At 42.5% G+C, this 44,081-nt stretch carries 35 protein-coding genes and 1 rRNA gene (1 of these 36 cut by a window edge); 3 read left to right on the plus strand and 33 right to left on the minus strand.

Annotation, left to right across the window (positions count from 1 at the left end; translation table 11 throughout):
• The 8 genes from T357_RS0105815 to ulaG all read right to left on the minus strand — a co-directional run.
• Positions 1–228: the beginning of an L-ribulose-5-phosphate 4-epimerase gene (locus tag T357_RS0105815; RefSeq protein WP_031549689.1), read on the minus strand. The gene continues 468 nt to the left of window position 1, outside the view; only the first 228 of its 696 coding nucleotides appear in the window; it begins with the start codon at positions 226–228; its stop codon lies off the left edge, out of view.
• Positions 229–332: 104 nt separating this feature from the next.
• Complete coding sequence (locus T357_RS0105820; protein ID WP_031549691.1) at positions 333–1,148, minus strand: DUF3592 domain-containing protein; 816 nt, start codon at positions 1,146–1,148, stop codon at positions 333–335.
• Positions 1,149–1,162: 14 nt separating this feature from the next.
• Positions 1,163–1,936 carry a DeoR/GlpR family DNA-binding transcription regulator gene (locus tag T357_RS0105825; RefSeq protein WP_031549693.1) on the minus strand — a complete coding sequence of 258 codons (774 nt, stop codon included), beginning with the start codon at positions 1,934–1,936 and terminating at the stop codon, positions 1,163–1,165.
• Positions 1,937–2,044: 108 nt separating this feature from the next.
• Positions 2,045–2,875, minus strand: coding sequence for an HAD family hydrolase (locus T357_RS0105830; RefSeq protein ID WP_031549695.1), 831 nt, complete (start codon positions 2,873–2,875; stop codon positions 2,045–2,047).
• 94 nt (positions 2,876–2,969) lie between these two features.
• On the minus strand, positions 2,970–3,281 hold the full coding sequence (locus tag T357_RS0105835) for a PTS sugar transporter subunit IIB (RefSeq protein ID WP_031549697.1): 312 nt from the start codon (positions 3,279–3,281) through the stop codon (positions 2,970–2,972).
• Positions 3,282–3,355: 74 nt separating this feature from the next.
• Positions 3,356–4,867 carry a PTS ascorbate transporter subunit IIC gene (locus T357_RS0105840; RefSeq protein WP_031549700.1) on the minus strand — a complete coding sequence of 504 codons (1,512 nt, stop codon included), beginning with the start codon at positions 4,865–4,867 and terminating at the stop codon, positions 3,356–3,358.
• 41 nt (positions 4,868–4,908) lie between these two features.
• On the minus strand, positions 4,909–5,385 hold the full coding sequence (locus T357_RS0105845) for a PTS sugar transporter subunit IIA (protein ID WP_031549702.1): 477 nt from the start codon (positions 5,383–5,385) through the stop codon (positions 4,909–4,911).
• Between the two features lie 16 nt (positions 5,386–5,401).
• Complete coding sequence (gene ulaG, locus T357_RS0105850; RefSeq protein WP_031549704.1) at positions 5,402–6,505, minus strand: L-ascorbate 6-phosphate lactonase; 1,104 nt, start codon at positions 6,503–6,505, stop codon at positions 5,402–5,404.
• 446 nt (positions 6,506–6,951) lie between these two features.
• Between ulaG and T357_RS0105855 the strand changes: the two genes are divergently transcribed.
• The gene (locus T357_RS0105855) at positions 6,952–7,803 is read left to right on the plus strand and encodes an L-ribulose-5-phosphate 3-epimerase (protein ID WP_044916246.1); all 852 of its coding nucleotides are present in this window, start codon (positions 6,952–6,954) and stop codon (positions 7,801–7,803) included.
• 14 nt (positions 7,804–7,817) lie between these two features.
• Positions 7,818–8,882 (plus strand): hypothetical protein, encoded by a 1,065-nt coding sequence (locus T357_RS0105860; protein WP_031549708.1) that lies wholly within the window; start codon positions 7,818–7,820, stop codon positions 8,880–8,882.
• Positions 8,883–8,934: 52 nt separating this feature from the next.
• Here the strand turns inward: T357_RS0105860 and T357_RS0105865 are convergent, their stop codons facing one another.
• From T357_RS0105865 to T357_RS0105945, 17 genes are all read right to left on the minus strand, one after another.
• Complete coding sequence (locus tag T357_RS0105865; protein ID WP_049962302.1) at positions 8,935–9,390, minus strand: ATP-binding protein; 456 nt, start codon at positions 9,388–9,390, stop codon at positions 8,935–8,937.
• Positions 9,391–9,396: 6 nt separating this feature from the next.
• Positions 9,397–11,640, minus strand: coding sequence for a SpoIIE family protein phosphatase (locus T357_RS20070; RefSeq protein ID WP_049962303.1), 2,244 nt, complete (start codon positions 11,638–11,640; stop codon positions 9,397–9,399).
• Positions 11,637–13,922 carry a SpoIIE family protein phosphatase gene (locus T357_RS20075; protein WP_049962304.1) on the minus strand — a complete coding sequence of 762 codons (2,286 nt, stop codon included), beginning with the start codon at positions 13,920–13,922 and terminating at the stop codon, positions 11,637–11,639. Before T357_RS20075 ends, T357_RS20070 begins: the two co-directional genes overlap by 4 nt.
• Positions 13,923–13,941: 19 nt before the next feature.
• Positions 13,942–14,505, minus strand: coding sequence for a phosphodiesterase (gene yfcE, locus T357_RS0105880; protein ID WP_031549715.1), 564 nt, complete (start codon positions 14,503–14,505; stop codon positions 13,942–13,944).
• Between the two features lie 4 nt (positions 14,506–14,509).
• Positions 14,510–16,315 (minus strand): arginine--tRNA ligase, encoded by a 1,806-nt coding sequence (gene argS, locus T357_RS0105885; protein ID WP_031549716.1) that lies wholly within the window; start codon positions 16,313–16,315, stop codon positions 14,510–14,512.
• Positions 16,316–16,510: 195 nt separating this feature from the next.
• Positions 16,511–17,068 (minus strand): elongation factor P, encoded by a 558-nt coding sequence (gene efp, locus T357_RS0105890; RefSeq protein ID WP_031549717.1) that lies wholly within the window; start codon positions 17,066–17,068, stop codon positions 16,511–16,513.
• Between the two features lie 210 nt (positions 17,069–17,278).
• A complete protein-coding gene (locus T357_RS0105895) occupies positions 17,279–18,433 on the minus strand; it encodes a [citrate (pro-3S)-lyase] ligase (protein WP_031549718.1) in 1,155 nt (384 codons plus the stop codon).
• Between the two features lie 138 nt (positions 18,434–18,571).
• Positions 18,572–19,483, minus strand: coding sequence for a TPM domain-containing protein (locus T357_RS0105900; RefSeq protein ID WP_049962305.1), 912 nt, complete (start codon positions 19,481–19,483; stop codon positions 18,572–18,574).
• A complete protein-coding gene (locus tag T357_RS20080; RefSeq protein WP_049962306.1) occupies positions 19,476–21,308 on the minus strand; it encodes a hypothetical protein in 1,833 nt (610 codons plus the stop codon). Before T357_RS20080 ends, T357_RS0105900 begins: the two co-directional genes overlap by 8 nt.
• Positions 21,301–22,551 (minus strand): triphosphoribosyl-dephospho-CoA synthase, encoded by a 1,251-nt coding sequence (locus T357_RS0105910; RefSeq protein WP_031549721.1) that lies wholly within the window; start codon positions 22,549–22,551, stop codon positions 21,301–21,303. Before T357_RS0105910 ends, T357_RS20080 begins: the two co-directional genes overlap by 8 nt.
• A gap of 42 nt (positions 22,552–22,593) precedes the next feature.
• Positions 22,594–23,133 (minus strand): citrate lyase holo-[acyl-carrier protein] synthase, encoded by a 540-nt coding sequence (gene citX, locus T357_RS0105915; protein WP_031549722.1) that lies wholly within the window; start codon positions 23,131–23,133, stop codon positions 22,594–22,596.
• A gap of 325 nt (positions 23,134–23,458) precedes the next feature.
• Positions 23,459–25,021, minus strand: coding sequence for a citrate lyase subunit alpha (gene citF / locus T357_RS0105920; protein ID WP_031549723.1), 1,563 nt, complete (start codon positions 25,019–25,021; stop codon positions 23,459–23,461).
• A gap of 2 nt (positions 25,022–25,023) precedes the next feature.
• Entirely contained in the window at positions 25,024–25,926 is a 903-nt protein-coding gene (locus tag T357_RS0105925; RefSeq protein ID WP_031549724.1) for an aldolase/citrate lyase family protein, read from the minus strand.
• Positions 25,926–26,225, minus strand: a complete 300-nt coding sequence (citD, locus tag T357_RS0105930; RefSeq protein ID WP_031549725.1) for a citrate lyase acyl carrier protein — start codon at positions 26,223–26,225, stop codon at positions 25,926–25,928. Before citD ends, T357_RS0105925 begins: the two co-directional genes overlap by 1 nt.
• Before the next feature lie 468 nt (positions 26,226–26,693).
• Complete coding sequence (locus T357_RS0105935; RefSeq protein WP_031549726.1) at positions 26,694–28,988, minus strand: hydratase; 2,295 nt, start codon at positions 28,986–28,988, stop codon at positions 26,694–26,696.
• Between the two features lie 376 nt (positions 28,989–29,364).
• Positions 29,365–30,630, minus strand: coding sequence for an ArsB/NhaD family transporter (locus T357_RS0105940; RefSeq protein ID WP_031549727.1), 1,266 nt, complete (start codon positions 30,628–30,630; stop codon positions 29,365–29,367).
• 156 nt (positions 30,631–30,786) lie between these two features.
• Entirely contained in the window at positions 30,787–31,950 is a 1,164-nt protein-coding gene (locus T357_RS0105945) for a 2-methylaconitate cis-trans isomerase PrpF family protein (protein ID WP_031549728.1), read from the minus strand.
• Positions 31,951–32,195: 245 nt separating this feature from the next.
• Between T357_RS0105945 and T357_RS0105950 the strand changes: the two genes are divergently transcribed.
• Entirely contained in the window at positions 32,196–33,110 is a 915-nt protein-coding gene (locus T357_RS0105950; RefSeq protein WP_031549729.1) for a LysR family transcriptional regulator, read from the plus strand.
• Here T357_RS0105950 and T357_RS0105955 read toward each other — a convergent pair.
• From T357_RS0105955 to T357_RS0105990, 8 genes are all read right to left on the minus strand, one after another.
• A complete protein-coding gene (locus T357_RS0105955) occupies positions 33,068–33,400 on the minus strand; it encodes a hypothetical protein (protein ID WP_155991263.1) in 333 nt (110 codons plus the stop codon). The genes T357_RS0105950 and T357_RS0105955 overlap by 43 nt on opposite strands.
• Positions 33,401–33,536: 136 nt before the next feature.
• Positions 33,537–34,577: a Bug family tripartite tricarboxylate transporter substrate binding protein gene (locus T357_RS0105960; RefSeq protein WP_031549731.1), complete on the minus strand. Its 1,041-nt coding sequence runs from the start codon at positions 34,575–34,577 to the stop codon at positions 33,537–33,539.
• A 118-nt stretch (positions 34,578–34,695) separates the two neighbouring features.
• Positions 34,696–36,879, minus strand: a complete 2,184-nt coding sequence (locus tag T357_RS0105965) for a sensor histidine kinase (protein WP_031549732.1) — start codon at positions 36,877–36,879, stop codon at positions 34,696–34,698.
• Positions 36,880–37,086: 207 nt separating this feature from the next.
• A complete protein-coding gene (locus T357_RS0105970; RefSeq protein WP_242840066.1) occupies positions 37,087–38,130 on the minus strand; it encodes an isocitrate/isopropylmalate dehydrogenase family protein in 1,044 nt (347 codons plus the stop codon).
• Positions 38,131–38,490: 360 nt separating this feature from the next.
• On the minus strand, positions 38,491–40,758 hold the full coding sequence (locus tag T357_RS0105975) for a hydratase (RefSeq protein ID WP_031549734.1): 2,268 nt from the start codon (positions 40,756–40,758) through the stop codon (positions 38,491–38,493).
• A gap of 310 nt (positions 40,759–41,068) precedes the next feature.
• The gene (locus tag T357_RS0105980) at positions 41,069–42,004 is read right to left on the minus strand and encodes a LysR family transcriptional regulator (RefSeq protein ID WP_049962308.1); all 936 of its coding nucleotides are present in this window, start codon (positions 42,002–42,004) and stop codon (positions 41,069–41,071) included.
• Positions 42,005–42,253: 249 nt separating this feature from the next.
• The gene (locus tag T357_RS0105985; protein ID WP_031549738.1) at positions 42,254–43,402 is read right to left on the minus strand and encodes a 2-methylaconitate cis-trans isomerase PrpF family protein; all 1,149 of its coding nucleotides are present in this window, start codon (positions 43,400–43,402) and stop codon (positions 42,254–42,256) included.
• Positions 43,403–43,822: 420 nt separating this feature from the next.
• Positions 43,823–44,081 (minus strand): 23S ribosomal RNA (locus tag T357_RS0105990); the annotation flags it as partial.

Consider the following 44,081-nt stretch of genomic DNA (forward strand, 5'->3'; position numbering starts at 1 on the left):
GGTATCAGATGAAGGGTTAAGCTTTCCTTCAACCTTATTGCCCTCAAGGTCAACAACTACCATGTCATCAGGAGTCATGTCATCATATTCTACTCCACTTGGCTTGATAACAAAAAGTCCTGACTCACGGTCGATCTCACTTACATTACCCCAGGTAAATGTAACAAGCTTGTACTTTGGAAGAAGAATATTTGCCTCGTAAACCTTTTTCTTAAGTTCCTCTAACATTAAAAAACCTCCTAATTATTAATAATATTCCTGACCACGATTATCATCGCGGTAGCACACAGTTTTTAGCATCTGAAAAGAATACTTTCAGATTCCATCTTATATTATAATGCAGCCGTTATTGAAAGCGCTACTGCTACACCCAGTGCAAAAAGCAATATTCCAACAATAAGTTGTATTGGTTTTGCATTATTTTCCCTGATCTGATGACTTTTTTCATCATAGAACAGTGTGATCTTATCTCCTATGGGAAATGTTTTCTCATACTCTGAATTCACATGCAGACACATAATGTTTTCATTTCTGTTCATTTCATATTTCACCACAGGATAATAAATAATTTTATCTCCTCTTAAGATCTTAGTTGACTTGGATATCTGTCTTTTATAAGTATCAATTATTTCAGCTTCAAGGGATTTAAGTCCCATACGGGAAATACTTACATAATTGTAAATAAGGCAGACACCGGCTCCCATAAATAACAAGCCAAGACTTCCCATGGCATATATTTCATTACCCTGGTTTGTCCATAGAGCTATAAGTATAGTAAGTGCTCCTCCAAGCATTACGGCGACAGGATGAAATACAGAACTCTCATCCGCATCATTGATTACGAAATTTCCTAAATCCGATGTTTTCGTCAGGCGCACCTGCTGTCCCACAGCATATTCCGTCGGAGTCTTTATTGCGTGTATTTCTTTATTTCCTGTTTTGGGATTTACATATTCAATCGTAGTATTGAAGTAATTGAAGACTTCCCGGTCTTTCTTGTCCTTCTTGACAACGTGCTCACAGCGCACCACAAGCCCTGCTACAGATCCATGCCTGTGACTTGTGAGCCAGTTTCTCACCTGACCTGAACCCAGAAGAAAAATCACAATTCCCGGAATATATAAAAAATACTGTGTGAAATCCTGCATTACGCCTCCAACCATCACTTAACTACAATTACTTCCATTCCTAATCCCCTAAGCCTTTCAAGGATCTCTGGATCTGACATGTCATCCGTTATCAATGTTACCGGCTGCTCATATATGAAGCTTCCATACAGGCTGCTTCTTTCTGAACCGTGCATAAGTTTGGTATGATCTGCAAGAATATAGAAAGACTGCTTAGTCCGGCTTATCATGGCTTCATTGATACCTATCTCGGTAGGTATGTCATACCTGAACTCACCATTATCATATACAGCGGCACAGCCCACAAAGGTTTTGTCCACAGACATGTCCAGAAGATTTCTCATAACGTAATCTCCCACCATAGCCTTGCCTCTGACCTGTCCGCCGGTAATGTGTATGGAAACATTCTCAGGATACTGTTCTTCAAATATCCATCCGTTATTTGTTATTGCAGTGATATGTTTGTCATTTACAAATTTAAGTATTCCCAAAGCCGTTTTACTGGCATTGATAAAGATAGTGTCTCCATCTTCAAGAAGACTTGAAGCATATTGAGATATCTTATTACGATAAACTGCTATCTCAGGAGTAATCAATTTTGTATATCTGCTTCTTTCAAGAGACATGGCACCTCCATGTGTCCTGAAAAGCATCTGCCTGTCCTCCAGATACTGGAGGTCTCTTCTGACTGTCATGGCAGATATACCGTATAGCTCAACCAGATCCTCTACCTTTATCTCACCCCGCTGGTTAACAGCTTTCAGGATATTCAGTTGTCGCTCCTCAACACTTTTTCGCGTATTCTTCATTAGTAATCTCCAAGAGCATTTTTTTAGTAAATAGGGTAGAGTCGTTTAACACAAATGGTACTGATGCATCGACTCGGAAAACACACTTAGTATATACGGAAATACTGATTAATTACCGTCCTTAAGTATGAGCTTGTATATCACTTCCGCAACTGCAGAATTGTTGTTGTCATTTTCTGTTACCATATCGGCCACATCTTTTAGTTTTTGTGTTGCATTTTTTGTAGCTACACCTATCCCTGCCTGTTCCAGCATGGGAATATCATTTTCTTCATCTCCGACTGCTATGGAATGTCTCTTATCTATTCCAAGAACCTCCATAACCTTGTCAATTCCTGTTCCCTTATTCTGTCCGGATATCACGATCTCAAGCAGCGTACTGTGAGAAAGGAATGCATCGATCCGGCCATCGGATATACACTTTAGTCTGGCACCAAACTCTTCAAGTCTCTCTTTTGAGGATTGATCCACACCACTTATCTTATATGAATAAACATCACTTAGATCATCATCGGGTATGAGCTTATATTTTAAACCCGGAAGACGGCCTATATAGTATCTGAGATCATCATCTTCCCAATGGGACTCACAAAGTACATCCCATTCGTCAAACATATGGATATGCACCTTCTCTTTTACAGCTTCGGAAGATACCATTTGGATAAGTTCTGGAGATAAAGTAGATTTATACAGAATCTTTTTAGTAAGAGGCTCATAAAGGAGACCTCCGTTAAAAGCAAGAACGTAACATCCCTCTCTTTCAAGGGACAGCTCCCTGATGATCCCGGTCACTCCAAAGAGAGGACGACCGGTATTGATGATAACCTTATGCCCTTTGGAGCTCATCAGATCTATGGCATTTTTGTTATCCTCGCTTATTCTTTTTTGATCATCCACAAGAGTTCCGTCAATGTCAAGAAACAATACTTTTTTGTCCATAGCCGTTCTCTTTTATCTTTATATGGAATAACAGCGAAACTCGTATATTTTGAATTTCGCTGTTATCAAAGACTTTGTTATCTTAATGTAAGAATCAGTCAAGCAGTTCTCTCTCTTGAAGTGCTGCCTCGATTTCCTTATCTGACATTACATTCTTAAGAGGAATAAGAACAGTTCCGTTTTCTTCGATGCCTGCGAAAGTGTTCACAAAGGTCTTCGCGCAGAATACAATGTCATAGTTTCTGGCTGCTGACTTTCCCTCGGAAATAGGTGCATGACGAAGTTCAGCAACCTTGATTCCATTACGTGTAAGAACTTTCTTTATAGCATTCTCCATCATAAGTGATGAACCTGCTCCGTTTGCACAACATGCAAGAATTTTCTTATTATCTAATTTCTTAGCCATTTAATAGCCTCCTTTGAGAATATGGGAGTGACACACCCCTTTAAAGCATATGTCACTCCTTTGTATCTTTTTAATTATTTGTAATTTTTACCTGTAGCGTTCTTCTTAGCTATATGCTCCTTGTATGCCTCGTAATCCTCTGTGATAAGGAAGTATCCTTCAGGATCCTGAAGATACTCAAGCTGAGGAAGAGCAAAGAGGATAATAGCAACGATAGCGATACCTGCATAAGGGATAAATTTAATGATAACTGTGAATAAAGGCCATACAGTATCCCAGTCGAACATTCCAAGATATCCGCCGTATGCTGCCATTCCTACCCATCCTGAGATGAGAGCTGCGCCAAATACCTGGATAAGACCTGAAAGGAATGGTATTACAAGACAAGCCTTAAGTCCGCCCTTTTCGTTGGCAACAAGTCCGATTGTGGCATTATCAAAGAATACAGGAACGAATCCGCAGATGATAATGGTCGGGCTATGGAATACGATAAGAAGTACGATAGCAATGATCTGACCTGTAAGACCTGCAAGGAAACCAAATGTAACAGCGTTTGAATCACCAAATCCATAGCAAACTGCACAGTCAACACCAGGAACTGATGCAGGAAGAAGCTTATCAGCGATACCCTGGAAAGAAGCTGTAAGCTCTGTTACGAATGTACGAACACCGAGCTGAAGTATAGCAAGGTTAACTGCGAACTTGAGTGATGTATCAACGATATAGAAACCAAAGTTATAATCAGGCTTGATTGTTTCTTTTCCAACGAAGAAATCCTTACCGATGACTATCATGATGATTCCAAAGAATACAGTCATGAGGATTGCAGTACATACCATGTTCTCATTGAAGATTGAGAAGAAACCAGGCATCTCCATCTCGCCAACTTTCTTAACTTCTCTCTTCTTCTTTCCGCCATCTGTTCCGAAAAGCTTGTCAGCAAGGATATAAGCAAGACGGATACCGAACATCTGCTGATGAGCGATTGCAAAGCCTGCACCATCTGTAAGTTCCTGCATAGGCTTAACTGTAAGGTTTGAACCAACTGCCCAGTAGGAGCCAAGGATGATAGACATAATAACAAGGATTGCCACATCATTATCTCTAAGTGCCTCAGGAAGTGCGAAGAGAATAAGCCAGAATGCAGTAGCAGCCTGCTGTACCTGAACGTGACCTGTTGTAAAAAGTGAACGGCACTTTGTGATCTTGTTGAATCGTACAAGCAAGATGTTTACGATAAACGCAACCAAAAGAAGTGTAAGAACCTGTGAAAACTCCTTTTGGAATACTTCTTTAACACCTGCATCTACGGCATTCTGTCCGTAGTAAGGATCGATAACTGCTGCGTTAAGATTGAAACGCTCTTTCAAACCTGCAAGGATAGGTCTGAAGTTACTTGTCAGTCCGCCGGAACCTACATTAAGGATCTGGAAACCAACGATTGCTTTGATTGTACCTCCGAGTGTCTCATACCACTTTTTGCCCATAAGGCAATAACCAATAAGTGTAAGAAAGCCTACCATGTAAGGAGCCTGTCTTAAGATATAGGTCGTGAAAAATTTCCAAATTTCCACAAGAATAGACATTTATTTTTTCCTCCATTTAATAAATAAACAATATTTAACTTTTATTCTTCGCAAGGATACTTCTTAGCTGCTTCAAGAATATCCTCAGGAGATGTTGCTTTGGCAAGTGCATCGATAAGCGGCTCGTTTAAGAAAATCTCTGTGAGCTGTGAAATATTGTCCAGATGCTCATCAGGATTTGTGGAAGAAAGTGTGAAGAAAACATTGGCTTCCTTCTTCTCTCCGTCCTCATCTACGCCGAAATCGATAAGCTTCTTTGATGCCATAAAACCTATGCCGGTCTTTAATGCACCGGTTGCATTTTCCTGAGTATGAGGCATAGCGATGTTATGCTCAAATACTACATATGGTCCATACTTCTCGATGCATGCAACGATCTGCTTGTAATAATCCTCAGATACAGTGCCTGACTTAATCATTGGAAGTGTTGACAGTCTGACAGCTTCCTGCCATGTGACGCCCTCTCCATCGATGAAACTGTAGTTGCCGGTTTCAACAATTTTTTCTAAAACTCCCATATGTTTCCCCTTTCATTTACAGACATGATCTGAATGGAATATTCTGTGGATGCTCGAAGCAATCCTCGAATCCTCTGCGGTGGTGGTAGTAGATCTTATCCTTATCCTGAGGATATACATACTTTCCGCCTACCTGCCAGAAGAACGGATGGAACTTGTACTCATTACGATCCTTCTTGAAATCGTAAAGAACCTTGATCTCTTCGCAGTCAGCCTGGAAGTTTGTCCATACATCCCAGTGGATAGGAATAACAACCTTGCACTGAAGGTTCTCAGCCATTCTCAGTACATCAACAGATGTCATCTTATCCTGCATACCGATAGGATTCTCTCCGAATGAGCCGAATGCTACATCAATGTCATGATCCTTACCATGCTTAGCAAAGTAGATTGAGAAGTGTGAATCACCTGAATGATAAATGTTTCCACCCGGAGTCTTAACAAGATAGTTAACTGCCTTCTCATCCATATCTGTAGGGCACTTTCCTGTAAGCTCTTCTCTGTCCTCTCCGGTTGAATCTGTTGTTACGATACAGGTTCTGTCAAAGCTGTCGAGACATACGATCTCGATATCCTTGATCTTGATCACATCACCCGGCTTAACAACCTTACATCTCTCAACAGGTACTCCCCACTTAACCCAGGTATCAACTGACTTCTGTGGTCCGATGAAAGGAACAGGAATCTCTTTTCCGTTCTCATCTGTTGTTGTCATTCCTGAATTGATAACATGTGCTGCCCACTCAGCTGACATATGATCCTGATGATAATGTGTTGCAAGAACTGCATCAACCTGCTTGAAAGCGAACGGATCGATCACGAACGGAACATTTCTCAAATTAGGCTGCATCTTACGTCCGCCGCACATATTTGCCATCTGGTGACCAACGGCCATCTTGCCGTTTCCATGGGTTCTCTTTCCGTTGCCGCACCACAAATCAATAGTAAGATTTGCGCCGCCCGGAGTCTTGAACCAGATTCCGGTACAACCAAGCCACCACATAGCAACCTGACCTTCGGGAACAACCTCATTCTCGATATCCTCGACCAACCATGTTCCCCACTCAGGGAATGTGCTATTGATCCAGCTCTCTCGTGTCATTTCTGAAATCTTGCTCATCAAAGATTTCCTCCTTTTTATAGATTCATTAAAATAACTCAATGCGCCTTTATGAAAACATTAACAGAATAATGTGAATTACGCAATAACTAATTGTTTGCTTTTATGTTCGTTATTTTTCTGTATTTTCCCTCTTTCCACCCTATAAGTCTCGTCAAATGGCGGTTTTATCACTATTTTATAAAAAATTTATATGTTCGTTTTTCTGATTTTTTAACACATTAAAAATTTAACACGATTTTTTGTGCATGTTTTTCATTATATTGGTTATCAATACCTTGTATTAGTAGATTTTTTTGTATTATAATAGCTTTGGCTTCAGCAAAAATTCAAAAAATAACAGATTCAGAAGGCAATACGCCTTATTTTTGAACCTGTTATGTTTGTTTTTACGTTCATTTTATGAGCGTTTGTTGCATAAGTTAATCCAATTAAAGGAGAACGATATGAAAGCATACAGTATCGGCCTTTATGAAAAGGCCATGCCGGGAAATCTTTCCTGGAAGGAGAAGCTACTATGTGCAAAGGAATGCGGTTATGATTTCGTCGAAATATCCATAGACGAAACAGATGACAAGCTTTCCCGTCTGGAATGGTCCAAAGAAGAACGTCTTGATCTCATCAAGACTATGTTCGAGACAGGTGTTCCACTCAGAAGCATGTGCCTGTCCGGTCACAGAAAGTATCCCTTCGGTTCCAAAGATAAAGCCACAAGAGACAGAAGTATGGAGATCATGGAAAAGGCCATATGTCTCGCCGATGACCTTGGCATAAGGATCATTCAGCTTGCGGGATACGACGTTTATTATGAAGACAGTACCGATGAAAGCAAGGCTCTTTTCCTTGAGAACCTGAAAAAGGCAACTCTTATGGCTTCGGCAAAAGGCATAGTCATGGGATTTGAGACCATGGAAACAGAATTTATGAACACCACAGAAAAGTCCATGAAGTATGTTTCTGCAGTTGATAATGCCTACCTCGGGGTTTATCCGGATTCCGGAAATCTGACAAACGCTGCAAAAACCTATGGAACCAGCGTTTTAGATGACCTTGAAACCGGCCGCGGACATCTCTTTGCATTGCATCTTAAGGAAACAGTCCCGGGCAAATTCAGGGAAATCCCATTCCTGACAGGTCATGTTGATTTCAAGAGTGTTGTAGATAAGGCCTGGGATCTGGGCATCAGACGTTTCGTAACAGAAATGTGGTATGTCGGTCAGGACAGCTGGAAGGAAGACATTAAATTTGCCAATAAGAGCATGAGCGAAATCATTGATAAAGTTTCAGAGTCTAAATAAGAGAGGTGAAAAATATGCATGTAGAAAAAAAGGTAATATCAAATCTCAATAAGTGCTATTCCATGGCAGAGCTGAACTACAAGGGTCAGCATTGTTTCCTCGTTGCAGCGGAGAAACAGGATCCCTGCTATCTTTTTAGTGAGGACGGAACACAGCTCACAACAGTATGGGAACAGCCCGGCGGAGTTATGACCATGGCACAGGTTCCCGGAACAGACGGACAGTTCCTTGCAACCCACAAGTTCTACTCTCCTAATGATTCACTTAATGCGAAGATCGTTATCGCTACTCCAAAAGCGGATGGTTCTTTTGATATAAGAACTCTTGTTAATGCTCCTTTCGTTCACCGCTTCGGAATCCTTCACCGCTCAGGCGTTGATTATCTCATTGTCTGCTGCCTGAAGTCAGGACACGAGTATAAGAACGACTGGCGTTTCAAAGGTGCCTGCTATGGTGCGGTACTTCCAAAGGATCTTTCAGGATTCAATGAAGATAATCAGCTGAAGCTTACTCTTTTAAAGGATGGCATGCTCAAGAACCACGGCTATGCAAAGACCACACATGGCGGTCACGAGGCTGCCCTCGTTGGATGCGAAGAAGGAACCTTCCTGTTTGATCCGCCTGCAGTACCCGGAGCAGACTGGACAGTAACCCAGGTTTGTGATGTTCCTTCAAGTGATTCGGTTCTCATTGACTTCGACGGAGACGGAAAGCCCGAGCTTGGTATGATAAGCCCGTTCCACGGAAATTCACTAACAATCTGGCATCTTGATGAGCATGACAGATATGTTCCTCAGTGGAAGTTTGCCGGTCCGGAAAAAGACACAGAGATGGTTCACGCAACCTATGCCTGTGAGATACTTGGCAAACAGACCTGGATCGTAGGATGGAGAAAGGGAACCAAGGACACCATCGCCATCACATGGGACGAAGCTGCAGGCGATTACCATGTTGACTACATCGACAAGAACACCGGATGTGCAAATGCCCTTCATTTCAAGGACAAGGACGGCGTTGATGTAATAGTTGCAACAAACCGTGAAATAGACGAAGTAGCTTATTACAAGATTACAGAATAACATAAAAAACCGGGACGGTTCACGAGAACCGCCCCGGTTTTTTTGAATTCTTTTAATCTTTCACCTTCTTAATAAGCATAAGAACATTTTCATCTCCGTCTCTTTCATAAAGGACTTTGTCCATGGATTTCTTCACCATAAAGATCCCGAGACCGCCTATCTGACGTTCTTCAGCTTTTAAAGTTATATCAGGATCTTCTCTTGCAAGAGGATTATAGAATATCCCCTTATCCCGGAAGGTGATCTGAACATTATCCCCCGATGGATCCCGGGATAAAGAAACGCAGGCCAGACGAGGAACTTCCGGTCCCATCTCCTTATATGCATAATTAGCAATATTTACAAAGATCTCTTCACAGGCGATGCAGATCTTTATTTCCATAGGTGTACTGCAGCCCATTTCAGCCAGATACTCACTGATATAATCCGTGACATTATCGAGTTCATCGAGAACCGCATCTACCACGATTTCTTTTCTGTTGATCTCAACTATATCCTTCATAGTCATCGCACCTCATATTACAGCATCTTGTGAATCATCCTGCTCTGTACTGTTGCCCCTGTAAGAGAACCCCAGCATTGTGATATCATCAAACTGCTCCGAATCTCCCACAAACAGGTCTATCTTTTCCTTTACCGCCCTAAGAATTTTTCCGGGATCAGCACCCGGATCAATGTTTAGAGCTTCCAGCATTCTGTTTGTGCCAAACTGCTCGTCTTCAGCATTGGTAGATTCAGGAACTCCGTCCGTGTATGTAAACAGCGAACCACCGGCTTTAAGACAAAATTCATATTCCTTATACTTTGAACCTTCCATAGCCCCCAAAGGCAGACCGTGATCATCTTCCATAAGTTCAAAGGATTCCGCAGGTCCCTTAAGGGCCGGGTACTCATGTCCTGCATTTACGGCCGTAACCTTACCGGTTTTAGTGTCAATTTTTGCAAGCCAGGCAGTGACGAACATGTCCTCTTTATTGTTATCGCAAAGCTGATCATTTACTGTACGAAAAACCTCAGAGGGAGATATGCCGGGAAAAGCATTGGTCTTTATAAGTATCTTGCTTATCATCATAAAGAGCGCTGCCGGTATTCCTTTACCCGAAACATCCGCCATTACCAGCACGATATTATCATCGTCAATTCTGAAGAAATCATAAAAGTCTCCTGCAACTTCCTTGGCAGGTGTCATGGTTGCATAGAGATCAAAATTCTGTCCTTTTGTAAAATCCTCAAAATCCACGGGCAGCATATGTGCCTGAATATCCGTGGCCAGAGACAGTTCCGTTGCGGTACGTTCTTCCCTGGAAATTGCTTCTTTCAGATCCGCCTGATATTTACCGAGGGACTCTGCCATATTGTTGAAAGATACAGCAAGACTGCCTATTTCGTCATTCGTATTCACTAAAGTCCTGTGATCTAGATTTCCCAGACTTATCTTCTTCATATCACCGGCCAGAACCTTCAAAGGCTCACTAAGATTATACGATACTTTTCCTGCAACATACATTGAAATAATACTTAATATGAAAAACAACAGGAAACAGGTAACCAGCACTGATTCTATAGTAGTTTCTATAGTCTGGTTCATCAACCCGGTGTTTTGATCTATTTCATTTTCTATACTGTTTATGGGTCCCATTACAGAACTAAGCGGGCTTTGTATCACCAGTCTCAGATTGACATAATCTATATCCGAATATGCAAAAAGATATTCCTCCCGAGTTTCCGGATCTGTACTGAACAAAGCACCGGATTCAGCATATTTCCTTATTATTTCTTTCAATCCGTAAAGTCCCGGATAATTAACGAAACCGATGGTCATATCCTGTTCATCTTCAGTATAAACCTTACCGGTTTCTGCAAGAACAGCGCCTTGGTTATCCAGGAGAATCGCAAGATCAGATTCATTCATACCTTTACTGACTATGTCACTAAATATTTCCTCTGTGCTGACATCCAAAGCAACGCATCCGGCATATTCGCCGTTTTTATAATGGAAGGGTGCCACACAGGTTATTACATCTCCCCGGCCAAATCCGTCTTTATAGTGCTTCGTAAAAACCGGACCCGGGCTTTCCTTGCCAAGCTGATACCATCCGGTATCTTTAAAATCATAATATTTTGTATTGGCAATGCCCTGCTCAGTCGAAGATACATTCTCATCATAGGTAAGCAGCAATCCTTCTTCGGTGGCGATATAAAGGGCAGTTATCTCGGGATGGCGGCCTGATATAGACCTGCAAATATATTCAATATTTGAGAGAATCCCGGCCTTGGCCTGATTTTTTTCATCATAATCAATGCTTTCATCGCAAAGGGTAAGGAACATTGAATCATAACCAAGGGGCAATCCATCACCCCACACAATATCTTTCCTTGTGAATTTTCCCGGTTCCTGAAGAATCTCCTCAGCGTAAGCAGCCAGGTATTCTGCATCCTCCATATAGGTATAGAATTTTACACCGGCGATATTTGCCCTGTCGCAAACCGTGTTCTTTACATTATTTCTAAAGGAGTCTCGAAGAGCCACTCTGCTTTTCTGCGCCGCTTCCCTGCCGAACTTAATGCTTTCGGTTTCCGCCTCATTATGGACGAATCTTAAAGCATATACGCATACAACCGTAGATAGTATGATGGCTGCTATAGCAACGCACAGAGTCATGCCCGTGAGTTTCCTTGCGAAGGATGAGTTACTCTTTTTCCTTCTCCTGCTGTTAATATGTTCTCTCAGTCGGGTTCTGATATTTTTATGATTCATGACTCTTCACCCTCCTGCGGCTTTTTTCCGTTAAACTGCAGGCAAAGCATCGTAAAATCATCAAACTGCGGTGCATCCCCCACAAATTCATCAACGCTCTTTTTCATAAAGGACAGGATTTCTTCGGGAGCCTTATCTCTTATTTTGTTTAATGCCTCAGTCATCCTGTCAGTCCCAAACAGTTTTTCCTCCCTGTTTGTGGCCTCAGTGACACCATCTGTGTACAGAAACAGCTTGCTTCCGGGTGAAAGCATAAACTCATATTGTTTGAATTGTATGTCTTCCATGCTGCCCAGAGGCAGGGTATGTTTATCCTTCATAAGTGAGAATGCTTCGTGGGGAAGCATTATCGCAGGATACTCGTGACCCGCGTTGCAGGCTTTTACCATGCCCGTTTTCAGATCAAGTATCCCCAGCCATGCAGTTATAAACATATCGTTCTGATTATTTTCACAAAGTTTCGCATTTACATAGCTGAATACCTTTTCCGGAGAGTCCTCAACATAAGTATGGGTCTTTATAAGCGTCTTTGTTACGGCCATATACAGGGAAGCCGGAACGCCTTTGCCTGATACATCTGCCATTACCATTGCAAGATGATCTTCATCGATCAAAAAGAAATCGTAAAAATCTCCGCCCACTTCCTTTGCGGTATTCATGGAGGCATAAACATCAAAATCGTGTCTGTCCGGAAAAGCAGGGAATACACTAGGCAAAAGACTTGTCTGGATACTTTTTGCCATGGAAAGCTCTGCAGCGATACGCTCCTCTTTCACGGTAACACGTTTGATATTTTCCATGTGTTGCTGGATAGAAGATGCCATGCGGTTAAATGTCCTTGCAAGATCACCTATCTCATCCTTTGTATCAACTTTTGTCCTATGAGAAAGATCACCATTGGAAAATTTTTGCACATCAGATTCCAGACGCCTGATGGGATCGATCAAGCTGAAAGACTGAATCGTAACAACAACAGCAGTCAGCAGGAGAATAACCGCAAATATAATGAGACATTTATTGACAACCTGTCCGGAGGCCTCATCAAAATTCTTTGATACAGTTTCAACACTGTTTCCTATTTCGAGTCTTATATCTGAAGCAGCCTTTGTAAATGCCTCCTTAGGTGCCTTAACAACAAAAATCCAGTTGGTATGTTTGATATAGGATGCTCCGATATAGCAGGTCCCTTCGGGCTCTTCAACGGTATATAATACCGTTTCGTCTTCCCCAACCCCACTGAGATTACTTATCAGTTCATCAATTCCCTCGAAACTGCCTTCAGGATCATCATCCGTCATATCTTTGCAGGCAAGTATCCTGCCATCAGGTGTAACGATATACGCTTCCATATTGTCGGATACATTACTGTTTACCACAGCCCGGTACAGATCGTCTGTATGTATATCGATGCCTATACATCCGACAAAGTCGCCATTCCCATCAAAAAATGGTATAGCACAGCTTGTCACACTGCCTTTAATAAACTGATCCACGTATCTTGAAATAAATGTGATCTCCCCATTATTTTTGGCAAGCCTGTACCAGTCCCTCTGCCTGTATTCATAATATCTGTCATCGCCTTCATTGTCTGCAGCTATTTCAGCAAAATCATCATAGCTTATAAGTACGCCTGTTTCCGTACCCACATAAAGATCTACGTACTCCGGGTTAGCTTCTTTAATAGGCTTAAATATTTTGACTATATTTGCTATTAATTCAGCCTCATCCTTAACCTTACCTTCATAGATGACATCCTTATTTGCCAGAAGTTTGTACAAAGACATTTTGCCTGCCATATCCATAGAGATATCAGGCACATGAACGGGATCAAAACGGTCACTGTATTTATAAATGTCATTCATAAACGACTGAAGATAGCATGCGTCATTCATGTAACTGTTTATGGATTCGTTTACATAGGCCATTTTTTCGCCAAGCTGATCTCCAACCTGATCCTCAAGGTCGGCGATCATCGCTTCTTCACTAAGGTCAGCTGCGCTATGGGCAAAGCCTGCGCTTATCCTCTCAGTGGAAGAATGAACTCTTTTTATGGCAAAAATACTTATAAAGGAAGAAGCTATCAGAGTAATGACAACAAGGCCGATAACGGCATTGGACAACTTGTAAAAAATGCTGCTCCTGTTTATATCAACAGTATCTCCAGAAGCAGTATCCTTTTCCCTACGTATTTTTATGATTGTTTTTAAATATAATGCGAATGCTGTGAATATCAATATAATTAACAGAATAAGCATTATTGTTGCCTTGCGGCTGCCGATCATTGATACACCTCTTTTAGCATTAGTCTCTTAACAGATTTATACTCTTAAGAACATTGCCCTCAAAATCATATATGCTGAATATGTCTCCATCTATTATAGCATAACTGTTGGGGTTTCCACCCTTTGGAATAGAGGTACTTCCCGGGTTCAGATGATAAAAGCTTATGCCATCCTTTTCCATTTTCTCAGCATTGATAAGATGTGTATGGCCATGTAAAAGTACATCTCCGTCAGAAAGAGGCGGAAGGTTCACTTCATTAAACACATGCCCGTGGGTCGCAAAGATAGTATGGCCATTCAGTACCAATATGGCATAATCTGCAAGTACAGGAAACTTGAGCACCATCTGATCTACTTCAGCTTCGCAGTTTCCTCTGACCGCCCATATTTTGTTCTTCAAAGGATTAAGCATTTCTATGACTTCCTTAGGGGCATAGTCCCTGGGAAGGTCATTACGGGGTCCGTGGTACAGTATGTCTCCGAGTATGATAAGGCGCTCCGCACCGCTTTTCTCATAGGCTTCCAGGGTTTTTCTGCACCAGTATGCGGAACCGTGAATATCGCTGGCGATGAAGTATTTCATAGAATTACATCCTCTCAGGTGCGCTAAATCCCAGGGTTTCTATACAGGTGGTGAGGACCTTCCATGTTAACATGAGGAGGCTCATGTAGCCCTGTTTCTTTTTCTCATCAGGCTCGCCCAGGAACTTAACATCATGATAGAAACTGTTGAAAGCGTTGGACACTTCGTAGATGTAAGAACAGATACGATGAGGAGCAAGCTCTCTCCATGCACCGTTTATCTCATCCTGATATCTCGTAAGAAGTGTCTCAAGAGTGCGTCCGCTCTTATCTTCAACAGGAAGTATCTCAAAATCTACAGAATGTGCATTAATATAATCTTTTACCGGCACATCTTCTCCGATGCCCTGCTCCTGCATAAATTTACGTATAATAGAGCTGATACGAACAATGGTATAAAGGATATATGGTCCGGTGTTTCCTTCAAAGGAAGTGAATTTATCAAGATCAAAGATATAGTCCTTTGTAGCCTGATTGCTGAGATCGCCGTACTTAAGTGCAGCAAGACCTACAAGTGATGCAATCTTTTCGGCCTCTTCAGCGCTTATCTCATCACCTCTTGATTCCTTTATTCTCTCAAGTACCTTTGCATTGGTTTCAGCTATAAGCTTCTCGAGTCGGAGAACGCCGCCCTCTCGTGTCTTGAAGGGCTTTCCATCCTTACCGTTCATGGTACCGAAACCTATGAACTTAAGCTCCTCCTCCGGTCTTACGTAGCCTGCCTTACGGGCAACTCTGAAGAACTGGGTATAGTGGAGTGACTGACGGCTGTCCGCAATGTAAATGTATTCATCCGGCTTATAGAGCTTTTCACGTTCAATGATGGTGCCAAGATCCGATGTGGCATAGAGCGCACCACCGTCGGATTTACGAACCATGCATGGAGGAATTTCCTTAGGATCTTCAGGTTCATTTACATCAACAACGAGAGCTCCCTGTGACTCGTATGCAAGTTCCTTATCGATAAGATCCTGAATAAGTCCCGGGATATACTGCTGGGCATCACTCTCACCCTTCCAGAGATCAAAGTGAACATCGAGGTTTCCATAATTCTTCTTAAGGTCCGCAACAGAAACTGCCATGATCTTCTTCCATACCTCACGATACTTAGGATCACCTTCCTGAAGCTTTACAGTGGCAGTATGTGCACGTTCAGCGAAATCAGGATTGATCAGTGTTCCGTCTTCATTCTTATCCTTTGCTTTCTTGGATGCAAATGGATATATTTCTTCAAGCTGAGCTATATCAAGTTCCTCGTCAAGCTGTCCTCTGTCCTCAAGCTCAGCTATGATAAGTCCCATCTGAAGTCCCCAGTCCCCGAGGTGAACATCACCTATAACTTCATTACCCTGCTGCTTAGCCATTCTTTTAATAGTTTCTCCGATAACGGCTGAACGAAGGTGCCCAACATGGAGAGGCTTTGCAACATTGGCTCCGCCGTAATCTACGATGATTTTCTTTCCCTCATGGGCGTCAAGTCCGAGATCCTCACGGAAGGTCATCTCGTTAAGGTATTTCTTAACCAGGTCCTCAGAGAGGTTAATGTTTATAAATCCCGGCATAACTGCTGAAACTTCAGAAAACATAAGGATATCATCTCTCTTCATATCCTTAAGCTTTTCTACAACTTCATTTGCGATATCAATAGGCTTCTTGTGGTACTGCTTGGCGCCGGCCATGGCTCCGTTACACTGATACTCGCAAAGGTCAGGACGATTGGAAATAGTAACCTTTCCAAGTTCTGAATCATAACCGCAAAGTGCAAAACCGGTTCTTACCGCATCTCCGATAACATTAAGTATGGTAGTCAATGTGAAACTCCTTTTATCTATAAATATGAAAATTTAAGCGAGCAGGTAAACCCTTACTCATTATGAGTTAGCCGTCACATGGGTGTTTGTACAATTATACCGCACGCGTAACAACTTTAACGAGATTAAAAAAAGGTTTCCTTTCGGGAAACCTTTCTCAAAAACGGAGATTTCTCCGTAAATCTTTATTTAAGATTAACCACGAGACTCGTACTGACCAGTCTGTGTTGAAACGATAACCTTGTCTCCGATGTTGATGAAAAGAGGAACCTGGATATCAACACCTGTCTCAAGAGTTGCAGGCTTTGTAGCACCTGTAGCTGTGTTGCCCTTTACACCAGGCTCTGTGTGAACAACCTCAAGAGTAACCTTAAGAGGTGGCTCTACTGCGAATACCTTACCCTGGTATGAATCAACACGAACTGTCTCGTTCTCCTTAACGAACTTCATGGAATCAGCGATCTCATCGTGTGAAAGAGCGATCTGCTCGAATGTCTCAGGATTCATGAAGTTGTACATCTCACCATCATCATAGAGATACTGCATATCCTGTCTGTCGATGTGTGCTGGAGGGAACTTCTCTGTAGGACGGAATGTACGCTCTGTTACACCACCGTTGATTACGTTTCTAAGCTTTGTTCTAACGAAAGCTGCTCCCTTACCCGGCTTAACGTGCTGGAACTCAATAATCTGAACAACCTGACCTTCGATCTCGAGTGTGACACCGTTTCTGAAATCACCTGCTGATACCATAAAATCCTCCTAAATAATGAAACTACTGAATATTTCTATTCGGTTTGTTTATCGTTTTTTAATTAAATTCTCGTGCTTTGTGGCACCATGATAAGCCATTACGGCACTCGAGCTCACAAAATACTGATGTATTTTAATACATTAGAGAGCATAATGCAATACCTTCGTTGATTTTTTTGGCTGCGGATATTTGCGGATAATTCATTGAGATTAGTAATGTATTACATCAGTCTCACTTATGATTTTTTCAATAACAGATTTTGCTTCGTCGCTTGTGAAGTATTTGTACGTCGTCTCGGGAACAAGGTCTTTTATGCTGTCAAGCTCTCCGTCGTGGATTGCTTTTCGGACGGCGGAGGCGGAAATCGCCTTACCGTCGTGTTCTTTTCGAGGGACTATGTGGCACTCTATGCCGGCTTTCGGCAGGGCTTCAGACATGATGTCGTTATAGATGCCTGTGACAAGTGAGGTTGGTTCGTCTCCGACGAATCGGGAATTTATCAGGAGCTTCTTTGCGATGCCTTCAAATACGTGGAGGTCTATGCCCGCCTGGCTCTTTATGACAGCATTATCGCCTTTTTGGAAGTAGGCGGGGAAGGTTGCCGAGCTTATGATATAGGATCCCGAATCATGATATATGATTCCCTTGAGGTCGGCGGTGCCTTCTTCGATGAGTTTTCTTCTTACGGAAAACGGAACAAGGCTTGCATCTTCGGAGACCATGGAGAGGTGGAGTATGTCACAGTTCTCCATGGCTTTTTCAACGAGATATCTATGGCCGAGGGTGAAAGGATTTGCGTTCATGACTATGGCTGAAACCTTAAGTCCGGAAGCTTCGACAGTGTTTGCACCCGAAGCTGATTCGGTTTCGTTCTGCAGTTTTGCTTCATAAGCCTTTGCTTTGTCAAAGTCCATTTCCTGCAGCTGCGCTAATGTCTCTTTCTTCAGGTTCTCAAGATAGTCCCTGAAGCCGGTTCTCTTGTTTTCCATGAAGACGATATTACACTCTTCCATACGGGCTATTTCTTTAAAGCCAAGGCTGTTAAAGAATAGTGCAGTATTACATTTGGTGTACAGGAAGATATGATAGTTTCCTCTTGAGAACTGGTATTCGATAAGATGGGATACTATATCGTTCATCAGGGCTTCTCCCTGATGGTCGGAGCTTACCGCCATACATCTCAGGGTATTTCCAAAGCAGCTTCCTGTTGCGATGACATTGTAGTCATCATCCAGCATGGCTGCTGTGTAATCCAGATTTTTGTCGAGGTGGATGCCTTCTTTTTCCAGGAGGTCCTCCACCAGAGTTTTCATATAGCGGTCCCCGGGACCCACTGATGTAATAGAATAATTTGCTTCTGCCATGCTACCTCCAATTATCCGTACCCGCTGCGCTCCGCAAGGTCAAGTTCGGCCTAAGGAGGGCTGAACTTGATCCCTTCGGGACAAGAGCTCCGCTCTTGCCATATCGGTCGGAGTTTTCCCGATGGAAAACTCCTCCACTCAGAACCTGTGTCCTCCACCGCCGCCGTGGTGGCCGCCGCCTCCGCCGCTGCTGTGATGACCGCCGCCTCCGCCGCCATAGTGATGACTTCCGCCGCCTCCGCTTGAGGAATGTGGTATATATCTCTTGGTCTGTCTCAGGAACTGTTCCACACTGGCGCCAACTATAAAGCTGTTTACCGCATGTACCAGAACCTCTTCACTCTTTATTTCTCTCTTGTAAGCCCTTCTTGAAAATGCGAGAAGACCGTAATTTATTAGAAGTGCAAGGATGATGGCGAGGACGGCATTACTGGTGTACTTCATAGGCTGGGCAATGCGTCCGCCTTCAAGCACCTTCTGCATCTGTTCGAAAACAAGGGATGCACATCCAAAATAATCGGCCTTAGTCGCAAGTCTGTAGGCATTATCAGTAATTGTCTCTGCCCTGTCGTTACTTATGATTCCAAGGACCTCTCCATCGCTGTGGATGAAGATCTCTCTGTTTGCCATATCGATCATGAACATGGTTCCGCTGTCCCAGTCAAAAAGCTCCTGGTATCTGCTCTCAGTATAGTATCTGGTCGAATCCGAATGGGTTTCTTCATTGGTTACGAAGGCAACATTACCATATTCAGTAATGCCTTTCATTTTAACTACAAGGTCATTTTCCTCATCATCAGTAATGAGGTCTGCAGCATCATCAATATAAACCACATAGTTAGTCTCCGGGTTCGTATATTTCACTTCCCCCGCAAAGCTCTCAGAGGCAAAAATGAAGATCATCACCAGCATTCCTAATGCAGCTCTCATAAAGGATGAAAATCTGTTATTTCTTATTGCCGCTTCATTTGCCTTATATTGTTTGAGGATTTCTTTCATGGTAAGTCCGGTCAGCAGCATTCCCAGAAATCTGTTTTTCTTCTTAAGCATGAATGTTACCTCCTTCCCTGTCAAAGTACTCCGGAATGGGATGAGTGGACAGGATATTGTACTTCTTAATGATTCCCGTAATGGTATAAACTATTCCGGCGAAAACCGTGGTAGCTGCCGCATAAAAGATAATGTCCTCAACGGGATTCCATACAAGTACCACAGCGGATATCACAAGTCCGGCTATAACGCCCGCCATCTCTGTGTAGCTGTACTTTTTAGCTGCCTTTTTGTCGCCCTTTGCTTTGGCCTTGGATGCCTTCTTGCTGTCCGTCATATAAATAAACAGGACAAATAATCCTACGATCAAAAGGATGCCCGCAACTATAAACCAATACTCTATCACTACGAATAATACACCAAGAACTACCTCCAGTCCCCAGTACGTCATGACCAGATATCCAATGATACCTCCGCAGCCTGCCGGCTGATGTTCCTTCTTTCCACCTGTTTTGGTCTTGAACTCTTTGTAGGCATTGGATTCCACCTTTGCGCCGTCTTTAAAGACACCCTTGCATCTTGCAGCAACATAGCCCTGGTCTTCCGTCGGGTCCTCCTGCTTCTCGATCTTATCTATCTCTTTCAGATACAGGATTCCTGTTATCAGTGCCATGATCAGTGCGAAAATCAGAACAGATCTCGGCATGATAGTAAACTGCAGGTTAAGAAGGATAAAGATTGGTATGGCCATCAGGAAAGAAGCTATATAGAATGACTTGAAATCCACAGGGATATCTGCAGAAAGCTTTCCGGTGACACCATTCATGACAGAATAGCATACACGGTCTCCCTTCCTGTAGGTAAGAAACCATACGGGAAGCATCGCCTCTTTTTCCCCGTTGTACTTAAGCTTAACCACTTCCTCGGCTTTAATGACGCCGGAGCCCAGATTGTCTCTGTCAAAACCTTTCTTTTTGCATTCCTTATCAATCTGTTCAAAGGTATGCTGCAGAACATAAACCTCTGCATCATCCCTGTAAACATCTGACGGAACATCCGGAACATCCGCGTAGAATCCGCATAAAAATGATGGTGTAAACTCTATCATATCTTTTGCATCGTAAGGAGCTATAACCTCCGCAATGTGGTCATTAAAAGAGCTGGAAGCATCAAAAGCTATTCCGTCAAACTTACCATCAACTTCCATGGTGAGATTATATTTGTCCGTTATCTCATATCTTCCCTCTATCTTAGACTTGGAAACCGGAACCTCAGCCTCAGGTCCAACAGAAAAACCATATACCCAGTATGGCATGTAAATGCCTACAAATCCGGATAATGCCTCAGGGTCTGTCAGCTCCTTGGGAGCATAAATCGCCCCCTTCATTCTCTTTACAAACTTTTCCTTGCAGGCAGCCTTATCGATTTTGAAAGGAATGATCTTCTCCGGTCTTCTCTCGTTACTGATCCTTGAGGAGAACACCGCCGGCTGTCCGCAATAACTGCAGAATCCGGCCGCACTTAAATTGGTACTGGATATCTCCGCGCCGCAGCTCTTACAGGTGAATATGGTCATCTGCATTACACGTCTGTTTCCACCGCCACCGGCATCTTCAGTTCCCCCGGATGTCTCCTGAGTTTCAGCATTAGCAGAATCCGAACCTGCCACGTCTCTCTCCGGAGTCACAGCATCAGCGGAATCCGGACTTTCCGCAGCTCCCTCCCCGGTTACTTCCGGAGCCTCTACTTCTATAATCCGTTCCTCTGCATCCTGTTCCTTTTCAACAGAATAAGGGTCATATTTGGTATCACAATGCTCACATTTAAGCATCTGTGATGGTATATCGAATCTCAGATCTCCACCGCAATTCGGACACTCATACATAACTACTTCCCTCCAGCTTCAAAAGTAATATGGTTACAGCGAGAATATCCGCAGCCCCGCCGGGACTGATATTCTTCTCAATACATTTTACATTAAGTTCTTCAATTGCCGAAAGTCCTTCTTCACTGAAAGCCGCTCCCAGCCTGACGATTTTTGCGCTTTCCGACCTCAGCCACTTCATTTCTTCATAAGAGCTCCTGGTGAGTACATTGGTATCCCGGAGCTCCGACATGATGGCCATGAGGGTGCTAATGTTTACGGCATTTTCATAATGCTCATCCCGCATGTTTCCTTCATCTTCAAGGAGGTCGGTTCTCAATGTTGCAACCCCGGCAATTTCACTCCGAAGTTTCATGTCCCCGGAAATATTCATAAACTTTCTCATGGCAGGTATGCCGATGTCACGGATAATGGGGAAACCCTCCATAGCCTGACCACGGATACCCTTTTCGCCGTACTTATGATAGAGCTTTTCGCCATGGGATCTCGGTTCGCGTTTTTCCATCTCCTCGAAATCTCTCTCAAGAATTCGTGCAGACATTCGCCTTCCGGTCTCGAGGATTTCAACTATATCAAAGAGTCTTTTAACTATATCTGATTCATCACCTCTGACGATTTTATCTGTTCCTGTTTCTTCATCTCTGACAGTTTTATCTTTCCCGAAAAAGCTTCTTTCATCAGGCTCTGTCTCATTATCACATGGTTCATGGAATAACCTTCTCCCTGCATTTATGCCTGCTGCCGCAAGAAGTATCCCCATGGTAAAGATCATACCCTTATGGGTGTTGACATTACCGGTTGCAGCATACATGGCTTTTTCTGCTTCAATTCCGGTTTTTCTAATATTTAAGAAAACCAATTCTTCGTCTGTGATTATTTCTGCACCTGAGTCAACCAAACCTGAATGAGTTTTTGTTTTAATATCATCCGGGTTCCCGAAAAAACCGGGATCTGATTTTTCATAGCATTGATGATCCAGTCCCTGCCTGAACATTTCTACAAGATAAGGCGTTATAGCTTCAGTGCTGGCCAGAAACGTCTCAAAAGTCATGTCCTTGTGAGCACCTGTATCTCTTCTGTCCACAAGTCCTGGCTTGGGGGTAGCATAAACCTCCCCAAGCAGAGCATTACGCACATACCATCCGACCATCTCCACAAGCTCTTTATAGTTTTTAGCTTCATTATCATTGCCATGTCGCATATCAGTATCATCCCAGCTTTTACAGTCCTTGACAAAGTTCATATATACAATCTTACACTTGTAAATATAATCAGATTATTTTTTTCACTCATGAACTTTTGCATTCCTGATAATCCTTTTTATCTCTTCTACCATTTCACTGACCTTGTGGGACCTGTTCCTTGCGCAAAAATGGGCTTCTTCCTCACACATAAGGCACTTTCTGGGACCCATTCCAAACTCCTCACGGCTGACCTTTGTCCCGTCGGTTTTTATCACATCAATATCAAAAATACGTCCCAGTCTGTCAGCCTCTTCGATCTCACACATGGCTTTCTTAATGTTTACAGAATCACTGTCGACAGAAGCATAAAAAACATATCCGGTTACGTATTCCTCTGTTTCCTCATACACGATTCTTAAGTCATGCTCCAGAAGTTTATTCTTAATCCTGATGACTCCTTCATGGAATGCCCACGAAAAATCCTCTGACACTTTGTGGGGGCCGGGAACATTGAGCATAAAACATATTACGGGAAATCCGGTTTTTTCTATGATACTTCTCTGCATTTCAACTCTGTGATCCCTTGCTTCCATCATTTCAGGTACAGTAACCTCATGATCATAATCCAGTATTTCCGACATTTTCCATCCTCCTAAGCCACACCTTTTTCTTACATTCCGCATTCCCGGACCTTAAGCCCGTCCTTACGTGCTTACTGGGAACACCAGCCCATTGAAAGTCGCTTCGCGAGGGCTGGTGCTACATGACAGGTTCCTTCGAAACCTGCCACAAGTCATGTGGGGCGTATCATGAATTCTATATTCCACCTTTGTGTAAACAAAGGAGATATATAGAATTCATAACACTTAGTATCATTATACAAAATAAAGACGTTGTGATGTATCCCTAAGACCATCACAACGTCACTTTTATTAATGTATAGTTTTATAACCTATTCTTCAAATATCAGTCCTTAAACTCAAAAGGCTTGATCTCTCGAACAACATCCATGATGGTTCCGTCACGGCCCTCGATGATACCTACTACACGGTCACCGAACTGAACCTTCTCAGGCTCGCCTGTGATGCTGTAAGCAATGTCTCTGAGCTCTTCGATAGTCTTGATAGGAAGTCCCTTATCCTTTGTAGCTTCGATAAGGTCTGTTCTTCTTGGATTGATTGCGATACCGTAATCGGTAACAACAACGTCAACGTCCTCACCCGGAGTTGTAACAGTTGTACAATCGGTGCAGATTGTAGGAATTCTTCCCTGCATGATAGGTGCGATAACGATTGTGCACTTAGCACCGGCAGCTGTATCAGGATGTCCGCCCTGGGCACCTGTGATAACACCGTCAGAACCTACTACTACGTTACAGTTGAAGTGTGTATCAACCTCAAGAGATGCAAGGATAACGAAGTCAAGCTTGTTAACATAAGCACCCTTGTTGAAAGGATCTGCATACTCACTTGCTGTGATGTAGTGATGGTTAGGATTTGTTGCAACGGACTTGATAGCGTCCTGATCGAAATCCTGTGTATCTACAAGAGTCTTGATAAGACCTTCCTCAAGAAGATCACACATTGGCTTAGCGATACCGCCTACACCGAAGGACATGTGAATGTTCTTCTCTCTCATGATCTCAGCAAGGAACTTAGTGGAAGCGATAGAAGCTCCGCCGACACCTGTCTGATATGAGAAGCCTTCCTTGAAGTAAGGAGTAGCTACTACGAAATCTGTGCAGTACTTAGCCATGAGAAGCTTTCTCTGGTCTGTTGTAGGCTTTGCAGCACCTGTAGCAATCTTTGTAGGATCACCGATCTCATCAACCTTAACTACATAATCAACATAGGTCTGTGTGATCTGTGCAGGAAGGTTAGGGAACGGTACAAGTGTATCTGTGATAGCAACTACACGGTCAGCATACATAGCATCTGCAGCTGCGTATGAAAGAACACCACAGTCAGCCTTACCGCCGTTAGCATTGAGGTTACCGTACTCATCGGCTGTAGGAGCACCGATAAATGCTATATCGATATGTGTCTCACCACTCTCGATAGCTCTTGAACGGGCACCGTGTGAACGCATGATAGCAAGACCCTTAAGTCTTCCCTCGGAAATTGCCTTACCGATCTGTCCGCGAACACCTGATGACTGGATCTCTGTGATGGTTCCGTCATCAAGCATATATACTATAGGATCATTCTGGCTTCCAAGTGATGAAGCACAGATGGTGAGGTTCTTGATACCCATGTTATGAACTTCTTCCATAACCATATTGAGAACCTTATCACCGTTACGGAAGTGATGATGGAATGAAAGTGTCATGCCATCCTTGATTCCGCACTTTACGAGTACGTCATGGATACTGTCAACAAGCTTTGTTCCGTTTGAATTGATAACGCACTTTACTTTATGTGAAGCTGTCTGATACTCATAGCCGTCGAAATGATGAGTACCCTGGAATACTTCTTTACCTGTTGCCTTTAAGATTTCATCAGGTATATCTCTACCAACTGCATTAATCATAATTACAGATCCCCCTTATAAACTCCGGCAGCCTTTGCAAGCATGATGTTTCTCTTAGCACCATCATAGAAAGCGATATCGATCATCTTTCCGTCAACAGTGAATACACCGATGCCCTTAGCCTTCTTGTCATCGATTTCCTTGATAACCTTCTCTGAGAAGATGATCTCCTTCTGAGTAGGGGTATAAATATCATGAACTATGTCGATCTGACGTGGGTTGATACATGACTTTCCGTCAAATCCCATATCATGGATCATCTGAACTTCCTTACGGAAACCTTCCATATCGTCAAGATTGGTCCATACTGTATCGAAACACTGAACACCTGCTGCACGAGCCGCGATGATCATCTGCTGACGGGCACCCATGAGCTCTACACCTGTTCCGGTGATACGTGTCTGAAGATCCTTTGTATAGTCACCACCTGAAAGAGCTACACCGATCATACGGTCTGATGAAGTACATACTTCATAAGCATTCATAACACCCTTGCAGGACTCGAGAGCTGACATGATAAGAGTTGATCCCGGCTCACGGTTGAACTCTTCCTCAGCTGCAACGATCTTTTCCTCTACGGCACGAACCATAGCTGCATCCTCAGTCTTAGGGATACGGATAACATCAGCTCCGCCTGCTACGCAGACACGGATATCCTCTTCCCAAAGATCTGTATCGAGTCCGTTGATACGAACTACTCTCTCTGATCCTCTGTAATCAATGGTCTTAAGAGCGTGATAAAGAGAAAATCTTGCTGTATCCTTTGCAGTAACAGCTACGGCATCCTCAAGGTCAAGCATGAGGGAGTCAATCTTGTAAATGTACGGATCCTTGATAAGTGAAGGCTTCTGTGCATTCAGGAACATCATGGATCTTCTTAATCTTTTCTTGTTAGGATTCTCGATCATCTGATTGCACCTCCCCATGGTAAATCTTTGTACTGGTCTACTGAACGGAAAACTGCACCCTCGATACGAGCCTTAATTGTGCAGTCAAGCGCTCCCTTGTCAACGATAGAAATCTTTACGTTATCTACGCCAAGATTTGCTAATGTCTCCAGTGTCACCTTACGGATCTGGTTTCCGAACTGATGAGCTACAGCAGAATCCAGTGTGAAATCGATCTTTCCATCACCAGGCTCAACTGTTACCTGGCAGTCACTGGATTCCATAGTGCCCGCTACAGCAGGTTTCTTAATTTCCATAGTTTCCTCCTTGGATGCAGGATGCTTAATGATCCCGCGTAAACAATTGCGACATTAAAGTTCTTTCATAACGCTCATTTTAAGTGGACAAAAACGTCTCCTTGAAACAGCTATTATTTCACGATCCCGATGCGCTATAAATGCGCCTAACTATTAGTAATTATATCCTAGCGCCTCGGAAGTATAAACTTTTCATTTGTTATATTTTTATAATAAATCACCTTTGCTCTATAGTAAAATATTTGTATTATTATGGCTTTTATAGGTTTTTCCTATTTGCGCTTCGGAGAAAAAAACAGTCAGGTTAAGAATTTTGCAAGGGGGTCTGACCCCCCAAAAAAATAGGAATGCTATCCCGTTTTCAGGGATGGCATTCCTTATTGTCTATATCATTTTTGAGGTATGAAAATTATCAAAATCACTCAGGTACGGACCGGTTCATGCCGTACCCGGTGAAATGATTTTCAATTATTTATTATGACCAAACTTGTTGTAGTTGATGAGGCATCCGTCCTGAACGATCTGACGCTCATTCTCTGTCATAGGAAGAACATAAAGCTCGATCTCTGTAGCCTTTCCGTCCTTGATAACGTATGCCTTGATGTCATCAAGCTTGTTATCCTGAAGAGCCTTCTTTATACCGGGAACATAGATGTAATCATCTACCTCGAACTTGTCAGGCTCGCCCTTGAGATGGAACGGAACCATACCCCAGTTCATACAGTTGGATCTGTATCTCTTTGTAGCATACTCCTGAGTGATGTTTGCAAGAGCTCCGAGAACTCTCTGGCAGGAAGCAGCCTGCTCACGTGCAGATCCGTCGCCCGGCTTGTTGGCGTAAATTGTGGAACCTATCTCTACGTCAGCAGCATTAACATTCTGCTGACCCGGAATTGTGTTGATAACCTTGAATACATCAGCTATCTCTGCAGGAACATTTCCGTTCTTACGCTCAGCCTCAAGATCTCTTACAGCCTTAGCCTTTCCAACATACTGAGGATCTCTTCTTGAAAGTGTGAACTCAGCAAGTCCGAGAGGATTTGATCTGTAAGATGAAGTCTCACCTGAAGGGATAAGCTCATCAGTTGTTGTTACAGGATCAAGTATCTTTGATGCAACCTTAAGGAGAATATTGTCTGTCATCTCCTCCTGCTCAGGCCAATCCTTGATGTTAGGTCCGAAACGAAGCTCTGTATCAAGCTTAGCTTCACCTACGCCCTGATACAGTCTGTTTCTGTAAGCCTTGTCATCGTAGTTGTACTCAGGGATATCGCCCCAGCAATCAAGCTCTTCAGCTGATGTAAGGATACCCTTGTTAGCTGCAGTAGCCGCGATTGAACGGGCATCCATGAGACATACTGCTGACATCTGTCCGTTACCCGGCTTTGAACCTTCACGGTTAGGGAAGTTACGGGTTGTATGACGAATTGAAAGAGCATTGTTGGCAGGTGTATCACCGGCACCGAAGCAAGGTCCGCAGAATGCTGAACGGATGATAGCACCGGCATCCATAAGATCTGCAAGAAGTCCCTTACGGTCAAGGTCTGTATATACAGGCTGTGATGAAGGATATACGCTGAGATAGAACTCACCGTCACCGATATTCTTGTCCTTAAGAGCATGGGCAGCCTCAACAACGTTTGTATAGTTACCGCCGGCACAGCCTGCGATGATACCCTGCTGAACCTGAAGCTTGCCATCCTTAGTGATCTTATCAAGAAGAGTAAAATGTGCTCTTCCTTCAGCAACCTTATCAGCTGCCTTCTCTGTCTCACGAAGAATGTCCTCAAGATTGTCGTAGAGCTCTGTGATCTCGTAAGCATTGGAAGGATGGAAAGGAAGCGCGATCATAGGACGGATCTCCGAAAGATCGATCTCTACGCAGCCATCATAGTATGCAACCTCCGCAGGATTCAGTTCCTTGAACTCATCTGCACGACCATGCTTTGCAAGATATGCCTTGGTATCATCATCTGTTCTCCAAACTGATGAAAGACATGTTGTCTCGGTTGTCATAACATCTATGCCGTTTCTGTAGTCTGTTGTCATAGATGAAACGCCTGGTCCTACAAACTCCATTACCTTATTCTTTACATAGCCATTCTTGAATACTGCCTTAACGATAGCAAGTGCGATATCATGAGGTCCTACAAATGGTGCAGGCTTTCCTGTAAGGTAAACACAAACCACGCCGGGGTATGCAACATCATAGGTCTGCTGAAGGAGCTGCTTTGAAAGCTCTCCGCCGCCCTCACCGATAGCCATGGTTCCGAGAGCACCGTAACGTGTATGTGAGTCAGATCCGAGGATCATTTTTCCGCCGCCTGCAAATTTCTCACGCATGAACTGGTGACAAACTGCTACGTGAGGAGGAACATAGATTCCGCCGTACTTCTTGGCAGCTGAAAGACCGAAGTAGTGGTCGTCATCATTGATAGTACCGCCAACTGCGCAAAGTGAATTGTGGCAACATGTAAGAACATATGGAAGCGAGAACTTCTCCATTCCTGAAGCTCTTGCTGTCTGGATGATACCTACATAAGTGATATCATGTGATACCATTGCATCAAACCTGATCTTGAGATCATCCATGTTTGAATTGGTATTGTGAGACTTCATGATACCATACGCAATAGTACCCTTCTTTGCCTCTGCCTTGTCTGCAGCCTTGCCGGTAAGCTGCTCTACCTTGGCTGCTTCCTTCTCGGGAACGATTTCTTTTCCGTTTACGAGATATACGCCGCCTTCATGAAGCTTGACCATAATAAAACCTCCTTAATAGTGCCCTTATGGGTTAAAATATACGTTTTTGAAAATCCATAGACATATGCACATTGCACAATTCCGATGTGGCTTTCAATAGTAAATTTACGTTTATTGTAGCACATTTTTAATCTGCAATCCGCTTTATGCCATCAATTATCTATGCAAATATATTAATTCAGATATGAATATTAGTAAAATATATATATCGATATAAAGGCCATAGGCATTTCCTATTGCCTTCGCCGCCCTGTATACAATCTTCCTATGCTTTTGAGAAAAAACATGCCGTTCCTACCACATTTTCCTATGAGTAGGAACGGCACTTTTTATTCATCTCTCATGATGAAGCTGTTATTGTGTCAGGAACCCGGAATTAATAGAAGAGATGTCCGAGATTGAATACACCGAGTGCAGCCATGATTACGTTGATTACAACGTTCATTACTGATAAGAAGAAAAGAGTCTTGAACATCTTGTTCATCTCATCTGTTGTTGTCTCCTTTGCTGCTGAGTAAGAAGACATGATGATCGCACCACCTGTTGAAAGAGGGCTGATAGCTGCTGCAAAGGATGTAGCTGTAACTGCTGATATAAGCTCTACATAGCTTACATTTGATCCGAATGTCTTAACAATGTTGTCACAGATAGGATAAAGTGTAGGCATTACAACACCGGTTGTTGAACTTACCCATGAAAGGATACCTGAAGTAGCTGCCATGATAGGTGCTGCTGTGCTCTGGTTCATATGTGAGCTTAAGAAATCTGATACAAGTGTGATACCGCCGAGCTTGTCGATAACATTTACAAGTACGCCTACACCACAGATGAGCATCAGTGTGCCCCAAGGGATTGACTTAATAGCCTTCTTCTCGTCTGCACATCCGAGAAGGATAAGTACTGCAGCTGCAACGAATGCAAAAAGTCCTGTGTCAAGCTTGAAACCGATACATGCAACAACCATGATAACGATAGCTGCAACTGTGATCTTCTGATCTCTGTTAAATGCAGGAATATCCGAAAGCTTAAGAGGATTGTCTCCCTTTACCTTGTAACCCTTGTAGTAGATGTAAAGAATAAGTGTGAAAACGAAACCTGAAAGAAGTGTTGTAAGGAAAAGGTGAGTGCCAAATCCTGTGTATCCCAGAGGCTCACTGAGGTTCTTAGCAAGGATACCCGTCATGGACAATGTGGAAGCACATCCTGCATTAGCACCAAGCTTTGCATAAAGAGCGGTAGCCATAGGATTGATATCAAGCTCAAATGCAAGATATACAGCAAATGTTGTCATAAGGATTCCGGCTGCGATATGTCCGGGTCCGATAGCTGAGATGAATGCTGAAAGAGCAAACATAAGAATCGGTATAAGATAAGTTCTCTTTCCTACGAGAGCTACGATTTTCTTGGAAAAAAGATCAAGTGTACCATTCTGTGAAGCCATTCCGAAGAAGAAGGTAACACCTACAAGTGTAACAAACATGGAGCTTGAAAAGCCCTTTGAAATATCCTTTGCTGACATCTCTCCTGCCAGACCAAGGAGGAACGCTGCTCCGATTGAAAAGAAACCGATATTTATCTTCTTGATAAATCCGACTGCAACTACTACAGCCAATACTACAAGTGAAATCAATGCAAAATTCATTTCTAAATCTCCTAAATTTTTCCGAGGCTGAATGCCTCTACCATAGATTCAAATATCCCAAACGTTATATGTCCAAAGAATCACTATCCTGACTTCTGATTTGTCCGGTTTTCCGGAATCAGAAGAATTTTATTCTATACTATTATGTCTTTCTTTTCAGCCTCTTATGACTGCATTACCTTCCATAATGAAGTTAGCAGTTCTGAATCCAAAGGTATCGTCGATCTTTGGTACACCCGGCTTTTCTGCATCTGCAGCATAGTCAACTCCGCACTCAAGAATGCCGCTTGCGTGTCCTATACGGATAAACTGTGTATCTGTGTCTGCCGAGAGAACCTTATTAACAACGCTTCCCTTAACTACAGCTGCTGCCGCTGTGCACATAGCACCTGTCATTGCATAGCTTGGATGAGCCTTCTGCATTGACATCATTCTGGAAAGAAGGTCAATGTTTTCTTTCTTGATTTCCTTGCCATCCATGGTTGTATAATCCGCAGCTTCGGAAACGAAGGTCATCTTTGGTATACCCGGTGTCTCCCATGCTGACTTTGTATAATCATCGATGAGACCAAGCTTTACTGCCGCAAGACCTCTTACCTTTTCAAGAAGATCAAGCTTTTCAGCATCGCCGTTAATGTCATCAGGTGTCTCACCGCCGTTTAAGCCAAGGCTCTGTGCCTTTACAAATACCAGAGGATTTGCTGCATCAACGATGGAAACCTCAACCTTACCGAAATCAGGAACATCCAGGACATCTACAGCATTTCCTGTAGGAAGAAGTCCTTTTCCAAGGGTTCCTGCCGGATCTATAAATTTAAGCTTTATGGGGGATGCTGTTCCGGGAACTCCGGCTATAGCGAAATCGCCGTCATAAACTACTTCTCCGTCTTCAGTCTTAACTTCCTCTTCAATGATCTTATCAGTGTTTGTGTTGAAGACGCGAACGCTTGTCATTCCGTCCTTTACTTCAACCAGTCCCTTTTCAATTGCGAAGGGTCCTACACCGGAAGAAATGTTTCCGCAGTTTCCTTTGTAGCTTACGATTGGCTTATCAACCGATACCTGAGCGAAGGTGTAATCAACATCTGCATCAGGTCTGTCAGACTTCTTTATGATAGCTACCTTACTTGTTACTGACTGTGACCCTCCAAGTCCGTCTATCTGCTTTTTGTCAGGACTTCCCATAAGTCTCAGAAGGATGTTGTCCCACTCGCTTTTATCCTTCGGAAGGTCACTTTCAAGAATGTAAACGCCTTTGCTGGTTCCGCCTCTGATGATAGTAACCGGCAGCTTCATCGCACTTTCTTGCATCTTTCCCATATTATCTCCTTTTTTGCTGCCACTTCCTTAAAGCCACAGCCTCTAAACAGTCAGATCAGAAAATGTTACCCATCGGGGGATGATGAGCAACATTTCGTTAGGTTTTCAATGAACAAGTGCGCATTTGTTTCTGTATCTTTACAATAGCATTTGTATTTTTATATATCCAATGCATTTATTCGATAAAAAGTATGCATTGGACGTATAGTTTTGCCGGTGATATGATTAAAAGGCAGGAGGTGCTTATGGATTTTAAGGATTTGACATATTTAATTGCAATAGATAAATACGGAAATATTTCGAAAGCGTCGGAGGCTCTTTTTCTGTCACAGCCTTCGCTTTCCAGATTTTTGCAGAATACCGAGTCCTATGTGGGGCAGCCTTTATTTAACCGTATCGGCAATAAATATGTGCCGACCTATGTGGGGCAGAGGTATCTTGCGAGAGCAAAAGAGATATTAAACATAAAAAAAGAACTGGATCAGGAAATCGGAGACATTCTGAAGAATGACTCAGGTCTTCTTAATGTGGGCTTCCCTGCCATGAGAGGAACCTATATGCTGCCCTGCACTCTTCCCATATTCCACAGTCTGTATCCGAATGTAAAAATCCAGATTCACGAGGCCAGCTCCAGCCGTCTTAACGAATTGATCCTGAACGGTGACATTGACCTTGCGTTATATAATCAGCCCGATGACAATCCTAACATTGAGACCGAGATAATAAGCCGCGAGGAGATGGTTCTGGTAATGTCTCCGGATAATCCTCTGTGTGAACTGGCTTATCCCATGGAGGGATGCCGGTACCCACACCTGGATCTGAAGCTTCTTGAGGAAAAGGGGCAGGGTGTAATAATGCAGAATCCCAATCAGCGTACAAGAACCATCGTAGACAGACTTTTCCGGCAGCATCATGTCACTCCAAATATCATTTTGGAAACCAGTAATATCCGTGCTGAAGCGGAGCTTGCTTCCAGGAATTACGGTGTCTGTTTCATTACCGAGACTCATCTGAAGCATATGAAGCTCGACAAACCGCTGAAGTTTTTTTCCGTGGGTGACCCAAGCACTCCCATCAATTTTGTTGCGGCATACAGAAAGAACAGTTATCTGCCGTATCATGCTACGGAGTATATTAAGATTGTGAGGGACTTCACATAATTTCTAACCGGACAGGCAGACCAGAGGGGCATCCCTGATACACCGAGTCGCCTGCGGTGGAAAAATCGAAAATATCCCCCCCTAAGAATACCGATAAAAAGCTTGCTCTTAAAGAAACCTGCAACATCGATGTCTGATGTAACAGTCTTTCCGTCTGCCTTCATCTTCTTAAGTGAAGTAACGATATTTACTACTGAAAGAACTATCATGATGGCGAGAATGATCTGTGGCCAGAATGCCGCACCAAGCTCTGTCTCTGATGCTGCCGCTGCAGGATCAGCGCCGATCATCGCGAAAAGTCCTATTCCTGCAATGATTAAAACTGCTGAAAAAATGATACCAAAATAAATCCCCCTTTTTGAAAATCGGGGAAACAAATAACTTGTTCCCCCGACCAAACCTAACTCATTAATCCAATATTCCGAATTACTTAGTACCAAAGAGAGCTGTGAGGTTCTGATAGTCTGAATCCCACTCAGCTGTGTAATCAGCTGTATTGAGCCAGCCCTGTCTCTGATCAAGACCCTGCTGCTTGCAGAACTCCTGGAAAGAATCAGATGCAACAGCCTTCTCAGCAGCTGCCTCAAATGCCTTTATAGCTGCATCAGGTGTTCCAGGGATGTAGAAGATACCACGTGCAGGACCATAAGTTGTCTCGTTGTTGATGTCAGCAGTTGTCTGAACATTCTCCCAACCTGCAAGTGTAAGAGGCTTATCTGTACAAGCACCGATAACCTTCATGTCGCCTGACTCTACCATTGCAGATACCTCAGCAGGACCCTCACATCCAAGGTTGATGTGTCCGCCAACGATATCAGCATTGAGCTGTGAACCCTCTGTATAAGCAACAGCCTCAACTTCGCCGTCAAATACACCCTGTACGCAAGCTGTATCAAGACCTGTGATAGCCATAACGCCGCACTTTACAGAACCAGGATTTGCCTTAAGGTACTCCTTGAGCTCTTCCATGTTGTTGTATGGCTCATCCTTACCTGCTACGAATACGTTAACGTCATTTACGAGCTGGCAAAGAGGCTTGATTGAACCGTAAACATCGAAATCTGTAGCGCCTGTGATCTGAGCAAGCATAGGTGACTGTGTGCAGAGGAGATATGTATATCCGTCTGCCGGCTGTGAAGATGCGAACTGAACACCTGTAACTCCGCCTGCTCCTGACTTATTGCTTACATCAACCTTAACGCCGATTTCTTTCTCAAGAGCTGTAGCAAATGCTCTGAGTGTTGTATCAGCTCCACCGTCTTTTCCCCAAGGACAAACGATCTCAATGCTACGCTCCCAGGTCCAGTCGCTTGCAGCAGCGCCTGCATCAGCAGCACCACCAGCCTCTGCCTTAGCCTCTCCGCCTGCAGCCTTAGTCTCAGTTGTTCCGGATGATCCGCAACCTGTAAGAACTGCCATTGACATAGCCACAATAATTGCGACAGTACCTAAAAATGATTTTTTCATAATAGAACTTCTCCTTTCGTTCTTTAACCTATAGGCACATTATATTTTTTATCGCATTTCAAGGCAATATTTTGGGCACATTTAACAATGACAGTTTTGTCATAAAACTAACAGAGGGTTACTCTCCGGTTGCTCCGGGTAGATTTAAAGGATCTGATGATATAAGAAGACTCAGTTCTTTATAAAGATCCTCCAGAGTTATATGACGGTCAAAATATCCGTTGTTAAGATACCACTCAAACTCAGTCAGTTTTTCCTGACTCGTCAGTATAAGTCTTATTTCCGGGTTAAGACTTCTTATGATATTCAGGGTTTCAACTCCGTTCATTATAGGAGTGTGATAAGAAGAAATGACCATTCCGAAATAATGCTTATTTCTCTGGATAATAGATATGACCGCAGCCGGATGATCGAAATATTCTATCAGGTATTTACTGCCTTTGAATATCTCATCAATTCTTTTAAGGTTCATGCGTTTATTGTGAATTATGGCGATACGCCTGATAGCTGCCAGCCTGTTGAGAGTCTTAGCCTGTTCATATTCCTTAACAGGGAAATGAATCGTAAAGGTTGTGCCTTTATTGCTGCTCTTTACATTCATCCTTCCTCCCATGGAAGTAACAGTATTCCTCACTACCGAAAGACCAAGACCTGTACCCTGTCTGCTGCCCTTGGTAGTGTAGAAGGGCTCGTAAATCCTTTCGATGGTTTCATTCGGTATTCCGCATCCGGTATCCGACACCGTCAGGATTGCCTCATCAGTTTCTTTTTTCAAAGTCACCCTGAGTAATCTCTCTTCAGAATTTTCCATGGCATCGAAAGCATTTTTACAAAGATTAAGCAAAATATGCTCAATGCTTCCGTTTCTGCCATAGAGATGAATGTCTTCATCCGTGATCTCACTTTCAAATTTTATCTTGTGGGGTGTCAGACGTTTCACCATATTCACAGCTTTTTCGGTCTCATCCCGCAGATCCATGTAATTAAGCTTTGCCCCGGTATCCTGTCTCGCAAAACTGAGAAGATCAGTAGATAACTGCTTTGCCTGATCGAGAGATGTAGACATTTGCTTCAAAAGCTCATGATTTTCTTCAGAAATATCCGGGTCCGACTCAAGGAGATCTACGTAGACCATTACCGGTGTCAGAAAATTGTTAAACTCATGAGCGATATGGCTGGACATCATTCCAAGTGACTGTATCCTTTGATAGTTTCTTATTTCGTCACTTTGCTTCTGAATCATCTCCATGCCGCTGTTAATTTCACGGAGATAATTTATCTCTCTGTTTTGTCTTATGATGTTCATAACCACCGCCGTTCCGATTATGGCTATCATAAACATAATAAGCGTAATGATAAGGAAAATTGAGAGAAATTGATTTAAGGGCTGAGACAAAACCTCCATGGGAAGAATGGCCGTAACTGTCCACTCTTCGTTCTGGATATATAATTTTGTAAATGCTCCGATAACGGTTTCGGGATTTATTACTTCATTATCCCTTGTATAGATATTAATTACATCAAATCCTTCCGCATCTCTTTTCTGAATACTGTTCCACCGGAACATGTCGTCAAAAGCAGTTGGATCTCCGGTAGTATTTTCATATATCGATTGAAAGCCGGTGGTCCCTATCTCTTCCTTTACGGGATGCATGATTATTGTGTTCTCTGTATCCTTAATGTAGATATATCCGCCTCCGTTTATACGCACAGGTTTAATGATTCTGTTATAGATTTCAGTCAAATCCAAAGCATAAACAGCCGTGTAAGGATTACCGGAAACGCGTATTGATTTCTTTAAATACAAGGCAAATTCGCCTTCTTTAGGGTCATAGTTTTTTCCTACAATTTCAGCTCTGTAGTTTTTTTCAAGACTGTATTTTTTTGCTCCGCTTATCAATCGGTCTTCTCGATAGGAGTCCCTTCCTCCGGGCATGACGAGATCCACGATATTAGAATTCTTATCTATAAGAACATACCCTTTGTAAAGCGGAAAACTGTCATCAAGAAGGTATTTGTTTCTATCATGCACTTCGGAAAGATCATTGCACTCTTTGGAAAAAGTTACGTCTATCTTGTCTCTTTCCTGATTAAGGAAGTTATTGAGGTTGTCACCCACGATACGGGCTATGGAAAGAAGCTCTGTCTCCTGCTGCTTTATAAGAACATTGCTGTAAGTCTGAAAACTGTTGTAATCAAAATACAGGATAATGATCACAAGGATGAGAGCTATGACAAGTCCCGATTTTTGCACGATGTCCGCAAAAGGCATATTGTTTTTTCTGGATGAATTAGTATTCATAAATATACATTTTCCTTAATATAATTATCTTTTTCCTATTCCATTATATGTTGTGTGCTCTCAAAAACACAATAATATACGAGAGTGACAGTCTTATCACAAAAAATCGAGCAGGAGGAAAAATTCCTCCTGCCCGGTTTATTCGTTGTATTTTGTTGGAGTCTCGGGAGTTCTGTACCCCTTTTTCGAATGAAAAGTTCTGAAAACTCAGGCTGCCATTGCGATCAGCTTATTGATCTCGCTGATCAGCGCATCTGTATACTCTGTTGTACTTGCATTTCCGCCGATATCCTTTGTAGTGTGAACACCTGCGTTCATAACATTGCTGATAGCAGTCTTAATAAGATCTGCGTAATCACTTAATCCGATATGATCAAGCATCATGCATGCTGACCAAAGGAATGCTGTAGGGTTAGCGATATTCTTTCCTGCGATATCAGGAGCTGATCCGTGAACCGCTTCAAACATTGCCATATCTGTTCCTACATTTGCTGAAGGCATGAGTGCTACGCCACCGATGAGACCTGAAGTAAGGTCTGTAAGGATATCTCCGTAAAGGTTCTCAGTTACAAGAACGTCAAACTTTGTAGGATCAAGAACCAGGTTCATGGCACATGCATCAACGATCATGTTGTCTGCAATGATGTCCGGATAATCCTTGGCAACATCTTCAAATACGTGAAGGAAAAGTCCGTCTGTAAGCTTCATGATGTTAGCCTTGTGTATGCAGGTTACCTTCTTACGACCGTTAGCTCTTGCATATTCAAATGCTGAGCGGCAGATCCTCTCGGACTTATCTTTTGTGATAACCTTGATGCTGTGCATCTCATTGTCGGAAATCTTCTCTTCGATCCCTGCGTAAAGGTCTTCTGTATTCTCACGGAATGTTACGATATCTGTGTTAGGGAATGGTGTAGCAACTGCCGGATTTGACTTTGCAGGTCTGAAGTTTGCATAAAGATCATACTTCTTTCTCATGGTTACGTTCAGTGAACGGAATCCCTTTCCAACCGGTGTTGTGATAGGGCTCTTTAAAAGAACCTTTGTCTTCTCGAAGGATGCAAATGCCTCGTCCGGGATGAGCTTGCCGTTTCTGTTGTACTCTGCTTCACCGACATTGTATATATCAAACTTAACGGGAACATGAGCAGCCTGGAATACTGCAAATACTGAATCCGAAATCTCAGGTCCGATACCGTCGCCCATAAAGAATGTTACTGTCTTCATTGCCTTATCATCTGTTGCTCTCATAGTTTACCTCCCGCCCCAATGCTTTAGTATTTTGTCATTTTATCGGGTCTTGAATCATTTATATTTGTATCTCGTCTTTAAATGAATTGAAGACTCAACTTTGACTTCGTGGATTATTTAGGACTTGTTTGTTGTGTCCTTTTTCTTATGTGTCTAATGATATACCTCCTTTAAGGACATGTCAAGCGTGTCCTTTATTATTTTTTGGAATGAGTTATATAACCTGGGAGTTGTTATTCATTATGAAATGGGTCAGAAAATGCAAGGGACGGTTCTCTGGCGAGAATCGTCCCCACTTGTTTTATTGTATCAAATGGATGTCAGTTGATTATGTCCTAAACTTATAAATCGAATGAGATATTAATTTCCTTTATAATGATTAATCAAGCAACCTGCCAAAAGTATGTTTCTTTCCTCTTCAGTTAATACGTCCAGTGTTGCTTTTATGGTCTTTATGACATAGCTTTTGATTTCACTGAGGTCTAGGTTTATTACGTCTTTTTCTGTATAGATGTCGAATTTTTCATTCAGTATTAGTATCTCAACTTCGTTCCGACCGCAGCTCAGTATTTCTTTTATGTCCGAAATAAAGAGATATGTTCCGACGGGTATGTCCAGAGGTTCTTCAGTACGAAGTGGCAGGATACCCCAGTTGATCAGGTTGCTTCTGTAGCGTTTTGTTGAGTATTCGTTGGCCAGGTTGGCAAATCCTCCGAGGACTTTCTGGCAGGAGGCTGCCTGTTCGCGGCTGGAGCCGTCTCCTATCTGATCGGAGATCATGATGGAGCCAAGGGTTATATTGCCGGCTTTGCTGTCAAGGTTTAAAGCTGCTTCTATCATTCTAAGGGCTTTTGCTCTGCCAACATAATCAGGGTCTCTGGAAATCATGGTGAAGTCGGATATCTTTTCCGGGTTAGATCTGTAAGAGCTGGCTTCTCCGGAAGGGATAAGTTCATCTGTTGTGACAGATCCTTTATAGGATCCTGCAACTTTCAGAAGGATATGATCCTTAAGCGGTGCCATCTCCGGCCAGTCGGCGATATTAGGTCCTTTAACCAGTTCTTCTGAAGGATTCTCGTGTCCGTAATTATCAAATACCTGTTTTTCGTATATCTTTTTGTTGAATGTGTGCTTAAGTTCACGATATTCAACGTCAGTAAGCTCATCCGCTCCGGTAAGTTTTCCACCGTTTCTTACTGTTGCGGCTATAGAACGCGCATCCATAAGGCAGACTGCAGCCATCTGTCCCTGTCCGGGTTTGCTGCCTTCTCTGTTCGGGTAATTACGTGTTACATGTCTTATTGAAATCTGATTGTCAGCAGGTGCGTCGGTTACACCGAAACATGGTCCGCATATGCAGGGGCGCATGGTCACGCCCGAGACTGCAAGTTCTGAGCCTATTCCTTTCGTCATCAGATCTTCCATTACCGGGAGGGACGCAGGATTCACATGGAGATTCAGTTTATTCCCTCGGATTCCGTAGATATCCCCATCATTACCTGATTTCAAAATGTCCGCAACTGCCACAATATTCTCGAAAAGACCGCCTGCACAGCCTGATACCAATGCCTGATCCGGATAAAATTCTCCCTCTTTCATATGGTTCATGATTATAAAGGGTTCGCCATGATCACCTTTTATCCTGTTGCCTTCTGCTTCAATCTCTTTCAATATATTTGCCATGTCAGTCTTGAATTCACGTATAGGCATAGCGTGTGATGGATGGAAAGGCAATGCGATCATGGGCTCAACATTATCCATGTCTATTTCGATGAACTTATCATAGTAGGCACCTTCTTCGGTTCGGAGGCACTTATACTCCCTATCCCTTCCATGCTCAGCCAGGTATTGTTCTGTCTTCTCATCTGTTTCCCAAACAGAACTAAGAGCCGCAGATTCAGTTGTCATAACATCGATGCCCATTCGGAATTCCATCGACAGATTGGCTATACCGGGGCCAACAAACTCAAGAACATTATTTTTGCTGAATCCATTGGCAAATGTTTTTGAAATCAGAGCAAGCGCCACATCCATAGGGCCCACACCCGGCTTAGGTTTACCCATGAGCTTTATGCCTACGACCTTCGGATAAGCTATATCGTAAGTCTGTCCAACCAGCTGTTTTACGAGTTCTCCTCCGCCTTCTCCGATACCCATTGTACCGAGGGCGCCGTATCTGGTATGGGAGTCTGAACCCAGGATCATCTTTTCCCCGCCCGCCATCATTTCACGCATATACTGATGCAGTACTCCTCTGTATGGCGGAAGGAAAATGCCTCCGTATTTCTTTGCATTTGATAATCCAAATGCATGATCGTCCTCAAGTATGGTTCCGCCAACAGAACACAAAGTATTATGGCAATTGGATAATACATATGGCACGGGAAATTTTTTAAGTCCTGAAGCTTTAGCCGTCTGCAGAATATTTACATAGTTGTTATCAGGAGAAACCATGCAATCAAACTTTAATTTTAACTGCTTCATATTTCCGCTGTGGTTATGTTTTTCCAGAATCCTGTAAGACATGGTTTTCTTGCGGCCTTCCTCAATTCTTCTTACATCATCCTCGGCAGAAACCACATTATATGCATCATCCAAAAAAACCCCATACTCTGTTAATTTAACCATATCCCGCTCCTCCTATATAAGCATATGCTTCTCGTTATAGTCTTCTACAAATATATCAACCTATTTGAATAATAATTTCCAAGTACAAAAACAGCATCTTTATAACCTTTGATTCGATTATAAAGATGCTATACTCATAAGTAAAATATATGGAATTATATGGTTTTTATATAGAGTTTTCTATCTAGTTCCAATTATTCTCTTTTCAAATACCTTTTGTTTTCATCATATTTATCAAGCCAAATAATCTGCATCCGAGTGCCAGATTACACGGCAAAAACGGCGTCATTGTATAAGATAGATTTACCTGTCATCTGTGAACAGCCTTGTCAGCAAATGCTTCCTTCATGGTTTTTATAAGTGCTCGTTCTGCCTCGTCAAGATAAATTCCATCTTTATATACCACATTTACATCCCAGGAATCTTCTTCATCACTAAAATTGTAGACATTGAAATCCGGATTTTTAAAAGGCTCAATTGCTCTCTCCGGCACAATAGTTATGCCAAGTCCTGAACTAGCAAGTTGAGTAGCTGATATACAGCTGGATACCTCCATAACTTCCTTTGGTATGAAATCAAACCTCTTAAAGATTGCGTCAACTTTTCTCCTGATATACTGTCCTCTCTTCAAAATAATAAATGGAAGCTCCGATAATTTTTTAAAATCAACTCGAGGATATGCTCCCTCTGATGAAGAATCTTTTATCAATTCTGAAGCAATCATATCTTTTGAAGTAACAAGAAAAAGCCTCTCTGTATAAATGTATTCTGTTCTGACCCCAGGCGGTAAATGATCATCACCTCCCGGCAAAACACAAAAAGCTATTTTGTCATTCATCAGATTGTTTATGATTTCTTCCGATTTTGACTCCTGAAGATATATTTCTACATTTGGATATATCTCTCTGAATCTGCCTATAAGCTTAGGAAGCATATATCCCGCTCTTTCGGTGGGTATACCAATATTTATACGTCCCTTTTGACCGTGACCTATGTCAGATAACTCACGTCTCAAATTATCCTTCAAAACAAGTATCTGCCTTGCGGTTTTTACGTATCTTTCCCCGGCATAAGTAAGGCTTATAGGATTTGTTTTTCTGTCAAACAGTTTCACTCCCATGTCTTCTTCAACCTTGGAAATTATATAGCTTAAGGAAGGCTGGGATATATAAAGTCTTTTTGCAGCTTCCGTAACAGAACGATAATCTGCAACTGCGGTGATATATGTCAATTCTCTGAAATCCATAGAATATCTTCTCCTCATGAAATATGTGCCGTCAGAAATAAACAAAGCTGCATGACTGGTATATAAAGAAAGACTAAACTTCTCTTAGAATCGCTGGTTCTTATTTTAGAATAGATAATAGAAGATATCTATAGATTATATGCTAATAAATATAATATTTTGATGTGTCCGCTAAAAGTTTAGCCGAGACATTCAATATGGCTGAAGCCTGCGTTCAGCCTATGATTGTCTCGGCAAAGTCATAGCATATTAATTTCTTATATAAACATAACAGTCCATGATACGTCTTGCAGTTCTCTGGACAGCCACACCCGGCACTTTATAACCGGCCGGATCATTTCCCTCTTTTATTACAGTTGGGACCATGGTCATAATTCCGCTTGGGTGACCGATACGAACAGTATTCTGCCCGTCTTTTACAGGAGCTATTTTATTTACGATAGTTCCTTCTAAGAAAGCAGCAGTTGATACAGAACTTGCGGCAGTAAGCGGTATTGCTTTATGACATTTAAAAACAGAAATCACTCTGGCACAGATATCCATTTTTGAAGCGTCAACATTTTTTTCTTCCATGTCTTTAAAGCTTTTAGGTACAGTTACGAATCCAACTTTTGGAACACCAGGCTGATTATCTGTTGCTTCTTTAAGATCTTTTGCAAAGCCCATCATCACACAAGCAGTCCCACGAATTTTCTCCAAGGTTTCCATTACGTCTTTATTTGAGTTAATTTCTTCCGGAAGCTCTGTTCCTTTCATGCCCAGATCTTCAGCTTTTACAAGTACAATAGGATTTGATACATCAATTATGGTTGATTCGATTTTTCCAAAACCCTGAATATCCAAAACATCCACTACATTACCGGTAGGTAGAAGCTTTCCTGTTTTTGCACCTGCAGGATTCAAAAAATCAACCTTTAATTCAGCAGCGGTTCCGTCTACACCGGCTATTTCGCAATCTCCATCCTGTGCAAAGGTATGAGTTTCGGGATCAATAGGAACATCAACATTGATATACTTGTCAGTGTTCTTATTAAGCATTCGAACTGTAGTAACCGGTTCCTTAATTTCAACCATACCTTCTTCAACGCAGAATGCAGGAACAGCAGCAGTCATGTTTCCACAATTAGATTTATAATCGACCTGGCGTTTTCCAACAATGACTTGTCCAACCAGATATTCAATGTCTACATCTTTTTTTTCGGATTTCCAGATTATAACGATCTTATTGTTTGACGATACAGTTCCTCCCATACCATCAATCTGTTTAGGATCAGGGCTTCCCATTACCTCAAGGAAGATATCATCCCATTCAGCTCTGTCAGACGGAAGATCCTCTTTCTTAAAAAGACATCCCTTAGACGTACCACCACGCATAAATACAGTCTTAAATTTCCTCATATAGTTTCTCCTTTATAAATCAATCAACTCTAAAAAAATGCATCAAAATTTCTGTACATCTTATTTAAACCTTTTAAATCAAATTATGTTTTCATAGAGTACTCACATCTGATTGAATTATAAAGCACGTGGCAAAATATAGAAAATATATAAAGATGTATCCTTCTTATAAGGAATCGTCTATGACTAAATTAAATAATACAGCACCACCGAGGACGGTACAAAAACCTGACAATACACTCCCCAAAGGACATGGGTTTCAGTAAAACGTCTATTTGCAGCATAGCAATAAAAAACTCTGATTCAAATGAACCAGAGTTTTGAAAACATCATAAAATATTTAACCGTACCTTCAAAACAGCATACCATTTATGAATCATTCTCAGTAATCCATCTAAACCTCTAACCTTTCCAGCCTTTTTGGACAAGCCCTCGACCTATTAGTAACTATCACCTGAATGCTTTACAGCACTTACAGCTTAGCCCTATCTACCTCGTAGTCTTCAAGGGGTCTTACTCTTAACGATGGGATATCTCATCTTGAGGGTGGCTTCACGCTTAGATGCCTTCAGCGTTTATCCAGTCCCGACATGCCTACCCTGCACTGGAGTTGATCTCCAACAGGTCCAACAGAGGTCAGTCCATCCCGGTCCTCTCGTACTAAGGACAGCTCCTCTCA

The organism is Oribacterium sp. FC2011 (assembly GCF_000701645.1).
GTDB lineage: Bacteria > Bacillota > Clostridia > Lachnospirales > Lachnospiraceae > Oribacterium.

What these genes read in the sequence shown, in the direction of transcription:
- T357_RS0105900 (WP_049962305.1), bottom strand. Translation starts at nt 19,483, where the DNA reads ATGCTTAAGAAGAAAAACAGATTTCTGGGAATGCTGCTGACCGGACTT.
- citX (WP_031549722.1), bottom strand. Translation starts at nt 23,133, where the DNA reads ATGTCGGAAATACTGGATTATGATCATGAGGTTACTGTACCTGAAATG.
- T357_RS0105860 (WP_031549708.1), top strand. Translation starts at nt 7,818, where the DNA reads ATGCATGTAGAAAAAAAGGTAATATCAAATCTCAATAAGTGCTATTCC.
- citF (WP_031549723.1), bottom strand. Translation starts at nt 25,021, where the DNA reads ATGATTAATGCAGTTGGTAGAGATATACCTGATGAAATCTTAAAGGCA.
- T357_RS0105895 (WP_031549718.1), bottom strand. Translation starts at nt 18,433, where the DNA reads ATGGCAGAAGCAAATTATTCTATTACATCAGTGGGTCCCGGGGACCGC.
- T357_RS0105855 (WP_044916246.1), top strand. Translation starts at nt 6,952, where the DNA reads ATGAAAGCATACAGTATCGGCCTTTATGAAAAGGCCATGCCGGGAAAT.
- T357_RS0105820 (WP_031549691.1), bottom strand. Translation starts at nt 1,148, where the DNA reads ATGCAGGATTTCACACAGTATTTTTTATATATTCCGGGAATTGTGATT.
- T357_RS20070 (WP_049962303.1), bottom strand. Translation starts at nt 11,640, where the DNA reads ATGAATCATAAAAATATCAGAACCCGACTGAGAGAACATATTAACAGC.
- citD (WP_031549725.1), bottom strand. Translation starts at nt 26,225, where the DNA reads ATGGAAATTAAGAAACCTGCTGTAGCGGGCACTATGGAATCCAGTGAC.
- T357_RS0105980 (WP_049962308.1), bottom strand. Translation starts at nt 42,004, where the DNA reads ATGGATTTCAGAGAATTGACATATATCACCGCAGTTGCAGATTATCGT.
- T357_RS0105935 (WP_031549726.1), bottom strand. Translation starts at nt 28,988, where the DNA reads ATGGTCAAGCTTCATGAAGGCGGCGTATATCTCGTAAACGGAAAAGAA.
- T357_RS0105840 (WP_031549700.1), bottom strand. Translation starts at nt 4,867, where the DNA reads ATGTCTATTCTTGTGGAAATTTGGAAATTTTTCACGACCTATATCTTA.
- T357_RS0105950 (WP_031549729.1), top strand. Translation starts at nt 32,196, where the DNA reads ATGGATTTTAAGGATTTGACATATTTAATTGCAATAGATAAATACGGA.
- T357_RS0105940 (WP_031549727.1), bottom strand. Translation starts at nt 30,630, where the DNA reads ATGAATTTTGCATTGATTTCACTTGTAGTATTGGCTGTAGTAGTTGCA.
- yfcE (WP_031549715.1), bottom strand. Translation starts at nt 14,505, where the DNA reads ATGAAATACTTCATCGCCAGCGATATTCACGGTTCCGCATACTGGTGC.
- T357_RS0105865 (WP_049962302.1), bottom strand. Translation starts at nt 9,390, where the DNA reads ATGACTATGAAGGATATAGTTGAGATCAACAGAAAAGAAATCGTGGTA.
- T357_RS20080 (WP_049962306.1), bottom strand. Translation starts at nt 21,308, where the DNA reads ATGTATGAGTGTCCGAATTGCGGTGGAGATCTGAGATTCGATATACCA.
- T357_RS0105835 (WP_031549697.1), bottom strand. Translation starts at nt 3,281, where the DNA reads ATGGCTAAGAAATTAGATAATAAGAAAATTCTTGCATGTTGTGCAAAC.
- T357_RS0105825 (WP_031549693.1), bottom strand. Translation starts at nt 1,936, where the DNA reads ATGAAGAATACGCGAAAAAGTGTTGAGGAGCGACAACTGAATATCCTG.
- efp (WP_031549717.1), bottom strand. Translation starts at nt 17,068, where the DNA reads ATGGTATCAGCAGGTGATTTCAGAAACGGTGTCACACTCGAGATCGAA.
- T357_RS0105955 (WP_155991263.1), bottom strand. Translation starts at nt 33,400, where the DNA reads ATGATCGGCGCTGATCCTGCAGCGGCAGCATCAGAGACAGAGCTTGGT.
- ulaG (WP_031549704.1), bottom strand. Translation starts at nt 6,505, where the DNA reads ATGAGCAAGATTTCAGAAATGACACGAGAGAGCTGGATCAATAGCACA.
- T357_RS0105985 (WP_031549738.1), bottom strand. Translation starts at nt 43,402, where the DNA reads ATGAGGAAATTTAAGACTGTATTTATGCGTGGTGGTACGTCTAAGGGA.
- T357_RS0105965 (WP_031549732.1), bottom strand. Translation starts at nt 36,879, where the DNA reads ATGAATACTAATTCATCCAGAAAAAACAATATGCCTTTTGCGGACATC.
- T357_RS0105960 (WP_031549731.1), bottom strand. Translation starts at nt 34,577, where the DNA reads ATGAAAAAATCATTTTTAGGTACTGTCGCAATTATTGTGGCTATGTCA.
- T357_RS0105975 (WP_031549734.1), bottom strand. Translation starts at nt 40,758, where the DNA reads ATGGTTAAATTAACAGAGTATGGGGTTTTTTTGGATGATGCATATAAT.
- T357_RS0105910 (WP_031549721.1), bottom strand. Translation starts at nt 22,551, where the DNA reads ATGAACTTTGTCAAGGACTGTAAAAGCTGGGATGATACTGATATGCGA.
- T357_RS0105970 (WP_242840066.1), bottom strand. Translation starts at nt 38,130, where the DNA reads ATGAGAGCAACAGATGATAAGGCAATGAAGACAGTAACATTCTTTATG.
- T357_RS0105830 (WP_031549695.1), bottom strand. Translation starts at nt 2,875, where the DNA reads ATGGACAAAAAAGTATTGTTTCTTGACATTGACGGAACTCTTGTGGAT.
- T357_RS0105945 (WP_031549728.1), bottom strand. Translation starts at nt 31,950, where the DNA reads ATGGGAAAGATGCAAGAAAGTGCGATGAAGCTGCCGGTTACTATCATC.
- T357_RS20075 (WP_049962304.1), bottom strand. Translation starts at nt 13,922, where the DNA reads ATGATCGGCAGCCGCAAGGCAACAATAATGCTTATTCTGTTAATTATA.
- T357_RS0105845 (WP_031549702.1), bottom strand. Translation starts at nt 5,385, where the DNA reads ATGGGAGTTTTAGAAAAAATTGTTGAAACCGGCAACTACAGTTTCATC.